Here is a 57,671-nt window from a genome sequence, read left to right as displayed (position 1 = left end):
TGGAACCGGAATTTCTTCCGAAGGGCACGGATCGGACGACTTAAGTGATTCTAGCAACGGCCGGACTGTATATCTAGAGCGGATGCGAGACCTTCCCGTATAGGCTCGATCTCCTTCTTGTAATGCTCCAGATCCTTGCCATAGCCGACGGGATCGTTCTGCCACGACAGGAACCTTTCGAAGATGGATTTAAGGTTCGATGTTACGTCGGAGGAATCAAAGACCCAGCCGAAATCCTCCTTTAGCGGAAAAAACAGCCTGAAAAAGAATATCTTGCGTGTCAGGTGGTCCTCCAGGATTTCGAGGTCGTCGAACTCGAGATTAATGAGATCGAACCACCCCGTCCTCACCCAGCTGTAGCCCGCCCCGAAAGCCATTGCGAGCTCAGGCGTAAGTCCGAGCCTCTCTCCGGCCTCCTTCCCCAATTCGGTAAACACGTACGCGGCTTCCCTCGTAAGGTAGTCGTGCTCGTGCAGCTTTTTTTCCATCCCTATCAGGTTGCGTATCAGCTGGGGCTCTTTTTCTATATAACGGACCAGGTCGAATTTCCCTATATCCCCGCAGAGCTCGAGCGATACGGATATGTTCTCCCACTCTCTCTTGGCTATCTGAAATACCGACCGTATCTCCATTTCGATCAATCCGCTCAGTTGTTCTATGCAGTTTTATATGAATATGCGGGGACCCGGCTGCCCGGCCCTGCACTAACACACCCCACACGATAACAGGAGATGATGAAGATTGGATTAACCCCCTATTAATCTGCCGTTAACCCTGTTTTGTCAGATAAATATATGCTCTCATAATGATGATGTCCGGGAGCCCGGCTATATTCCCGCCCGGATGATCTCTGAATCATGCTTCGAGTTAAGGTACAATAATTCGAAAGGCCGGCACGGAATTGAAAAATTATCAATAATAATTCAGTAATCACAGGAGACCGTTAACTAGGGTTTAATCTTTTCTTAACATATTCTTCATAATCCTGAGTTTTAATCCTTGCCAGATTAAATCTCTAAAGGAGGTATTAAAATGAGTAAAACTAGACTTCTTAAAAGCAGCTTAATTGCTTGCTTTACTGTATTTGTTTTAACGATTGCCGGAAATTTCGCAATCGCAGCCGAGACGTTGCAGGTCGATTCGGCCATACCCGCATATTCGAAGACGAGCGGGGTTTCGGGGAACATCAACAGCATTGGCTCGGACACGATGAACAACCTCATGACCCTCTGGTGCGAGGGGTTCACAAAGGATTACCCCAACGTAAAATGCCAGATCGAGGGAAAGGGCTCGAGCACCGCACCTCCGGCCCTCATCGAGGGGACAGCCCAGTTCGGACCCATGTCCCGCCCGATGAAGGATAAAGAGATAGACGAATTCGAGAAAAAGTTCGGTTACAAGCCCACTGAGGTTGCTACTTCGATCGACGCGCTAGCCGTATTCGTCAACAAGAATAACCCGCTCGATTGCCTGACCATGGAGCAGGTGGACGCGATATTCTCCAAGAACAGGGCATGCGGAGGCACGGAAGACATCACGACTTGGGGTCAGCTCGGCCTTACGGGCGAGTGGGCCAACATGCCGATAAGCCTTTACGGCAGAAACTCCGCCTCAGGGACCTACGGCTTTTTTAAAGAGCATACGCTCTGCAAGGGCGACTACAAAGACTCCGTTAAGGAACAGCCGGGCTCCGCTTCGGTCGTTCAGGGCGTAACTGAAGACAAGGGCGCTATCGGATACAGCGGCATCGGTTACGTGACGTCGGGCGTCAAGGCGCTCAAGCTCGGAAAGAAGCCCGGTGAGTGCGCTGAGCCCATCCTCGACAATATCGTCAGCGGAACTTATCCCCTCGGAAGGTATCTATATCTATATGTCAACAAGAAGCCGAACGAGGCACTCGATCCGCTCCGCCTGGAGTTCCTGAAATTCGTACTCAGCCAGGAAGGACAGCAGGTAGTAATCAAGGACGGTTATATGCCGCTCCCCGCAACGGTTGACTCCGAGCAGATGAAAGTCATCGCTAACTGATTGTAGTCGTCAAGTACCACAATACGGTCTGAACGGGAAGATTTATGACACCACAAGTCAAATTGAAAGAACCTAGACAAGTTTCCTCCGGAGTCAAGCGGAGGAAACTTGTCGACCGTATAGCAACAGTAATCGTCACTATCGGGGGAGTGGCGATAATACTTTGTATCATAGCTATTCTCGTTTTTATCGGGGTTGAAACCGTCCCTCTCTGGAAGGGCGTGAAATCAGAACTGGTAAGCACTTTTATACTCAAGGAATCTCCCGACCTCGCTTCATATTCACTCGACAATCCGGACAAGAGCCGGTTCCCGTTCATGGCTGCGGGGACCGACGAATATAAGGAAATCGGCTTCATTGTCGCAAACGACGGTACTGTAACCTTCCTGTCCCTTAAAGACGGGAGCACAATAAAGAAACAGCAGATCCCGGGCCTCGAAGGCACAAAAATAATTTCGAGCTACGTTTCGGAGAACAACGAGCTCTACAGCTTCGGGACTGAGGACGGCAACATACTGCCCGTCAGGATGGACTTCTCGACGAGCTTTGAAGGAGATAAAAGAATTATCACGCCTGAAGCCGAGGAAGAAGCCCCTTTGAATGTCGGCTCCTCGCCTCTAGAGATTATTGCATTTGAGGAGACCGAGGACGGAGAGCAAGCTTCAGCTGCGTACACGTCGGGGGGGGAATTGCTGTTTTCGGGGACTGTCGGTTCCGGATCGATGCTCGGGGGAGGAGAAAAGAAGCAGATCACGCATAACCTGACCGGGAATCTCGAGGGAGGCAAAGTGACCGCTCTCGGGCTCGACAGCTTCCTCAGGAACCTCTATGCCGGGACAAGCAACGGAAAGCTATACCACTGGGACGTAAGAAACAAGGAGAACCCGGTGCTTCTCGATGTATTGAATGCGGCCCCGAATTCAAACACTCCTATAACGGCGCTCGCCTTCCTGCTTGGAGACCGTTCGCTGATCGTAGGGGACGGTGCAGGGGACGTGTCCGTATGGTTCGAGGTCTCGGATTCCGATTCCCCGAGGGGCAACGTGCTTAAAAGGATACACGAGCTTCCTCCTCTGGAGCTGCCGGTTATGAGCATACTGCCCTCAGCGAGGGACCGTAGTTTTATAGCTTCAGACAACGGCGGCAACATAAACCTTTACCATGCGACATCCGAGCAGAAACTGGCGTCTTTCAAAACGGACGGGCCCCGTGTCCGGAACCTCGTCTATCCGCCAAAGGCGGACGGAATAATCGCGATCGATCAACAGGGGAAGCTCTACGACTGGGACGTCGACAACCCTCACCCGGAGACGAACTTCAAGACTCTTTTCGAAAAGGTCTGGTATGAGGGTTACAGCAAACCCGAGTACGTATGGCAGTCGACCGGCGGGACGGACGATTTCGAGCCGAAGTTCAGTTTAACTCCTCTAGCCTACGGCACGCTAAAAGGAGCAATATACGCGCTGCTGTTTGCTATACCTCTTTCCATATTCGCGGCCCTCTGCGTCTCACAGTTCATGCACCCCGCGCTCAGAAACACGATCAAGCCTGTAATAGAAATCATGGCGGCGCTCCCGAGCGTGGTATTAGGTTTTTTTGCGGGCCTCTGGCTCGCGCCTTATATTGAAAAGATTATCCCCGCAGTATTTACGCTGCCGATCGTCCTGACGATATTCACATTGATAGCCGTCTTCATATGGGGGTATCTGCCGAGAAAAATAAAAGGCAGGTTCAAAGAGGGGTCGGAGCTTTTCTTGCTGATCCCGGTAATCCTGCTTGCGGTCGTAACGACATTATGGATAAATTCGCCTGTCGAACAGATGATATTCGGCGGAGACTACAAGGCCTGGTTCTATAATGTCCTCGGTCTCCAGTACGACCAGAGGAATTCTTTAATTGTCGGTTTCGCCATGGGTTTCGCGGTCATACCGATAATATTCACCATTTCGGAAGACGCCCTGTCGAGCGTGCCCAAGCATCTCGCCGCGGGCTCTCTCGCGCTCGGCGCGAACAAGTGGCAGACCGCTATCAGGGTCATACTTCCGACTGCGAGCCCGGGGATATTCTCGGCAGTAATGATAGGCTTGGGAAGGGCGATCGGTGAAACGATGATCGTGCTCATGGCGACAGGAAATACCCCGATCATGGACTGGAGCTTCTTTAACGGTTTCCGTGCGTTATCGGCTAATATAGCGGTAGAGATACCCGAAGCCCCCCACGGGGGGACACTCTACAGGGTGTTGTTCCTGGCTGCGCTCCTTCTATTCTTCTTTACCTTCATCGTTAACACCGCAGCGGAGATCGTGAGACAGAGGCTGAGAAAAAAATTCGGACAATTATAAAACGATCACCGATATGCAGATATGCAGATGCCTGACAAATTATTGAGGTATGGGAAATGAATAAAAAGTTCTGGAAAAGCGGCGACCCCTTCGTCTGGCTGACAGGCGTGGCGCTCATGTTCAGCCTGCTTATGATTGCGGGTCTCCTTTATCTCATAGCGGCGAAAGGGCTCGGGTTTTTCTGGCCCGCAAACCTTGCCGAGATTCAGCTAAAAGACGGGAGCAAGGTGCTGGGCGAAATCACAGGTCACGAAAAGGTCAAAGGTTATGACGCTGCCGACGATGAGCCCTTAATAGAAAGGACACAGCTCAAGATAGGGAACAGGGACTTATACGGGCTTGACTTCAGATGGGTTGACGACGACCAGATACAGAATATCAGCTACCCCAAATACGCGGTCGCTCTCGAGCGCAGGGAGTGGGGGAATATGTACGGTTTCATTAAGGAGATTACGGATAGCGGGAACGCCGTCTGCCGCGGCAACGAGGAATGCTGGCCTGTCCTCGAAACCCAGATCCCGAAATATCAGAAAATAGCAGACGAAATTAAATCGATCGAGAAAGGAGTGATAGGGGGCATCAACGCCCAGATAGAGAACCTGAGACTGGATATCCGGGGTCTCGAGATGAAGGGCGGGGACAACCGGGAAGAGATACTGAAAATCCAGGCAAAAATTAATGAGGAAGAGGAAAAATACAAGGAGCAGGAAGCCGTCTTGTCCTCCCTCTACACCGAATTCAACAAAGAAAAGATAGTGATGGCGGCGGCTGACGGCCGGGAAAAGGAAATGCCCGTAGGAAATATCGTACGCGCGTACAGACCGAACGGTATGAGCTGGTTCCAGAAGGCCTTCTTATATACGTCGAAAGTCTGGGAGTTCATTTCGGCTGAACCGAGAGAGGCAAATACGGAGGGCGGCGTCTTTCCGGCGATATTCGGCACGGTGCTGATGGTGCTTATCATGAGCGTGGTCGTCTTGCCGTTCGGGGTCGTTGCGGCTCTCTATCTGAGGGAGTACGCAAAGCAGGGGGTGCTCGTAAGGACCGTAAGGATATGCGTTAACAACCTTGCCGGCGTGCCCTCGATCGTATTCGGAGTCTTCGCGGTGGGTTTCTTCATATACGGCATGGGGAGCACTATCGACAGCATCTTCTTCAGGGAAGCCCTGCCCAACCCGACTTACGGGACGGGGGGCATACTGTGGGCGTCCCTCACGCTCGCCCTCCTTACGGTGCCCGTTGTGATCGTGGCGACTGAGGAAGGCCTGGCTGCGGTGCCGAAGGAGATAAGGGACGGCTCCCTCGCGCTCGGAGCCACAAAGTTCGAGACTACCTGGAAAATCGTTATCCCGAGCGCCATGCCAGCAATATTGACGGGGCTCATACTGGCGATAGCGAGGGCTACCGGAGAGGTCGCACCCCTAATGATAACGGGAGTCGTGAAGCTTGCCCCCCAGCTCCCTATCGACAGCTACTTCCCGTACATGCACCTCGAGAGGAAGTTCATGCACCTGGGATTTCATATATATGACGTGGGCTTCCAGTCGCCTAACGTCGAAGCCGCAAAGCCCATGGTTTATACCACCGCGCTGCTTCTTATATTGATCGTCGTGGTTTTAAACCTGACCGCAATAATCATAAGGAACCGTTTGAGAAAAAAATACACTACCTCGGCAGTTTAATAGATGTTATATTAATTATTACTCCGCGGTGGATAGTCGAGGAGGCTATGACAGAAGTGATTACCGAAAAAGCGAAGGAAGCGGCGGAACCAAGAATCAGCGAGCAGATCAAGGTGCACGGCGATCCGAAATCGAGCAAGTTCAAGGTGCCGGACCCTATAGTCGAGGTAAACGACGCGAACCTGTACTACGGCGAAAAGCAAGCTTTAAAGAGCATTTACATGGATATCCCGAAAAATAAGGCCACTGCGTTCATAGGGCCTTCGGGATGCGGGAAGTCTACGCTTCTCCGCTGCTTTAACCGTTTGAACGACCTCGTCGATTCAGCCCGCGTCGAGGGAGAGATACTTATCGACGGCGAGGATATCTACGACGCGAGCGTCGATATAACCGAACTCAGAAAGAATGTCGGCATGGTCTTCCAGAAATCAAACCCGTTCCCCAAGTCCATATATGAAAACGTCGCATACGGAGCGAGAATAGCCGGCGAGAACAGAAAATCCGTCCTGGACGAGCTCGTGGAGAAGAGTCTCAAGGGCGCGGCCCTCTGGGACGAAGTTCACGACAGGCTCCACGACAGCGCGCTCGGCCTCTCCGGAGGGCAGATGCAGAGACTCTGCATCGCGAGGGCGATAGCGGTCGAACCCGAGATACTGCTCATGGACGAACCGTGCTCGGCGCTCGACCCGATAGCCACAGGCAAGATCGAAGACCTCATAACGGAGCTCAAAACTAAATACACAATCGTTATAGTCACTCACAACATGCAGCAGGCTTCCCGCGTGTCCGATTACACCGCATTTATGTACCTGGGGGAGCTCATAGAGTACGACACGACGGAAACGATATTCCTCAAGCCTAAGTATAAGCAGACCGAAGACTACGTCTCCGGAAAATTCGGATAATAACGAACCTTCGTCCGACAACCAGATTCTCTCCCCTGACTTATTCATTACAGGAGGGAAAAAATGCCCAAGGAAGGTAAAATTAAAGTTATATTCATTTGCACACATAATTCTGCGAGGTCGCAAATGGCGGAAGGGATATTGAGACACCTGTATGGCGACAGGTTCGAGGTTTACAGCGCGGGCACGCAGCCGTCCCGCGTGAGCCCTTACGCCATACGGGTAATGGACGAGATAGGGATCGATATAAAGGATCACACGTCTAAAAACCTCGACAGGTACGCAGACACGCAATTCGACTCCGTTGTCACGGTTTGCGACGGGGCGAGCGAAGCATGCCCCGTTTTCACCGGAGGTGGCAAACACATACACAGGGGGTTCAAAGACCCGGCGGGATTCAGAGGCAAGGACGAAGAGATACTGGCCGGATTCAGAACCGTAAGGGACGAAATAAAGGGCTGGATAGAGTCCGAGTTCAGCGGGAATTGACCGCCGGCCTCAAATCATGGGTCTTGAAAGCCCGCAGGAAATAAAATGGTCAGATTAGAAGAAGAAATCAGCAAGTTAAAGAAAATGCTTTTCGAGATGGCGACATCCGTCGAAGAAATGATCGCCAAGAGCATAAAGGCGTTAAAAGACCGGAATATGATCATGGCCGAGGACGTAATAAAGTCAGACGCCAAGATCAACCAGATGGAGATCGATATAGATAACCAGTGCATCAGGATACTCGCCCTCTACCACCCGGAAGCGGAAGACCTGAGGACGGTGTCCATGATAATGAAGATAAACAACGACCTCGAGAGGATAGGAGACCACGCCGTCAACATAGCCGAGAAAACGATTTACCTTGCGGACAAACCGCCCGTAAAGCCGCTTATAGATATCCCCCGTATGGCCGACAAGGCGATACAGATGCTCCAGGAAAGCCTGGACGCTTTCGTCAATAAAGACGCCGAGCTCGCTATAGAGGTATGCAAGAGAGACGACGAGGTCGACTCCCTCGAACCACAGATAGTGAGGGAGCTCGTCACCTACATGATCGCCGACCCGCAGACAATCGACAGGTCTCTCACCCTTATACTGATAGCCAGGGAGATCGAGAGGGTCGCCGACCTCGCGACGAACATAGCCGAGGACACTTACTACATCGTCAGCGGGCAATCGATGAAACACCATTCCCTCGAGAAGCCCTAGCCTGCTTTAACGCCCCGGCAGCCGCTCGGGATAATAAATGCGAATCCCCCCGGCCTCACACGGCCTCCACTCGACCCGGCAGCACCCCCATGCCGGCAAAGAAGGATACATATTCGGTAGTATTGTATAATTTCCTTGAAAAGATGCGTTATACGTATAAACTCTTAGCCTTCTAAAGGCGGGATCTTAAGGCCATGCACTTGAAAGACCTTTACACGTTCGGGAAGGAAAACATGAGGCTCCACCTGATAGAGAACCCCTCGCTCGAAGCGTCCATCCTTCTTTCAAAGTCAAGCGCCATAAAGGACTTCTCCGAAATTTATGCCTGTCCCGACAGGGAGCTCGACCAGGTCAAGGTAGAGGAATTTTACAGGCTCCTCGAAAGGAGGATCAAGAACGAGCCGATCGCCTATATCACGGGCGAAAAGGAATTTTACTCAAGGTCTTTCTCCGTGAACAGAAACGTTCTTATACCGAGGCCCGAGACGGAGCTGCTCGTCGAAGAGGCGTTGAAGGCGGCCGAAGCTCCAGAGAGACCGGCGATACTGGACGCGGGCACAGGCAGCGGGTGCATAGCGGTAACAATCGCGTGCGAAAAGCCGGGTGCGAGGGTTTTTGCCGCCGACATTTCGCCCGGAGCGCTCGAGCTTGCCCGGGCAAACGCGGAGAGACTCAGTCCCGAAGGCCGCATATTCTTCGTTCTCGGGGACTTGACAGAGCCCTTTAAGCGGGGATCGCTTGATCTGGTGGTATCGAACCCGCCCTACATACCGGAGGCCGAATACGCGATGCTTCCGCCCGACGTGAGGGATTACGAGCCGCGGTCGTCTCTAGTGGGGGGAGAGGATGGGCTTTTCTTCATAAGGAAGATAATCGCCGACGCGGGAAGGGTGCTTAAACAAGGCGGTTGGTGCATGCTCGAGGTAGGGTCGGGCCAGTCGTCCGACGTGAAATCGCTTTTCGGAGAGGCCGGATTTACCGAGATTTCATGCAAGAGAGATATTAACGATATAGAGAGGGTCGTGAGGGCTCAATGGAAAAAATAGTAGTCGAGGGCGGAAAAAGGCTCGAAGGCGAAATCGTTGTCAGCGGCGCCAAAAACGCGGTCCTGCCGCTCATGGCCGCCTGCATACTGTCGGAAGGAAAGAATATAATCACCAATGTCCCCGACCTCGCAGATGTGAGGACAATGGCGAAGCTGCTGCAGATACTCGGAGCGGACGTGGACTACGAGAACGGCACGCTCACGATAGACGCGTCGAACCTGAACAGCTGGGAGGCCCCTTACGACCTCGTCAAGACCATGAGGGCGTCCGTGCTCGTCCTGGGCCCGCTCACTGCCAGGTTTGGCAAAGCCCGCGTATCTCTTCCGGGCGGCTGCGCCATAGGGGAGAGGCCCATAGACCAGCATCTGAAGGGTCTATCCATACTCGGCTCGAAGATCCAGATCGAAGAGGGCTACGTCGAAACGAACGCCCGCAGGCTCACGGGCGGAATAATCCCTTTTGATGTGTCGACCGTTACAGGGACCGAAAACCTTATCCTGTCCTCGGTGCTTGCCGAGGGGGAAACGATACTCCTCAACGCCGCGTGCGAGCCGGAAGTAACAGACCTTGCGACCGCGCTCAACAGAATGGGGGCCGACATCACCGGCCTGGGAACGGACATAATAACGATAAGAGGGGTAAAGAAGCTCACGCCTCTATCCAGCTACGAGGTAATGCCCGACAGGATAGAGGCGGGGACATATATGATCGCCTCCGTGCTCACAAACGGCGACCTCTTGATCAGGAACTGCCGCTTCGAGAACATGGGCGCTCTCATAGGCAAGCTCATAGAGATCGGGGCGCAAATAACGCGCGAGGGCGGCGGGATCAGGGTAAGATCGAACGGAGGACTGAAAAGCACGGACATCACGACCCTGCCGTACCCCGGTTTCCCGACCGACATGCAGGCTCAGATGATGACGCTCATGAGCACGGCTGACGGGCTCAGCGTGCTTACGGAAACGATATTCCCGCAGAGGTTCCTCCACGCCGGAGAGCTCAGGAGGATGGGGGCAGATATCAAGCTCGTCGGAAACAGCGCCGTCGTAAGGGGCGTGAAGAATCTCAGCGGCGCGCCTACGATGGCGAGCGATCTCCGGGCGAGCGCATCACTCGTTCTTGCAGGGCTCGCCGCAGTCGGCAAAACAGAGATATCGAGGGTATACCACCTTGACAGGGGCTACGACAAGCTCGACACCAAACTCGAAACCTTAGGAGCCAGCATCTGGAGGGAGAAAGAATGATAACGCTTGCTATCGCAAGGGGAAGGCTGCTCAGCGAGGAAGTGACTCTTCTCACGAAGGCGGGTTATCCCGTCGAAAACATATTGAAAGACTCAAGGAAGCTCATTTTCGAATACCCTTCCCTTAAACTGAAGATACTGATTATACGCCCGACTGATATACCGCCTTACGTCGAGTACGGGGCGGCCGATTGCGGCATAGTGGGTATGGATACGCTCATGGAAGAAAAGCATGACCTCTACGAGCCGCTCGACCTCGCGATCGGGAGATGCAAGCTGGTGGTAGCGGCCCCGAAGGGCTTCGAGTATTCTTCGACCGGCTCGCTCAGGATAGCGACCAAATACCCTAGGATCGCCCACGAGCACTTCTCGGGGAAGGGCGTAGGGGCGGAGATCGTGAAGCTCTACGGCTCTGTAGAGCTTGCGCCTATAGTCGGCCTCTCGGACGTAATCGTGGACCTCACGGCCACGGGTGAAACGCTCAAGAAAAACAACCTTGTCGAGTTCGAGACTATATCCGACATCTCTGCGCGACTCGTCGTGAACAGGGTGAGCATGAAGGTCAAGTCCGAAGAGATAAAAGAGCTTATAAGGAAATTAAAAGAAGTCAGGGGCGGGTGACCCCGCTCCCCTCAGTGTCGGGCAGACATAATTTAAAGCAACCCCGCAGCATTCCGATACCGTCCCATTCCGCTTTATTCCGATGTGCCTTTAACACACTCATAATAATTTCAGCCTTTGATTAAACACAAGATACGGTAAACTAAATATTTGTATATACTGACGTTGAGCCTTAAACTTAGAAAACCTACCCCTTTCAGACGCTATCCGAAGGGGTGTAATTCCGGGAGAAGAAAATGGAAGCCAAGGTTAAATCCCGTGAAAGCAATCATGAGAAAAGCAAAGGCGATAATGCAAGGCCCGGCGGACTTTCGAGGGATTTTTTAAGAGAAAGATTTAAAACGGTCAGGGAATTTTCCCACACGCTTGCCGAGCCCCTCGAGATAGAAGATTACGTCATACAATCCATGCCGGACGTCAGCCCCACCAAATGGCATCTCGCGCACACGAGCTGGTTCTTCGAGACATTCGTCTTATCAAAGGCCGTCAAAAGATACAAATCGCCGAGCCCCCAATACGCATACCTCTTTAACTCCTACTACGTTCAGGCGGGAGAGAGACACCTCAGGCCCAAAAGGGGACTTATTTCGAGACCGACAGTCGAAGAGACCTATCACTACCGGAACTATGTCGACGAACATATGGTCGCTTTCATGGACGATGCGGACGAGAGGGAGTGGAATGAATTCTCTCCTGTCATCGAGATCGGAATACACCACGAGCAGCAGCACCAGGAATTGATAGTAACAGATATTAAACACGTATTTTCGGAGAACCCGCTCCGACCGGCGTACAAGGCGGAGAACCACAAAAACGGCAAGACCGCGAGAACGGCTCCTCCTGCGAAATGGATCGCATACGACGGCGGAGTGCATCCCATAGGGCACCCGGGAAAGGGGTTCGGGTACGACAACGAATACCCGCGGCACAAGGTTTACCTCGAGCCATTCAGTCTTCAGTCGCGTCTGGTCACGAACGGGGAATACTTCGGGTTCATAGAGGACGGCGGCTACGAGACCCCCGAGCTGTGGCTCTCCGAAGGCTGGACGGCCGTCGAATCGAGGGGCTGGAAAGCGCCTTTTTACTGGGAGCGGAAAAACGGGAAATGGGCTCATTTCACTCTATCCGGCATGAGGAGCGTTGACCCTGAAGAGCCCGTATGTCACGTATCTTATTTCGAGGCCGACGCCTACGCCAGGTGGGCGGGGGCGAGACTGCCGACGGAAGCCGAATGGGAGGTCGCTTCAGACGGCGTGCCTGTCGAAGGGAATTTCGCCGAGAGCCTGTCTTTCCGTCCTGGGGCGGCCGAGACCGATAAAAACAAACAATCTATCCAACAAATGTACGGCGACGTCTGGGAATGGACCCAGAGCCCCTACACGTCCTATCCCGGATTCAAAACGCTACCCGGAGCGCTCGGCGAGTATAACGGCAAGTTCATGTGCAACCAGTTTGTACTTAGAGGCGGTTCGTGCGCCACGCCGAAGTCTCACATCAGAAATACGTACAGGAATTTTTTTCCTCCTGACGCGAGATGGCAGTTTATGGGCATAAGGCTCGCGAAGGACCGTACATAGACTCTAAATCCGATAAATCCAGCCGGTCCTCCGGAGCGTATAACCTATAGTCCGATGCATAAGAACATCCTGCGGTTGGAAAAATTCGAGCCCGAGAAGGAGAGCCTGATTAACGAGGTCGTCACGGGGTTCGAGAAGCCGCAAAAGCAGCTCCCCTGCAAGCTCTTTTACGACAAAAGAGGCTCCGCGCTGTTCGACGAGATATGCGAGCTCGATGAATACTATCCGACGCGCACAGAGATCGCATTAATGAAAGAAAACATCGAGGACATCTGTTCCTACATCGGACAGAACTGCCTACTCGTGGAGCTCGGAAGCGGCAGCAGTGTTAAAATAAGACTCCTCCTCGATAACCTGAAAAACCCTTCAGGCTACGTACCGATAGATATTTCGGAAGAGCACTTAATGGAATCCGTAGAAGCGCTCGCGGCCGATTACCCCGGGCTCCGGATAATGCCCGTCTATGCCGACTACACTCAGCCCTTCAGCCTCCCCGGCTTCGATTTCCCCTTCTCGCGCACCGTGTTCTTCTACCCCGGATCGACCATAGGTAATTTCACGCCCGATTCGGCGAGGACATTCCTCGGCAGGATAGCCAGGCGCGCGGGCCGCGGGAGCGGTCTACTTATCGGAGTCGACCTGGTAAAAGACATAAAGACACTCGAAGACGCATATAACGATGCGAAGGGAGTGACCGCCGAATTCAATCTCAATATACTAAAAAGACTCAACCGCGAGATAGCCTCCGATTTCGACATCGAGAAATGGAGACACAAAGCCTTCTTCAATACCCGCGAAAGCAGGATAGAAATGCATCTCGCAAGCACGGTCGACCAGAGGGTCAGAGTCGACGGCACGAGCTTCCTTTTCAGGAAGGATGAAACGATACTGACGGAATATTCATATAAATACACTCTCGAAGGTTTCAGGGACCTCGTATCGGACAGTTACGGCGTCAAGAGGGTGTGGACAGACAGGGACAGAAAGTTCAGCGTACAGTACTTGAAGGTAAGATAACTCGATATTTGCAGATACAACATACATTATAACCGTAATGAGCCGCCATCGAATAGAACCCGGACCAGGACAGGAATCCGTATGGGACTACCCGAGACCGCCGCGTGTCGAATATTCCCGTAAGCACGTAGAGGTCTTTTTCAATAATATCCTGATCGCGGACTCGACGGACGCCGTACGTGTCCTCGAGACAAGCAGTCCTCCCGTCTATTACATACCCCGCGGGGATATAGAGATGAAGTTTCTGATCCCGGGCGGCAAAATGACGGTTTGCGAATGGAAGGGCGCGGCGTCCTATTATACGGTCTCGGTCCACGGCAAACGCGCGGAAAACGCCGCCTGGCACTATCCCGATCCGGCGCACGGTTACGAAGTCATTAAAGACCACATAGCCTTTTATCCGCAGATGATGGACGCATGTTACCTCGACGGGGAGCTTGTTAAAGCCCAGCCCGGGAGATTTTACGGCGGATGGATAACAGCGGACATCGTAGGCCCTTTCAAAGGAGGACCCGGAACGGAGGGGTGGTAATGTACTTCACGTCTCTTGTTCTTAACGAATGAAGCTCGACCCAAAATTCCCACAAAGCGGATATTCAATTATCCCTCACGAATTTCCCATTTCATAAATAATTGCCCGCCGGCTACTCCGACGTGAAATCGAGAGTCATGGTCAAGCCTCTGATAGTCCCACGGGCCTTCTCGAGGGCCTTGCTCTCTTTGTTGAATGTGAACTCCGTCTCGAACTCGAAGTAATCCGAAACCGGACCGAGAGCGCCGTTCTTCAAATAATAGAGGTAAGTGTATTGAATAGCGTCATCCTTTTCCTCAATTGAATACGGTTTGCCCAAAGTATCTACGATGTTCTCCATCCCCGGTATCTCGTCGGGGTTACTCCCCCTGAAGATCGAGCTCGCGCTCTTCGAGAGCTTGTTTATTTCCGCTTCACCCATCGAAGAGAACATCTTCTTCAAAAGGGGAATGGATATGTATTTCAGGAAGCGCTCCGGGAAGATTATTTCCTTCACCATTTCGTTCTGCATCAGTATCAGTATCGGAATATCGTACTCATGTCCCTCCCTGTCCCCCGTGAGATACTGCTTCTCGAATATATATGTCCATAATTCCCCCTCACCGTTCTCCTCTTTTTTGAGCGGGCCGTTTTTCATGAGCCAGACCATGTCCCCCGCTTCGAGAACGGGATTCAGAAATATCAGGATGAGGCCGCCCTTGTCGCTGAGCTCGAAATTGCTGTCGAAATCGTTAAGCTGGTTCTGGACTTTATAAAGCCTCAGGTATACGCAGCCCGTGACGAAGAGGAGGAAGGCAAGAAGAATCGAGCGGAGTGCAAAACGTTTAGGATTCATAAGCCGAAGATTACCCCGTGAGCGATAAAACAAATTATAGTCGGACGAGCTTCACTTCTACTTTACTCGCAACACGATAGGTTCACAATAAGGAGTAATCTTGAGGAGTCATAAAATGCAAAAACGGGAGTAATTCTCAGTCAAGAATTACTCCCGTTCTCTTAAAGGAGGATGGAGGATGACTTTTAAGTATTGCTATTAATTTTATATATAAAAGTAAAGTACGATACTTTAAATGTCAAGGGATTATTTTCGGCGGCCGGATTTATTTATAAAATACAGCCCGAAATGCTCATAACCATCTGTCAGCACTATATTTATCGAAATCATTCAGGACTCTTATTATTTTGGCATTTCGTTCTTAAGCCGGTCAAAACAATCGCTTTAAAAATATGCGGATATTCCGTAACTATTTACAATATACGGGGCGATTGGTTTATATTGAAAAATCATACACATCCATTACATTCTAGCACGGTCAGACGCTATGGGCTCGATAACACTTCTCTCACCGGCAAAGGTCAATCTCACTCTCGAGGTCTTGGGGAAAAGACCCGACGGATACCACGATATCAGGTCGCTCATGCAGCCCGTCGATCTCTTCGACGAGGTGACGGTTGAGACGACCGGAGGCGAAGGAATCGAAATCAGGTCGAGCGGTATCGATATCCCCCGGGACAAGAGCAACCTCGCCTGGAAGGCAGCCGAGTTGTTTCTCGGAGAGAGCCGTCTCGACACGGGCATTGCCATATCGATAAAAAAGAAGATACCTCCCGGCTCGGGCCTCGGCGGAGGGAGCAGCAATGCGGCGGCCGTCCTCACGGGGCTGAGCAGGATCACGGACACGCTGTCCGAGGAAACCCTATTCGGCATTTCCCCCAGGCTCGGCGCGGACGTGGCTTTTTTCCTGCGGTCGGTCGCATCGGTAGCTGAAGGCATAGGGGAGCGTATAACAGTAATCAAAGACTTTCCCCTTCTTTACTACGTCATACTCTGCCCTAACCTCCATGTATCGACGGTCGATGTCTACACGAAATGGGACGAAATGAATACCGGAGCAGCCGTCGAGAAACCATCATTCGATATCGATAAAGCAGTCGAGCGGTTCAAGGGAGAGGGCGCAGACCTCCCGCTCCGTAACGATCTCGAGGCGCCCGCGTTCGAGCTATACCCGGAGATAAAGGCATACAAGCAGATACTTTGCTCGCTCGGCGTGAAGAACGTCCTCATGACCGGGAGCGGCTCCGCAGTATACGCAGTATTCAGGGAAGAGTTCGACGCATACGAGATCTACGAATACCTGAAAACGAGCCCGACGTTTCAGGTCTTTTTCGCGACTGGCATCAGGGGATGGCACAGGCTGATTTGAAACCGGACGGCGGGACTAGAAGAACCGCACGGTAAAAATTTTATGTGTGTAAAATAATTATTTCCGAACTGAAATTTGCTCTTGCAGCGGAGGAGGACAACCTTGATATATTCACTCGGAGAGCGAAGGGTCGAAATAAAAGGCGGCGATTACTACATCGCCGATAACGCGGTCGTTATAGGCTCGGTGATAATCCACAACAACGTAAGCATCTGGTATAACGCCGTCATCAGGGGCGATTACGAGCCCATAACGATACTCGAAGATACCAATATCCAAGACGGGGTCGTGATACACACGGACGCAGGGATTCCGGCTACGATAGGCAGAGGCGTGACTGTTGGCCATCAGGCCATGCTCCACGGGTGCACGATAGGGGACAACAGCTTGATAGGTATAAACGCGGTGCTGCTCAATAACTCCGTAATAGGGAAGAACTGCATCATCGGGGCCAACTGCCTCATAACGCAGGGAAAGGTCATACCCGACAACTCCATGGTGCTGGGCTCCCCGGGGAAAGTCGTAAGGGAAGTCACGCCCGCCGAGATAGAGGATTTGAGATCGTCGGCCGGGCACTACGTAAAGAATTTCAAGCGGTTTAAAAAAGAGCTCAAGAGGCAGGACTAGGCAAGAAGAATACTTTTATCCGTAGAGCTCCTCTATGTACTCCTCCCCCTTCCCTTCTTCTGGAGCATTTGAGATCTCCTTATAGAAGTCCTCCCCGTACTCCCTCGTCTTCACCACGACAGGCATCGGAACTGCGTGCCCTAAAATCAGGGCCTGCTGCTTCGTATCGAGGCTCGCGAGAACGGACCTCAGCCCGGACGTGTTGCTCACTCCCGTGAGCACGGACTGTATGTCCTTCTCGTCGTTAAGGAGCGCCGTTATCCTCGTCCCCACCTGCGAAATAACCTCGTCGTCTATACCCGAAGGCCTCTGGTCGACTATGAGCATCGTCACCGAATACTTTCTCAGCTCCCTCGCTATAGTCCCGAATATGGTCTGCTTCGCCGCCTGGGAATTCAGGAACTTGTGCGCTTCCTCGATCGTGATCATGAGCTGCCGGGGCTTATCGGAAGAGTCTTTCGTCGCGTGGTATTTCTCTGTCCTGTCTATATATGTATCGTGGATCCTTCTCGATATGATGTTCGCCGCAAGCAGGTACGCGAGCGCGCTGTTGCTCCTTCCGAACTCGAGCACTATGCTTATCCCGCGCCCGAGGTGGTCGAGTATTTTCTTGATCGTCCCTTCGCTCTGAACGCTGTCCTCCACTATGAACGGGAGCGCCCTGATCCTGTTGAGCTTCCTCCTCATTGCGGAGAGGGACTGTACGTGCGTGCCGAGCTCTTTCGATATGTCCGCGAGCTCGTCTTCCTCCCACGAGAGGAGCTCGGAGAGCCACCTCTGCCCGTACCGCCTGTATATGGCGAACGCGGATTCTATCGCCGTCGTGTTGAGCTGAAGCTCGTCCTGGAGGAGCGCTATGTCCTCGATGTCTATCTGGTCGAGCGATATGAACGCCTCGACGTCGGGCTTCCTCCCTCTCTTCCTGGTCGACCCGGGGTCGAGCGAGAATATGGCGACCTTCTCGGGAAAGAGCTGCTTGAGCCCCTTGACGAAGCCCTTCGAGTCCTCGCTCTCAGTTTCCCAGCCGTACTCGTTGTGCATGTCGAATATGAGGTTCACGGCTTTCCCATATCTGATGACGCCCGCGAGCATGACCCTGGTTAAAAATGTCTTACCTGTCCCGCTCTTTCCGAATATGCCGTTACTCCTCTCGACGAACCTGTCGAGGTTTATGCAGACAGGTATGTCCATATCGAGCGGCGTGCCTATGTTGAAGAACCTGCCCTTCCCGTCCTCTTTGCCGAATACGGTGCTCACATCAGCGCTCGAGGCTTCAGATACTGATGCGAAATGCGGGGGGATGGTCTTGACAGGCCGGAGCTCACGGTCCCCGTGCGCGAGCATCAGCATGGGTCTAAGCTCGATCGTCGCGTATGCGCTCGTGCCGGAGAGCACGCTCCTCAGGAGCTCTTCATCACGGGAAGGCGGATTGACAAGTATGTCGGGGGACGAGGCGTCCAGCCTAACGTCCGTGATTAGTGTGAAGAACTGATTGTAAAGTCCGTGAATGACGACGAACTTCCCGGCCTTCACCTCCTCGACGCTCCTCTCTGTGCCGAGCTTCATCTGAAGCCCCTCGACGAGCGAGCCGCTCGTAATGAGACCGAGTTCCTTAACGTCCTGAGTCATATCGTCAGCATTGAGAATAGCCAAGTGGCGGGGCTTTAGCAAGAAACCGGGACGGCGGCCCGTTAATTGCTCTCGGTCGCGACGTCGATCGTCCAGTAGAGGGTAGAGCTTCCCTGAAACATGCCCTCGGCTGCGCCAGCGCCGACGTCCTCGTATACGGGGTCCATCAATATCGCGCAGTGGTCAGGGGAATCCAGAAAGGCCTCAACGACGGCCGCTTCGTCCTCAATACCGACGAGTATGGTCTCGCCCCATGCGCTCGGGTCGTACCCTTCGTTCATGAGCCTGTCGCCCGTGTCGGAGCCGTCCGAGCCCTCGTGGCCGAAGAACTGGTTCTCGGCCATATCGAGCGAGTGCCCGAGCGCCGCGGCCTCTAACCTGTCGTCCCAGCTGAGCGGGGGAGCCGCCGGGAAGAATTCATTCCCGCAGTCCCGCCCTTCCGCCCTCGCCTCGTTTATGAGCTCGAGTATAGCGGACTCGAGATCATCCGGAGGGGGACTCGCAGGGGGCGGGTTAGTCGACCCGGGCGTAGAGTCGCCCCCGCCCGACCCGCCGTCGCATGCAGCGAAGATCAGAAGTAAAATGAAAAGAACCGCGTTTAGAGTGAGCAGCTTTTTGATCGAATCATCCTCCACATATTAGTCATTCTGAACTTGTTTCAGAATCTCGTTTTACCCTTTGTTTAATTGTCATTGCGAGGAGCGATTTATCCCGGCGTAGCCTTTAGGCGAAGCCGGAAGCGACGCGGCAATCTCTTGAAAATGAGAGATCGCCACGGCCGGAACACGGCCTCGCGATGACAGAAAATAAGTGTCATGCCCGAAACATTTATCGGGGTAACCCCGGTACGCATAAATTATACCCCGCAAGAAACCCCTTTCCTCTTCTTTTAAACCGAAGCGCGATATCCGTGTCGTTGCTTTTATGTATCCTTATGATAAATTTAGAAGCCTGCTTTAGAGCACGGCCCCTTCGTCTAGCCTGGCCTAGGACGTAGCCCTCTCAAGGCTAAAACACGGGTTCAAATCCCGTAGGGGCTACCAACCGGCTGCATTAACTCAAAATACATCCAGATAGACTCGCACGGCCCACTTGTTGTATAGTTAGGACATCACAAACACGTGAGGATGAGCCATGAAAGCTAAATTTTTATCCCTGATCGTGATTCTTATGCTCCTGTCCGCACTTTTAATACCGCTCAGAGCCGGTTCCCAGAATCAGGCAAATTCGGAGGCGGCAACGAATGAAGACGTCGTTACGGGCACGGACGGGAACGATAAAATAGACACGGGCGACGGAAACGACAACGTTTCGGGAAAGGGCGGGAACGATTTTATAGAATCTGGCGAGGGAGACGACCTCGTCTCGGGCGGAGCGGGTGACGACAAGATACAGGGCGGAGCGGGCGACGACTACATAATGGGAAACGAAGGCAGCGACACGGTCAGCGACGGGCCGGGGAGCGACTTCATAAACCTGGGCCCCGGCAACGATACGCTGGTTTATTACCTCGATAACAATAAGGGATACAAGGATTATGCGGTCGGCGGCGAAGGGGAAGACACTCTTATAATCGTGTCGGACGATAATCTCGACGATTTGATGAAAAATCAGATCATCAAATATTACGAGCAGCAGAACATGGTGGGCGCCGACGTCGGGCGTTTGGGAAAACTCAATATGACCCTGGGGACGAGTGACTTCGAGCACATAATGTTCGCGACCGGTTTCACATTCTGAAAGAGCCGCCCGGAAAAAGACCCTTTAGAAAACGGAGTGGTCCTCCATCATCTTTTTTACCCTCTAATCCGAATGAAGATTCAGCTCGCGGCGTACTAATTTCAACCTCATGCGGCGAACTTGTTGACATATGTACCGCAGACGATTTATAAATTAATCAGAGCACATTATTCATGGACAAGCTCCTGATATTTCTCAACATCGCGGGCGGCATCGGCCTTTTTCTACTGGGCATGATAGTGCTCACCGACGGGCTCCGCGCGCTTGCCGGGAGCGCGATGCGGTCAGCATTGATGCGTTTTACGAAGAGTCCCCTGACCGGGGCGCTCACAGGCGCGGTAAGCACAGCGATTCTTCAGGCGTCGGGCGTGACCACGGTCGCCGCTGTAGGTTTCGTAGGCGCCGGTCTCATAACCTTCCCGGAGGCCCTCGGAATAATATTCGGGGCCAATATCGGCACCACGCTCAAAGGGTGGGTCATCGCGGTTCTGGGATTCAAGCTCAGCCTCGGGAACGTGTTTTTGCCTATCGTATTCATAGGAGCTGTTCTACGCCTTTTTTCAAAAGGACGCCTGGCCGATATAGGGTATGCAATCGCGGGATTCGGACTGGTCTTCGTAGGTCTTACCTTCATGCAGGGGTCCATGGGCGAGCTGCGGGGTTTCGTTTCATTTGAAAATCTGCCCGCCGATACCCTCCCGGGCCGGTTGCTGTTAGTCGCGCTGGGACTGGTATTCACAGTCATAACGCAATCATCGAGCGTCAGTGTCGCCGCGGCCCTGACCGCATTATACGCGGATTTAATCAATTTCAATCAGGCTGCAGCCCTTGTAATCGGGATGGATCTGGGCACGACCTCCACGGCGGCTCTGGCGACGATCGGCGGCTCGGTAGGAGTTAAGAGGACGGGTTTTTCCCATGTTATATTCAACATTTTAACGGCAGTCCTGGCCTTACTCCTGATAAATCCATTCGCCTTGACATGGAATTATTTCTCACTGGGCGAGCTGAACAGCAACGCGGAGATCGCTCTCGTCGCGTTTCACACGTGCTTCAATATACTGGGCGTGATCATAATACTGCCTTTCACGAACCGATTCGCCCGGTTCATGGAAAAGCTTATTCCCGAAAGAGCATCCGTTTATACACAAAAGCTGGACAGTGCTGTATTGGAAGATGCGGACCTTGCGCTTAACGCCGCTCAGTCCGCCATAAGCACGCTGTCCACGGCGCTCTTCCTGCACGTTAATGCCATTCTGGGCGATAAGGAAAGGGGCAAAAGGGCGGACCTCGAGGAGCTCCAGACCGCGCTCAACGATACCCACGCCTTCCTCGACCGTATTAAACCCGGTTCTACCGAGGGAGCGGAATGGGAAAGGCTGCTGAATATGTTTCACACGCTCGACCACCTGCAGCGGCTTCACGAAAGGTGCGAAGAGGACGAGGACCGCGCCGTAACCGCGAGAGACACCCCGGAGCTCGCGGAAGAATGCAGCCTGCTCATAAGCTGCGTAAGAAGCATCGTTGACGATATCGAAGACAATAACTGGCTCCAGGCTGCGGAGAAAGCGAACGACGCCTCTTCAAAAATCCACCTCAAAGTCAGACCGTACAGAAGGAGCGTGATGGCCGGGATCGCAAGGGGAACTTACGACGTCTATCTCGGCACGGGTAAGCTCGAAGCGGTCAGGTGGCTGAGGCGTGTGAGCAGACACGTTGCGAGGATAACTGAGCACGTCCAATTGGCTGTCTTAGCCAGCGGGAAATAATCCGGCAGCCGACTTCGGGAATCTATGAATCTATACCCGCCGGAATCACAATTGTGCCTTACGCGCCGAATAATCAACCATCCTTCCTCACATAGCGATAAACATCGACGCTGTAGCCGTCGTTTTCTACCGTGATAGTCTCCTTAAGGTCGTACATGCGTGATAATCTGGCTCTCTCGTTTGCGTTAACGTTGTCCCTGTCGTAATTAGGATAGGAAATAAAATAAAATTCCCGGGGAGCATTGTCAGCGGTAATTTCATCGGAGAACATGAATGGAAGAGATCTGACCTCTTCCCCATGTATGGACCGATGACCTGACCCGGTGTCAAAAGCGCTGAAATCAGGCAGCCATGTGAATTCCCGCGCGATGGCGAAAATTCCTGCCCACCCCACTCTTCTGAATATCTTTTCCGTTATGTAATGGAATTGAGTGAACTCGAAATTATAGACGAGCTGGTCCTTTCCGAAGCCGTGCTTGAGCTCGTCGTATCTCGCCATTTGAAGCATTTCATGTGATCCGAATTGAAACGTGCCCATGATCTTTTTCGATACCGGATCGACAGTCCTGAAAGACGACGCCGTCAATAACACGAGCATCATGGCCAGTGCAACCGTAATAAGCAACTGTTTCCGCAGAACGTTTATGAGCGAACCGCCGAGCAGGATTATCAGTATCGGAAGAACAGGCAGCATGTACCGCGGGTTGTTTACGAACGGGATGCGGGTGAGGAAATAAATAATAATTATGAACAACAGGTAAAAATACACGCCTTCGTACCCGCTGTTAAAAACCGGCCTTATGCCGACCTTATTTTTCAGCGATTTTAAATACAGAGCGCCCAGGGTAATTACGTTAACCAGAATGAATGCCGTAATTATCCAATTGAAGTTTATAATCAGCAATGATACGAGCTGAGCCAGGATTATATTGTCCGGCAAATAAAACTGAAACATCTTCATGATACCTTCCGTCCAGGAATGGCCGATTTGTGTTTCCGGGACAAAGACCATATAAAGAGCAAAGAGCGGAATAGGCAGAATCAGAACGCTTATTTTCTTGAAGAGCTTGGTTTTATCTTTGAGCAGTGAGGGATCGTTTAATACCATAAGAAGAATAAATAGAAATACACTTACGCCGTAGAGCATGAATCCGGATTCCTTGGTGAAGACGAGCGGTATGCCCACTGCTGTTGCATATAAAAACCTTTTCTTAAACAGGCAAAGTAGGAGTATCACCAAATAAATCGGGAGCGTAAAATCGAGAGACGGCTGTATCACGTGGACTAAAAAGACCGGATTAAGCCCGAAGCAGAATGTAAGCAAGGTGAGATTGACAGGGGACAAGCGGCTGCCGAAAAGGTTTCGCAATAAGGACCTAAAACATATCAGCCCCAGAATCCCGAACAGTAAATTCAATGTATAGATGAGCCGAAAATTTCCGAGATCTATCCATTGCGTGAGGCTGAAAATAAGTGTGTGCAGAAATGCGCTGTGCCTGTGGCAATCCAGTGACCCCTCTGTCACCGCCTGCATGTAACAGCGGGAAAACTGCCATCCGTCCCAAACCGGGACATAGGAAAAATACAATATGGGGATCCCCGCGAAGACGACAAGCAGCAGCCAGAAAAGCTTATCCGTGCACCGAATATAATTTAAAAGAGCGCGATATAGAGATTTATTCCGCTCATCCATTATGCGTGCTAACCGTTCGGGAAATATTCCTTGTAATCACTTCTTTCGCGAAGACCGAGTGAGCGGAGAAGAAATATATAGACCTTCGCGATCCTTTTCCCCTTTTCCGTCAATACCACCGTTCCGTTAAAATCCTCGATAATATCCTCTCTCCTGCATTCGTTTATTCGCTTCTCGATAAAACCCAGAGAGTCGAAACGAAGATTCAGTTCCTCCAGCCCGTATGCGGTCCCGGCCCTGCCATAAAGGAATACCAGCAGCTGACATGCCAATGACCGGTCCGCGGTAGCCGGCCCCAAAAACGTATAGAGGCCGCAGGCGAATACTGCAGCCGCTCCGCTCCCCGCAGCCGAAACGGCGTATGATTGGGGAGTGGAAAACAGGCCGGAGACAAGAAAATAGCTCAGGATTGTTACCGATGATACGCTCAGAACGACGGCAACTGCCGATGAGCATAGAATGTTGATTTCCGCAAAAATCCTCAGAATTACGATTTGCAGAAGACAGAATAATAGTATCTGGAATAGAAAAAGAGATGAAAACAAAGCAAGGTCATTCAGAATCACAATATAACCTCCATGCCGTCAGCGGGCATCAATCCACTCTTATATAAAGGTCAGGATATCTGTCCGACTTCTTGTATTTTTTCCTTATCCTTACGTCATTGAAACTGTATATCCCGAAATCAGAAATAACTTTCGGATTCCGCGCGGCGACCGAATCGTAGACGTTATATTGATATGGCTCAACCTGCCTGTAGGCATCGAGACACGAGGGATCCTCCATACAGAACCAGACAAAATCAATATCGTCGCGAAATACGTTGAATTCTACATTGCCGTCGTAAACCTTGTCGTCCTTGTCCGTTATTGATAACACATACTCAATCTTGGCCAACTGCTGACGCTGCCGAGACCCATCCATATTGAAAAGAGCGAAATTGTGCATATACGACACAGGGAAATATATGGCTCCAATCAGAAAGACGAGTCTTATCAGCCTGCTGTTGGAACTGGAATAAAGAGCGTAGCTCGCAATTATGGCAATCGGGGGAATCGAGAGCAAAAAATATTGTCTCCAGAGGTTGTTAAATACGATTACGGTCAAGAGCATCAGCAAGACCGACAGAGCTGCGAACCTCCCGCACTTACCCGTCCTCATCAATATTATCAGACCTATCAGGTAAAAAACGCATGTTATTGTATTCTCTCTTGAAAATGCGACAAGAGTATGAACCTTGCCGAAGACCTGCGGGATGTAATAATTCACGAGCCAGTTCATCACGATATATTGCTCGAACGTGCCGCTCAGCAGCAGGTAGATGTAATACGGCGAAACCGCTATGAGGAACGTCCCCGCATAAATAACAGCGTGCCGGTATCCGATACGCTTCTTATATAAGTCGAACAATAGCAGCGCGCCGATGGCGACGATTAGAACGATGCTTTTTTGCAGAAAGAGAAAAGAGACGGCCAGGAATACCGAGCTCGCTATAAGACTCTTGAGAGACTTCTTATCGTAGTACGAAAACAGGAAATATATCGACAGAAGTCCGGCAAGAGCCTGAGGGACATCGGGCCTGATCTCTATAGTTTTCATATAGAACGTAATTACCGTGGAAGTCAGTATCATGCTTAAGACGCCGACCTCGGCGCTCTTGAACACCCTGACGGATATAAGATAGGTTGCAGCCAGAATCCCCGCGGTGAGCAATAACATGACATAGCGACTTGCGAATATGGAATCGACGGTTTCCCCATATGTACGGATGACCGCCGCAATTATGTAATCGTAGAACGGGTGGTGGTGCTGAAAGAAGTCAATATAGATTTTCTGTCCCTGAACGATCTTCCATCCCGTGTGCAGGTGCTCGATCTCGTCCTGGTCATACTCCCTGTTATACGAATAGAAAAATATGGAGACCAGTATCCCCAAAAACAATACCCATAGAAGAACTGTCCAGACTATATCATTATGATTCTTTAGCATTTAGATTGTAGTTACAATGCTAACCGTGACTTCACTTTCTGCCAAAACATGATGATGAACTCCGCATGCCGGTCGGTTATTCAATTCAACAAGGCCGGTTCCGGGGCGAAAAGTAAGGTTAAGACATTTTTCTCTTCCGTTCCAACCACGTGGATATCAATTCTTTCAGCGACTCTCATCGACCTAATCCACTCTTATTAACAAATCCGGATACCTCTCCGACACTTTATAGTTATTCTTGATTCTTACGTCATCGAGACTGCCAATTTCGTAAGTCGATATGACTTTAGGCTTCTTTGCAACGATCGAATCATAGACGTTATATTTGTAACCCGTTACTTTCTTATACGCATCGAGACAGGACGAATGCTCCATGCAAAACCAGAAATAATCGATGTCGTCACGAAATACATTAAATATGACATTGCCGTCATAAACTTTGTCGTTTTCGTCGGTTATCGACAACACATATTCAATTTTAGCCAGCTGATCTCTCTGACCCCGTCTATCCAATCTGAAAAATCCATAATTGTGAGTGTAGATTAGAGGTATATATATTGCCCCTATTACAACGATTAGCCTGAACAGCCTTCTGTCAAAAACCGAATAAAGCGCGTAGCTCGCGATAATACAGAAGGGGAGCACTGCAAGCACCAGGTACTGCCTCAAGATGTTATGAAACAAAATTGATGGGATGATCATCAGAAGGAGCGAAAGCGCAGCAAATCTCCTTTCCATGCCCAACCCGAACATCGTTATCACGCCTATCAGGTAAAGGACCAACGTAATGGTGTTCTCTCTCGCGATTACAAGATAGATATCCAGCATTCCTGAACCCTCATGAAGATGATAGTTGACTAACCAGTTTGTCACAAAATATTGCTCAAAAGTACCGCTCAGCAAGACATATATGTAATACGGCGATATCGATATTATAAAGACCGCCGCGTATAGGGCTGCATGCCGGTAGGTAACGTACTTTTTGAATACGTCGTAAAGCAGCAGTGCGCCGATAGCAATAATTAAAACAATGCTTTTTTGCAGAAAAAGAAAAGAGACTGCCAGGAATACCGAACTGGCTATAAGACTCTTGAGAGACTTTCTATCATAGTAGACAAATAAAAAATATATTGATAAAAGTCCCGCCAGTACTTGCGGAACGTCGGGCCTGATCTCGATCGATTTCATATAAAACGTAATGTCAGTCGAGGTCAATATCAAACTGATGATTCCCACTTCGGAATTCTTGAATATTCTGAGAGACAACAGATAGGTCGTAATCAAAATACAAGCAGTGAACAATAACATGAAATAACGACTAACGAATATGGACTCGACGGTGGCCCCGAAAGTACGGATAATTGGTGTAATCAAGTAATCGAAGAACGGATGATGGTGCTGAAAGAAATCGACAAATATTTCCTGACCCTGAGCGATTTTCCATGCAGTATGTAAATGCTCTATTTCATCCGGATCAAATTCCCGATTATACGAATAGAAAAAAATAGAGACGAGGATTCCCGCAAATATCCCCCATAACAAGACCCGCCACAGCACGTCCTCAGTATCTTTTTTCATCAGAATTTTGAGATGCGATGAATATCTTTGCAAAACGCCGTTTCTGGACATGATGTTGTGATTTATGCCCGCTCATTTATTCAATTCGACGAGGCCGGTCTCCGTGATCAAAGCGGACTCCTGATATTCGTAATCTGTGTTCGTGGCCCATAGATTATTTTCCGCACCGTTAACTATGTTTTCTGCTGCCAGGATGCCCATCAATATGCTGTGGTCCTGGTTATTATACTTAAACGCACCGTACCGTCCGATCACGGTCAGCCCCTTCATTCCGTCAAGGTACTTCTCAATCGGTTTCAGAAGTTTTTTGTACCCTTTCATGTATACCGGATAGCATCTGTTTATTCGGTGCACATAACCCTCGCTCGTATCTCCGGCCCTCGCGAGCCCCGTGTCGTTTATCTCCTTCATTCCCAATTCGATCAGCTTATTATCGTCCCATGACCAGAATGCGTCCGATTCATCGCACCAGTATTCGAGCGCCAGTATCGAGTTGCTTGACGCTCCGTATAAACGGGGCGACCAGTTCCTGAAATTTGTGATCCTCCCCACCTTCATCTGCGGCGAATGGACATAAACCCAGTTGTCGGGGAATAGATTATCGTTCCGGACATTCAGATAGACCAGTATTGTATTCCTGAACTTGAGGGCTTTCGCGGAAGCAATCGCCTCCGTATCCGCACCATGCAAACCGAGAACGAGCAGCGGCAGCGGCATAGTAGAGACGATTTTATCATAATTCTCCGTCCTGCCGTCCATAAGCTCGATGCCCTTAACTTCCCGTGCCGTATTGATAACCCTTTTGATTGGCGCCTTCAGGTAGATATTCCCGCCTTTCTCCGAGACATAAGCCGCCATCCGCTCATAGACCATTCCCGTACCTTCCACGGGGTAAGCGAACCTGTCTACGAGCGTCTTATGCTTACCCGACTTATCGGTCGAGACCGCGGCCTTGAGCGCCTCGAAAAGCGAAAACTTTTTAATCCTCTGTACGGCGAAATCGGCGTCGAGCTCGCTGCAGGGTATACCCCATAGCTTCTCGCTGTAAGTTTTAAAAAAAATCTCGAACAGTCTCCTGCCGAACCTCCTGACAACCCAGTTCTCGAACGTCTCCTCACCCCCGCTCTCCGTAGGGGCAGCTTTCTGCCGCATGTAGCTTAATAAACAAAGAGACATCTCGGCAGCCCCGAGCTTCGTGACGACGTCTACCGCCTGAAGGGGGTAGCGGTAGAACCGGTTATTGTACAAGATCCTCGTCAATCGGTCGACCATCAGATAGTCCCTGCCCACTACCTCGAGCCAGAGCCTGTTTACGCGGGGGTCTTTGCTGAAAAAACGGTGTGGTCCAAGATCGACACGCTGATCCCACAGGTCAAACGACCTCGCAAGCCCGCCGACGTGACCGCTCGCCTCGTACACGTCTGTTTTTATACCCGCCTTAGCCAGCTGATACGCACATGAGAGACCAGCGGGACCCGCGCCTATGACACCGACCTTCATCATATTTAAGCTCTAGTGTGTGTTGATCCCTCTGGCGGCAATCCCACCGGAATCACTAATGATAATAAAATAATTTAATTGATTTGAAAGCCGGTCTAAAAAATAGCGCATTCCAGTCCGTGCTGCGGCAGTCCCGAAATAAATTGAGGCATGGGTCGGGTGCGCCCGGTCCCGGAACGGCATCCGGCCCCGGAATCTGTATAAAGCGCCGGCTGGATATGATAATATCGTAGGCTGGACCATATGAGCTCCCCGGCCGGTGCTTCATTTACAAAACGGTTGTCCGTAATTCAGCGGCGGTGCCGTCATCCGCGAGCGCCGTTATTCAGAATCGCATTTGTTTTGATGTCCATACTTGCGGTAACGAGACTGGGATATCAGTTCTGGCGCCTCCTGCTCGACCATAATTGGAACGGAGCGATCGATCTCAGAATCATCTATGAAAGCGTCGACCAATGGTTCAAAGGAGAGGCGCTCTTTGAGATCATACACCTTCCCGCGACCTACGCGATAATCTGGCCGCTCACGGGATGGCTCTCCTTCGAATCGACGAGATGGCTTTGGGCGGCTTTATATGCAGTCTCAATTGTGTGGCTCTTTCGAATAGTGTCAGCAGAAACCGGTATCGAGAAAAGGGAAGAGAGAATATTCGCTGCTCTATTTATCCTGTCAATCTACCCGACAGGAATAACGATCGGGAACGGTCAGGTCATCCTCTTTCTCCTTCCGTGCATCCTAACGGCTGTGTTGATGGAGAGCGAGCGTGAAATCAGCATAATCAAGGACGTCATTCTCTCCTTGCTTTTCCTTTTTGCCTCACTCAAGATCACCGTTACAGCGCCGTTCTTTCTGATAGCGCTCATTACCCAAAGAGCTATCCGCCCTTTAGCTATTGCAGCCTGCGGTTATTCAGTTCTGACCTACGTTGCAATATCGTACAGAGACGAGGGCCTTGTTCAGACGCTTCAAATCTGGCTTCATGATTGTTCCGCCGTGGCGGCACGGGGTGGATATGCGAACATCCACATCTGGCTCATTACCCTTGGCCTCGAACGATTAATATTCCCTGCCTCATTCGTCCTCATCGCAGCGTTCTCACTCTGGTTATTCAAATTCCGGAAAATTGACATCTGGATTCAGCTCGGGGTCGCTGCTATTGTCGCTCGTCTCTGGACTTATCACCGCCTGTACGACGACCTGTTGATTATCGTTCCGATGATTGCAATCTTCAGAATAGTAAGAACTGATAAACTTTCTCCGAATGAGAGTCTCGCAGCCGACCTCCTGCTCCTTATCTCCTGGCTGGCCCTACTCTCTCCCGGGTCCTTCCTCCAGCTCCCTTTTCCTCTCGGGACACCTTTCAGAACCGGCCAGGCGTTTATCTGGCTATCGATGCTGGCATTCCTTCTTTACTACTCCTATAAAACAGAGAGGACAGGACCCGTCTTCAAGAGCTGATATCCACAGGAAAGTCCTGCCTGACCCGCGTCGATAATGCCGACTATCATATATTTACCGCTTACTCCGGCCAAACATTCCGAAATCGGCATCCCACGAATCTATTGTTATGAAACATGTATGGTTTATTGGAATACATACCCGCACTCCTGACCTTTATCCGCTGATGAATTCGATAATATTCTATGCGCCGCCCTCATTGACTCGCTCGATAAGAAAAAATATTATATCGTCCAAACACGAAATCTATCGGCATCTTATAAATTATGGCTTTCAACATTAGCTCCTCGACTCTTTCCCGTCTCTCCGCTATCGAAGCATGGTCGGCTAGGAACCGCAAGAGAATTCTCAATGCGTTGTTGTGGTCAATGGGTATTCTTGCCGTGTCGAGGCTCTCTTACGAGATATGGCGGCTCGTGTTTGTACTTGAGAAAAACGGAGGCGCCCTTTTTCCTCATAATACTTATTTCCCAAAGAGCTTTCAGGGTAATAATATCTGTTGCCGCCGCATATATCTTTCTCACATTCCTGGCGCTCTCGTTCCGTGACATGGATATTATTCAATACTCGTCCCGCTGGGTCGAAGTTAATTCAATTATCATCACCAGAGGCGGTTACGCCAACATCCATCACTTTCTAGGCCCCTTCGGCATGAAATACCTGCTGCTCCCTTCCTCGCTGATATTGATGGCCGCTTCGGGAATATGGGTTTATAAATACCGTAAAACGGATATATGGATCCAGCTAGGCGTCATAGCCATAATCGCGCGGTTATGGACCTACCACAGGCTCTATGACGACCTGCTGATATTAATCCCTATTGTTGCGGTATTCAGGTTGTTAAGAAGCGGAGGGCTTTCAGAAAACCAGAGAAGAGCAGCGGTCTTGATTTTAATCCTCTCCTGCCTCGGGCTACTTTCACCTGCCTTCTTTCTCCAGCTCCAGCCCCCGCTCGGGACACTATTCAGGACCGGCCAAGCGGTTATCTGGCTATCGATGCTCGCTTTCCTTCTTTACTACTCTTATAAAGCAAGTAAGGCAGGGCGATCCGAGACTGTTTGAATACAAAGCTACGAGCCGGACAATAGCCTCGCTTGCACAGGATTATTTTAACAGGAGTGTACGTCCCAAAGAGTGCCGCCGGCCCTCTCGGACCGGCAGCAGACTATTCAGATCACTTAAACATTACAACTGTGTCGTCGGACATACCGGAGAAGTGCAGAACTCAGGTTTCGGCGGATTCGAGTCCTGACAGCTCCCGGCTACGTTCTGTCCCACCGGGCTGAAGTTAACATTCCAGTCTGGGTTATCGGGGAAGCAGCACGGCGCCGGAGGGGCAATAGGCTCGGCCGGGGGATCATTCTTCAGATTGACCGCAAACCCGTAGCAGCCGCCCTCGGGGCAGTCGACCGCTCTCACAGCCCAGCTGCATATATTGTTCTTATTATCCCCGAGCGACTTTGTGCATTCAGCGTAGAGCTCGGGGTTGCTCGTCTTCAGCTTATCAGAACATCCGCACGAGCCCGTAGCGGCGGAACCGGTCCACGTGCAGAAAGTCTCCGGCTGGCACCTGTCCTTCCTGGCGTTATCGAACTGCGTCTTGAAGTCACTGAAATCCACCGTAACTTCCAGGATGCCCGTCGACGGGTCGTCTTTATACCATTTTCTCGTCCATTTAGCCGGCCAGCTTATAGAATTAACGTCGAGCGGACGGCTCTTTTTAAGGGGGGACTGTATTCCGCTTACGTCTTTCTCAGGATCGAACCCGTTCCCGACATAAATCTGGTAAGTCTGCTTCGTGTTAGCCTTGGCGAATATGAAGAGTACGTAATAAGTTTCACCGCCCTTAAATACGTTCACGGAAGGCTTCTGAAGAGGCGCTAGATTCAGACCCGCCCTCTGGTTCGCATCTGAAACCGTAGTATCAATGTAATAAACGCCGTGGTTTGCCGTGAGGTTGCTCCTCTGGAAAAAGTTCATTCCCATCATGCGTATCTCGGCGCCTTTCGTGTTGCTTGCTTCGTCTTTGGTAAGTAACTGCCTGTAAAGCGGGACGCCGTAGCAGAAAGAGCTCCCGCAGTCGCTGTTCCAGAACGCGTTACTGTCATCGCACGTATTATTCGGAATATCCGCGCAATTACTGGTATCGGCGCATGGTTTCTTGTCCACTTTACATACACCGCCGCAGTTCTTTTTCGCCACACAGTCCGGATATATGACCGTCGTTACATAGTCATAAGGACTGGTTTTGGCCGTCTCCTCCGACTGACATTCGAGCGTTTCAGTCGGAGCGTTAAAAAACGGGTCCTCATTTACGGATATCGTGTTCTTAAGCCCGGTCAGCGAGCCGTCGTCGTCGTTGAGTATGGTCTGCCTGTCGATAGCAGAGAAATTGCCGAACGATCCCCCGAAACCTTCGGAGTTGTTAAGTGTGAAGGTACAGTAATTCTGTTTTGTGCGCTCGTCGTCAGACTGGAATGCGAACTTGCCCGGCTGAAACAGCGGCTCTATAACGAAATGGCGTATATCGACGTTGTTCCGGAAATAGAGGTTCGCAGAGTGGAATGCCGGAGGGTAGTAAAAGCCGTTCGGCTGTTTCCATGCGATCGCTGCGTTCGGCAGATAGCACTGATTTTTCTTCTTATCATAAGGCATAAGCGGAACCCTTCCGTACATCGACTTACTTGCCGAGCAGCTACCTTGCCCAACCGTGCAATCGTCTATAAACGTCTTTTTGATGTCGAAAAAGGCATTCGAGTCTTCGAAACTCGGGCCGTCGTATATATTGAACAAACGCTGGTTGTTCGCGAAATTTGCGAGGGGGAAGCTTATTCCCTCATCCTTGAGTAGGCAATAACTATTGACTACGACGCCGTTGGTTTGGTCCGCGCATTTAAGATTCGTACCCTTATTGACAGGTCCCGCGGCCGACGCGAGTGGATTATTGGGCTGAGTCTGACCTATAAATACATTCTGCCTAGCTAGCTGCCACTGTCCGGGGAAGAAATTCGATTCCGTATAGTCGCCGCCGGTCACGAATGTCAGGCCCGCGCTCTGTACGTCCGATATCACGCTGTTTATGACGAGATACCACCGCGGGCGGAGCCATATTGCCGAAAAATTCGTCTCGGCCCAGTGAAACGCAGTAGTAAGCCGGTCTATAACAGCGACCACGCAATTTTTTCGGTCTCCCGATGTACAGACGGGCGCATTAGAACAGTCAGTCTGGTCGCATTTCGTAGGATTATGCGAACCGTTAACCTTGGGATAATATCTTTCCCCCTCCCCCGGCTTAGGCGCAGGTGAAATGTTTCCTACGGTAACAGGCTCGAGGGTCGGGAACGTGCCTCCAATACCGCCGACGCCGAGACACGGGCTTATATCCTGTATGGAATTAAAGGCGTTCATCGCCGAAGAGCAGTAATTGCCCTTGAAATTCTTGAGCGGTGTGAGTCCCGCCCTGCCCAGATTACTTTGCTGCGAGGCGTAGGACTCCCATTTCTGGTCCTGCGACATGCCGCTTATAGCTCCCGGCAGCCACCAGTAACAGATGCCGCATGCGTTCGCCCCCGCGGCCATGTTGTATTCGAAGTCATTCCATCCGTTCATTATCCAGAACACTGCTGGCTGCGCGTAATCACTGTGGTAGGGGACGGCAACCGTGTCCTGCTTTCCAAAAGGTACGTCGGCAACTGCGTACGCCAGAATTCCGGGCACCTGGCGCGGGTTCTGTACGTTGTTGAGCGCAGCCCGGGCGAAGATACCTATGTTCGAATATAACTTGTTATCCGTCTCCGTGCCGTCCTCGAGATAATATCCGTGCCCTATGGACTTCCAGCCCACGTTCCTCGCGGCGGTCACGTTCTGCGTGCCGTGGAACGTAATCCACCTGGTCATAGACTCGTTTATTGAAGAATCTTTAACGAACGTAGTAGGAGGCGCTTTGCGGAGCAGGTGCAAATGGACCGGGTAGCGTCCCTTCCGCCCTCCCTGGCCCAGTTGGTAAAACTCGACCCCCTGTATCTGTACGAGCTTAATGCCCTGCCTTAACATGGTATGGCCGCCGTAAAATCCCGTCGGGAAGCAGTCGAACTTGCACTTCCTGCCGGATTCAGCCGGGATACTGTCTCCCGCGGACACTATGCGTATGCTGCGGGAGAGGAGCGCGACAGCGGCCCTGGTCTCGGCAAGCGCCTTCCCGTTGTCGACCCCGCCGTTGGCTAGTTTGATATTGAGACTCAGGCGCTTAAGATCGTCACTCTGAAAGTTGAAGTCAGTATCCGGGTAAGTATCCCCGTTATGCACCCACCTGAGACCGCACTTGTCTACATTGGGATTATCGGTGACACAGCCCGCGGGCGGCATATTCGTCGCGGGGTCGACAATAGTTATCCTGAGCTTTCTCGGTCCCTCTTTCTTTACGATCTGAAGCTCCTCGGAATGCCCGGGAAGGTAGTCCGTAGTGGTGACCACTATGCGGTCCCCCACTTCCCAATCCACGTCGCGGTCGAGAAAGATTAGTGTTTTGGATGCGTCTTTGTCGTTCTTTAGCCTCACCCAGCTAGTGCCCGAGTCGTAATTTGGAATGTTGTCCCCGTATTTAGCACCCTTCTTGCCGTATAGCTTCAAAGTCCCGCCGTAGGATACAGCTAATACTTTTCTGCCGAAGAAACCCGTTTCGCCCTGCGTATTATCGTGCTGAGTATACTGGTAGAAATAATCCGAAATGTTACCCGGCGGCAGGGTGACTTTTGATCCACCGTTTGAGGTCCACACATTCTTGTCTATGCCGCACGGCGGATCATTTGTATTCTGCTTGGGAGTCCTGCATTCAATGCCCGTCTTGTCGCTGTCGCCCCCGTAGAGGTGTATCGTTAGGACGCTCTTATTTTTCCCGAACGGCGCCTGCGTGGTTCCCGCCGATATAGTTCCGTTGTTCTCGACCAGTATAGACTTGGCCCAGAAATGCGTCTCTCCGCCCCCGTCCACGAAATTGAGCACGCCGTTTTGTATAACGTTTACGTTCTGATAAAGGTATACTCCAGCCGACACATCGCATTTAGCAGATATAAGGAGGTCCTTCGTTCCGTCCCCCGGCGCGAGCTTACCCTCGGAACATGTGTCTGTTGGAGCGGCCTCCAGCTCCTCGCTCAGTGAGACAATATCTTCACCGGCGTCGGCGCCCGTATCAGCGGATTTGGTTTGTAAGACGCCCGTAAGGTTTGCATTACCGAAATTAGCCCCCGTCACATCCGCGCCCTCCATGTTGGCCGCGGTGAGGTCCGCGTCTGAGAGGTCCGAGTTTATAAGCACCGCGTTCGTGAGATCTGCACCCGCAAGTGTTGCACCCTTGAGCTTAGCCCCCGTCAGGTCAGCGTTCCTGAGCTCCGCCCCCTTTAAGTTAGCCCCTGAGAGATTCGCATTAGCCAATATCGCGTCATTAAGCTTCGCCCCCTCAAGGTCCACTCCGCTGAGATCGGCATTGTAAAGGTTCGCCCCAGAAAGATCACACCCCACGCACCTGTCCGTATCGAGAAAGGTTGATATATTCTCGAGCGTCTCGTCCGACGCAGTGCTGAGAGTAGATTTGTTGTTCTCGGGCACTATGAACACGGCCACGTTCTTCTCCGTCTCCTCGTCGTGGAACACCCTCATCTCGTAATCCCCGGCCTCCACCGTCCCCGTAGCGCATTCCCCGTTCGCATTAACTTGAAGAACCTCAACGCCCTCGTCGTCTACCAGCACCATGTAATGCCCCGCACCCTTGTTCCGGTCGTCCCAGCAGAACGTCTGCTCCATCGGCGCCGTATATCTATACGGGATTATGTCGTAACCCTTACCCCCGGTGTCTTTCTCGAGAACGCTGCAGTCCTGGGATTCCAGAAGCACAGCCACTATGTCCTCCCCGGGCAGGGCTACAAGTCCGGGGTCCGTAACGAAGTCGTTCTCTGTCCGAACGCTCAGAGAATCGGAGCTCCCCTTTACGGGCTTGTTGAACCTGGTCGGTCCTAAGATTAATAAAATCGCTGTTACCGGAATTATGAAAATAATGAGAGGGAAGTATTTCCTTATCCTCGTCACGGCTGAATATCCTCCTTCAAGGTATTGCCCCAATTATAGAAACATCCAACTCCATGATAATTTTAACGCTTCTTGTATTTATATATCAAAAGAACATAAAAAACCAAAAGACTACTGTTTATATCGATTGATTAACCCGGTAACCGGTTTACCGCAGGGAGGAGTTTCGAACAGGGTGTCGTTACGACACGCGACACCCCGCTCGAAGCAATGCTGTAAGGACGATTGAGTGCAGACGAATTTGTCGTACTAACTCCTCATCTTCCTGCGTACAAGGATGCTTGCGGGTATGAGAGAATACGCGAGCAGGAGTCCGGCGAGGCTTCCTTTGCCGCTACCGGTTCCGGCGATCGCGCAGTTCCCGCCTCCGTCATCTTCAACACCCCCTCCGTCGTGCACGGCGTCGAGGTGGTCGAAAATCCCGTCACCGTCCGAATCGATTAAACCGCACGGGGCGCCCGTAGCGGGATGAACGCTGTCCGGAAGTCCGTCACTGTTCGAATCACCGGAATTATCGTGCTCACCGTCCCCGTCCGCATCCACACAGCCCGCAGTTTCATTCGTGTCTGTAACGCCGTCCCCGTCCGAATCCGTATCCAGGAAGTCCGGTATATCGTCCCCGTCCGTGTCGTGGAGCGGCAGGAGAGCGCCGCCCGTTTCGGGATCGTGCGCGTCGTGGTGGCCGTCCCCGTCCGTATCAATATGGTTGTCCGCAAGTCCGTCCCTGTTCGCATCGTTGTTCCCGCCCGCTTCGAAGTGGTCGGGGATGCCGTCCCCGTCCGAATCAAGGTCGAACTCGTTCGGTATCCCGTCCCCGTCGGGGTCGTTGAGTATCGTCAGGCGCGTCGAGCTCAATACGTTTGTAGCGCTCGATGACGATTCCATGCTGTTAGGAATGCCGTCGTTATCACCGTCGGAATCAACGTCGTCCCCAACTCCGTCGTTGTCCTTATCAGCGCCTGGGGGAGGAGGCGGGGGCGGAGGTGGAGGCTCGGTCGGAGGCGGAGGTGGAGGCGGAACACCCGGCGAGCAGAACTTGGGATTGTCTATCGGCGTAGTCGAGCACGAGCCCGCGACTTCAACAGACGCGCGCGTCAGGCTTATATTCCAGGGAGCCTCGTTCGGGAAGCACACAGGCTTTGGGCGGTGTCCCGTGGGTTGGAGGATATTCCCCTTATTGTCCGCGACGAAACCCGGATTCGGGAGTTTGAACGAGAAACCGAGGCACCCGCCCTTGGGACAGTCTATATCCTTTCCCGCCCACTTGCCGCATATATTGCCCGCCTGGCAAGCCGCAAGCTGGTCACTCGGGAGCGAGGTCGAGCATCCGCATGTATCCCCGGTCAGGGTGCAGAAGCTCGCCGGCTGGCAGAAATCTTTCTTTGTGTCTGCGAATTCCGTAGCGAACGAGCTCATATCGACAGTGACGGTCAGTATGCCAGTATTGCTGTCGTAATTCTTCGTCCACCCGACGCTGCCCCAGTCGGCCGGTCCTGCAGGGAACATGATCGGAAAACCGGCAATGTTGGCACGTACGATGTTGACATCGGTGTCAAGGTTAAGCCCTGTGCCCACGTATATCTGGTATGTCTGCTTCGTGCTCGGCTTGGCGTAGAGGAAGAACACATAGTATGTATCCCCCGGCTTAAACACGTTCAGGTTCTGCGCGGTCTTTCTCTGCTCGGCCTCCGAAACCGTCGTATCAATGTAATAAACGCCGTCGTTGAGCGTCATCATGCTCCTCTGATAGAGATCCATCCCGGCCATTCGGATTCCCGTTGTGGACAAATCAGGATTGTCCGCTGACGTCAAGAGCTGCCTCTCCAGAGGGACACCGTAGCAGGATGCGTTAGTACATGGCCTTGACCAGTAAGAAACATTGAGATTACACGCATTGAGGCCAAAGTCGCACGTATTGTCCGGATTACTCAAATTGCAATCGTTGTTAGTGGAGCATGACTTGTGGTCGATCTTGCAAACCCCGCCGCAGTTGCTGTTATCGAGGCACGGCTTCTGGTCGATGGCGCACTTTGCGCCGCAGTCCTTGTTCCCCACACAACCCGGATAAATAATGGTAGATAGGTACTCGTACGGACTCGTTTTTGCGGTGTTGAAGGACTCGCACTCAGTTGCTTCAATCGGTGCGTTAAAGAAGGGGTCGAGGTTCACTGAAATAGTTTCACCCTTGGCGGGAACAGGGGGACTCAATAGTCCGGTGAGCGACCCGTCGTCGTCGTTTAGCACGGTCTGCCTGTCGACACTGCTGAAGTTTCCGAACATATTGCTTGCTGGAAACGTGCAGTAATCCGTTTTGACTTTATCCTCATTCGTTGTATATGTACCGGCATCCCAAAGAGGCTCAAGCACATAATGTCGTATGTCCACATTGTGGAAATAAAGCTTCTCCGAATGGAAAGCAGGGGGATAGAAAAATCCGTTCGGCTGTTTCCATCCTATAGCCGCGTTCGGCAGGACACACGCGTTCTTCGTCTTGTTTACAGGTACTCCTATAACCCGCGTATACATCCATGCAGGCATGCCGATTCCCGGTCCGAACTGGGGACAATTGCCCGGCTGGCACACCGGGTTGAGATTTGTTTCCGTTATGTCGAGGTACGCGTTCGTGTCCTGGTAATTGGGGCCGTCGTATATGTTGTAGAAACGCTGATTCACGCCGAAATTGTCGATCGGCATGCTTATACCCTCCGCTGCCGACCTGCAGTGGTTGGCATCGCCGTTGTCGCAGACAAGGCCGGAAATCTTCATGTCTGTGCTCTTGAGCGGGTTGAACGGCCCTGCGTTCGAAGAGAGAGGGTTATCGGTCTGTGTATGTCCTACGAAGACGGATTTCGTCGCAAGCTGCCAGAGACCCGGGATTACGCTCGCAAGCGTATAGTCCCCTCCGGTAACGAAGCCGAGCCCGCCGTTCTGCACGTCTGAGAGGAAGCTATTTATATAGAGGTACCACTGCGGACGGAGCCATATCGCGGCGAAATTCTGCTGAGGCCAGTGGAAGGACGAAGTGTACCTGTCGAGTACAGTGACCATGCACTTGCTCCGGTCGCCGGTGCTGCACCTGTTCGGTATCGCCGTCGGGCCGCAGTCAGTGCCGTCGCACCTGGTGGCGAAGCGTCCGCCTCCGGGGTCGACCTTCGGGTAATAGGTTTCCATGTTTTTATCCCCTGCCGGCGTCTCGGCCAGCGGGTTGGTAAGCGGAGTGAAGCTGCTCACGCCTATGCATGAATCAGTGGCTCCCACGGTATTGAAGGACATCATTGCCGACGTGCAGTAGTTGCCTACGAACGATTTAAGAGGCGTCATCCCTGCCCTGCCGAAATTTTCCTCGTACGTCTTCATGTCTACCGTCTTGACCGGGCCGCTCTGCATCGAGGCGTAGGATTCCCACTTCATGCCCTGCGAAGCGCCGCTGTTGGCGCCGGAAAGGAGCCAGTAGCACACGCCGCACCCGGTTGCGCCCGCGGCCATGTTATATTCGAAATCGTTCCACCCGTTCATGATCCAGAAAACGGTTGGATTGTAGATATCCGAATTATAAGGAACCAGCGGAGCGCCGGGGTTCCCGCTCCAGGCGAGTATGCCCGGCACCTGGCGCGGGTTCTGAGGGTTGTTTACCGCCGCGCGCGCAAGTATGCCTATATTCGAATAGAGCTTGTTGTTTATCTCCGTGCCGTCCTCGAGATAAAAACCGTGGCCTATGGACATGAAACCCACGTTTCTCGCGAGCGTAACGCCCTGGGTCGCATGTATGGTGATAAACCGGGTCATCGAATCCCATATGGAGGAGTCCTTCACGAAAGTGCCGTCCGGAACTTGCCTCGCTATGTGGAAGTGGACCGGATAGTGTCCGAGCCTCCCGCCCTGCCCGAGCTGGTAAAACTCGACGCCCTGTATCTTGACCTCTTTAGCCCCTTGTCTCACGCTCGTGTGGCCCCCGAAGTGATAGGTCGCGGGGGAGCTGCTGAGGCAGTCGTATTCACACGTGGGGTTCGCGGCGTTGAAAGTGTCGCCCCCCGAAACTATGCGTATGCTGCGCGACAGCAGCGCAACTGCAGCCCTTGTCTCGGCGGCCGGCTGGCCGTTGACCTTGATGTTTATTCCGTATGAAGTAGGTATCGCGGTCAGGGGGTAAGTGACGCCGTGGTGCCTGTACTTCAGCCCGCCGGGTATTTCCGCGCCCGTGAACGGGTTTATGACCTTGAAATTAAACGTCGTACTGCTGACTGGCGGCGCTATTATTTCGAGGACCTCGGAATGCGCGGGGAGATAGTCGGTCGTAGTGATCACGATCCTGTCCCCGACTCCCCAATCGACGGGACGGTCGACCGTAAGCTGCGTGGCTCCGACGTTGACCGTGCCGTTTAGACGCACCCAGCTCATTCCGGAATCGGAAGGCGAGGGAGCTGTATCGGGATAAAGTGCCCCCTTCTTTCCGAACAATCTCAAAGTCCCGCCGTAAGAGACCGCGAGAGTCTTGTACCCGAAGTAGCCATGAGTATCGCCCGAGTCAACAGGCAGGTGATGGTACTGGTAGAAGAAGTCGGATACCGGACCGGGCAGGCTCTGCTTGCTCGTATGGTCGTTGTTCCATATGTTGGTATCCACGCCGCACATGTCGCCCGTTTTGCAGAGAACGCCTTTTCCGCCGTTGCCCTGGTCCTCGCCGTATAAATGAATCGTCAGTTTACCGCCGGCTGCGCCGATAGGAGTTGTTACAGAACCCGCAATTAGGCTCCCGTTATTTTCCACAAGTATGTTGTAAGCCCAGAAATGAATTACGGCGTCCTCGAAAGTGAGCGAGCCGCCGTTATATATATGAACGTTGCGGTAGTGGTAAGTCCCCGCGCCGACCGTGCACGGGCCCGTGACATCGAGGTCCTCCCCCGTTCCGGCGGCTATTGCACCAGTAGTGCAGGTGACGGTTGAAACCATGTCCTCGTGGACCCTCGGTTTAATCTCTTCACCCGTGTCAATATTATTTCGTACTATCCCTGTCGTAACCGCCCCTGAAAGTTGAGCGTCCGTGACGTTAGCCCCCGTTACGTCCGCGCCCTCCATGTTGGCCGCGGTGAGGTCCGCGTCCGAAAGGTCCGAGTTTATTAGAACCGCGTTCGTGAGGTCCGCTCCTGCAAGCGCCGCCCCCTTCAGCTTAGCCCCCGTCAGGTCAGCGTTCTTAAGCTCAGCCCCTTTCAGGTTTGCTCCGCTCAGATCCGCATTAGCCAATATCGCGTCATTAAGCTTCGCCCCCTCAAGGTCCACTCCGCTGAGATCGGCATTGTAAAGGTTCGCCCCAGAAAGATCACACCCCACGCACCTGTCCGTATCGAGAAAGGTTGATATATTCTCGAGCGTCTCGTCCGACGCAGTGCTGAGAGTAGATTTGTTGTTCTCGGGCACTATGAACACGGCCACGTTCTTCTCCGTCTCCTCGTCGTGGAACACCCTCATCTCGTAATCCCCGGCCTCCACCGTCCCCGTAGCGCATTCCCCGTTCGCATTAACTTGAAGAACCTCAACGCCCTCGTCGTCTACCAGCACCATGTAATGCCCCGCACCCTTGTTCCGGTCGTCCCAGCAGAACGTCTGCTCCATCGGCGCCGTATATCTATACGGGATTATGTCGTAACCCTTACCCCCGGTGTCTTTCTCGAGAACGCTGCAGTCCTGGGATTCCAGAAGCACAGCCACTATGTCCTCCCCGGGCAGGGCTACAAGTCCGGGGTCCGTAACGAAGTCGTTCTCTGTCCGAACGCTCAGAGAATCGGAGCTCCCCTTTACGGGCTTGTTGAACCTGGTCGGTCCTAAGATTAATAAAATCGCTGTTACCGGAATTATGAAAATAATGAGAGGGAAGTATTTCCTTATCCTCGTCACGGCTGAAAATCCTCCTTCTGAGTAGTGTTCTCTAAATTAAGAAATCCACGCCTTTTGAAAATTTACAGTTAAACGTTTTTCGTTGTCAATAACTTACGTGTAAGTACTCGCCGATTAACAATTAATTCACGGAAAATTTCAACTAAGCGATACCCGCCTTATGCGCCTAAATAAATTACGTGAAATGAAACCCGGACGGATGAGTTGCTTCGCTCTCGTCGATCAGTCAAATCCCGCCTCCGGGATGAACGTGCAGCTTCACAAAATGAATCGAATATTATAATATGTCCCCACGTGGGAACGGATGAGAAGATGACACTTAAAGGCTTGTTAAACAGCCAGTCCGTCTGGCTATTCCTGATAATGCTTCTGATTTTCGCACTTAGGCTGCCGGTCGCGGACGTCTCGGTGATAGACTGGGACGAGTCCGTTTACTTTACTATCGCCCAGGACGTAGCTAACGGGGGAGTGCCTTATAAGACCTCCTGGGACACAAAAGGCCCTTTTCTATTCTTCGCGTTCGTCCCCGTGATCCTCCTCTTCGACGAAAGCATCGCCGCGCTTCGCATCTATACCACGCTCTATCTTCTTCTATCCATGTTCTTCGTCTATTTGTTGGCCCGGAGGTTCTTTCAGGGCTTTACATCCCTTATCCCGCCTTTAATCTACGGCCTGAGTTTTACGACGCCGGGTATGGGAGGGCTGGCCTCAAACGGCGAGCTCTTCATGATGCTTCCAGTAATTCTGGCTCTTCTCTGTTTTCTGGATTATGAGAAAAAAGGGGGATTGACGCTTTTATTCCTGAGCGGATTTTTTACGGCGGCTGCTTTCTTTACGAAGGGCACAGCGGTGTTCTCAGCCTTCGTAGTGCCTCTGTTTATAATTTACAGGAACGTTAAACACCGAAGGTTCGATATAAAATCGTTCATAAAGGAATCGGCCTCGTACTCCCTGGGCGTCCTGTCGATAGTATCGGTCCTCACCATATATTTTTCGATTCACGGAGCCGTATACGATTTCTATTATACGTATTTCGTTATCAACGGCAGATACGTAGGGGCTGTTTCGTTCAGGGAAGCGGTAGATAACCTGTACTATTTTATTTACGGTGCTGTCGTATGGAGCCGAGACTTCACGACGCTCCTGGCCACCGTTTCGTCGTTAGTCATCCTGATTCAGCTTTTTAGGCGGAAGTTCGGCGACGAGGGAAAAAGGTCTCTCCTGTTCATCGCAGCTCTAACGGTTCTCTCGCTCGTCGGAGTGCTCTGGGGAAGGCGTATGTTTCCGCACTATTACCTTCAAATGAGCCTGTCTTTCTCTCTATTGACCGCTCTCGGCGTCTCGAAGCTCGGGCTCGGTGGAAAATACGTCCAGGCGCTGATCGTCATACTCGCGGCGGTGTTCCTGGTCCACTACCCCGTAACGGAGACGATCCGGTACGTGAAGAACGAAGACAAGGTGTGGTTCGAAGCGGACACAAGCTACGCGGTCGCCGATTATATAAGAAGCAATACTTCGGAGGATGACACCATTCTCGTTATCGGCGGGCAGCCTATAGTACAATTCCTTTCAGACAGAAGGGCGCCTATAAAAGACTTCTGGTGGCCCAATCACCACGAAGTCCTCTTCGAGATATTAAATCTTAAGGAAACGGTGCCGCCGGCGTTAAACGCCAACAAGCCCGAATATTTCGTTGTCTATGAAGGTAAACACGAAGGGCAGATAACCCGCATCGACTATATCGACGAGTTCATCAGCGATAATTATTATCTCGAGAAAGAGATCGGCGGATACAAGCTGTACAGGGTGAGGGAATAGAGGGGTCAGTTCTCGCGCGTATCAAGTGCCGGAGAGGCTCGGGCGGGGTTCATTCCGGTAGGGACTTAGATCTGGCTCTCCTCTCCCTCCTCTTCTTCTGCTTCCGGAGTTTCTCCCTCTTGATCGCCCCAGGCGACGGCCTGCCTGACACCGTTTCTTCGATCTTCGATACGAGCACCCTCCGGGCGAGAAAACGATTGAGCCCCTGTGAGCGTTCTTTATCCGCCCTTACCACTAATCCAGTCGGGATATGCTTCAGCCGGACACATGTAGAGACCTTGTTGACGTTCTGTCCGCCCGGCCCCCCCGATTTGAGAAACGTCTCCTCCAGGTCGTTTTCGCGTATTCCAAGCTCGGCCATCCTTTCAATGAGGGCTTTCTCCTTCGCGGGGCTGACGCCGAACTTGCTCATCTCTCAATTCCGCTCATAGACTTTGCTCGTGTCATTGTATACGGGCGCAGGGAATGAAACCGGCACGGAGGTTTCGTTTATTCAGGTTCGAGAACGTCTTCTTCCTGCTCCTTTATCAGCTTCGACCTCTCTTCCTTAAGATCCCTGACTTTCTTCGTCGTATGGACCATCTCGCGCAGATAAGAATCGGAAGGGTCGTGCTTTTCCCCGAGGCGCCCCAGGAGTTTTGAGACCCCGAAAATAAGGACTATGAGAATAATAATGCCGACAGCGGTTCTCCAGCTCACGCTTGAAATTATAGGTTTCCAAGCCCTCCGTTTCAATAGCCCCGCGGAGCACCGGTTTCTTGAAAGGGTACTAAAAACATTTATAATAATCCGATGGATCCGAAGGAAATCAAAGCCATGATTGAGGCCGGAATGCCGGGTTCTTCCGTCGATGTGGACGGGGACGGGACGCATTTCGAAGCGGTAATCGTATCAAGCGAATTTAACGGAAAGACACTGCTCGAGCGCCACCAGCTAGTATATAAGGTCCTGGGCGACGCCATGAAGGAAAGGATCCACGCGCTATCGCTCAAGACCTACACCCCCGAACAGCGGGAAAAGATTAAATAGAGCTCGAAACACGGATCGTGCCGTATGGTCAGGCGCTTGAATTTATAGCAGATCGTTTAGAATCGGGAGGCGGTATAAAATGGAAGACGTGCAAAAGAAAATAGAATCGCAGATCGCGAACAACAAAGTGATTTTATTTATGAAGGGAACGAGGGAAATGCCTCAGTGCGGTTTTTCGGCGAAAGTCGTGCAGATATTGAACTCCTACGGCGTCGATTATGAGACCGTCGACGTGCTTGCGGACCCCGAGATCAGACAGGGAATCAAGGAGTATTCCCAGTGGCCAACGATCCCCCAGCTGTTCGTCGGCGGAAAGTTCATAGGCGGGTGCGATATATGCGTCGAAATGGACGAGTCGGGCGAGCTCGAACCCATACTCAAGGAAGCCGTGCGGGAATAACCTAGCCGTTATCTAGCTCCGAATAGTATTCCGAAAGCTTATCCCTCAGGAAGAGCCTCGCTCTTAACACCCTCGATTTCACCGCCGGCACCGAAAGCTTCAATATGCTTGATATTTCTTTACTCGTCATTTTTTCAATATCCTTCATGTGAAAGACCACCCGGTACTCTTCCGGCAGCTCGCCTATGGCTTTTTCTATAACGTTTCTACCCTCCTTTCCGAGGAGCTCGGAATCAGGCCTGCCGCTCCAGTCCCTCTCCTCGACACCGTCGAGCACACCGTAATCGTTATAGGGCTTATAGTCGTCCAGGCTCAGCACCCTGTCGCTGCTCCTTCTCGAATTCCTTATATACATGAAGCTCGCGTTCGAGGCTACCCTGTAAAGCCAGGTCGAAAACCTGGATTCTTTCCTGAATGTAGCCAGCTTTTCCACGAGTATGAGAAAAACCTCCTGAAGTATTTCTTCGGCATCGTTCTGATTATTCGTTATCCTATAGGCGAGCCTGAAAACCTTGTCCCCATACCTGTTCACGAGCTCGTTGAATGCTTCTTCGTCCCTTCCGGCGACGAACAGGCTCACGAGCTCCTCGTCGGGAAGCTCGCTTACGCTGCGCTCGACACCCCAGCCGGCTTTATTCTTGAGACTCAATACCGAGATCATCCTTTCATGAGCAGATTTAGCGGACTTCATAAATACGCCTCCTGATTCGATAATATAGTTGACCGGTCTGTTTGTTCGTCAACAAAAAATATATGCCCCGATCTTTTTACCCTTGAGAACATGCACCCGTCTTCTTTTTCGGTATGCATAACTTCAGCACCCCTTCACCGAGCCTTTGTATCATGCACGGGTCGTTAAATGTCTTGCCCAGCAGGTAAACACCCTCGATATAAGCGACCACGGCTTGCGACGTGACGGAGGGGTCGGTATCCGAGGGCAGCACACCCTCTTCGACGGCCTGCGCAATTACCTTTTCCAGATACCTCACCCATTCGCAGAATATCTCCTCGATCTTCTTCCTTATCTCCTCGTCCTGAGTGCTCAATTCGAGGGCCAGATTCCCGAAGCCGCATCCGGTCATACACCCCGTGCAGTCCTTTTGGTTTGACTGGTATTCATAAGACCTCGCGAGCAGCGTCTGGAACTTTTCGAGTGTCGTAGTCTCGGAGTTAAAGACCGGGTCGAGAGTCTCATCCTTGAACTTCTTCCATATCCTGTCCAGGGCCGCCAGAGTGAGATCGCGCTTCGAAGGGAAAAAGTGATAAAAACTACCCTTCTTCACCCCGGCGTGCTCGCAAAGCTCCTGAACCCCGACCGCATTGTAGCTGCGAGTCCCTATGAGCTCTATCGCACTGTTTAAGAGATTTTCTTTTGTATCGCTCGTGCGTCCCATTTGATTCAAAACCTTTAGTTGACTAGTCGGTAAAATATTACCATTCACAGCAGCACTGTCAAGAGATTTTTTAATTTACAGCTAAATTTGTAGGGGAATAGGGCTGGAAGTGTTGTAACTCGCTGTATCCCAACGTTTATTTTTTCAGAAAATATATAGGTTTGAATTGCCGGGCTCAACAAGTAGAGCATAATCATGTAACATACGGCCCGACGACCCATGTTCAATGCTCGATAAGGCTCTTGAGAGCCTGCGCGCAATCCGAATGCCTTAAGGTTGAAAGGGCTTTCTTTTCTAACTGCCTTATCCTCTCTCTCGTTAGTCCGAACCTGGTTCCGATCTCGTTCAGTGTGAACGTCCCCTGATATCCGATGCCGAACCTCATTTTTATGATCTCCCTCTCCCTCTCGTCGAGCATGCGTAACGCCCGCTCGACGCTCTCGGGGATGGAAATCTCGGCAATGAGCGAGTCTACGGGCGTTGAGCCAGAATCGGGAATATAATCCATATATGTAGCCTTCTCGCCGGCCCATACCGGGGAGTCGAGCCTTACCATGTTGACCCCGTTTCCCGATTCCAGTATCTGTTTTACGTTCTCCTCGCTCATCTCGACTGAATCCGCGATCTCGTATGGGTATGGCTCCCTTCCCTTCTCTTCCACAAATTTTCCCCGCTCGGCCCATACCTTCCCGGCCTTCTCGAGAACGTACGCCGGTATCTTTACCGTCCGCGTCTGGTTGAAGATGCCCCTCAGCATCGACTGGTTTATCCACCAGCAGGCGTAGGTCGAAAACCTGTAGCCCCTCGTGTGGTCGAACCTCTCTACCGCTTTCATGAGACCGAGGTTTCCCTCCTGTATCAAATCGAGGAACGGGATCCCTCTCCCGACGTATTTCTTCGCCAGACTGGCGACCAGTCTCAGGTTAGCCTTTATAAACCGGTTCCTTAGCCTGGCTCCGGCTCTCGTATATGCTTCGAGGAGATGAACCAGCCTCCTCAAGCGGTCTCTCTCCCCGCTGTTCAACACCGGTTTGTCTGCGCATCCGTCTGCAAGCATCTTGAGCTCGTCCATGAATAGCTCACCGGCGGCTCGTCTGCCGAGTAGCCGGCTTATCGCCTTCTTTATTCGAAGCGAATGCGCCTCGCACTCCTTCATCTTGGCGGCAATCTCTACCTCCTCCCTCCTCGTGAGAAGTGCTTCCGTGCCTACCTCTTTAAAGTATGCATTTACGAGCCTTAGCTCCTGGTTGAGGTCTCCGGACACGAGCCCCCGGCCCTCAGCGACAGGGCCGCTCTCCGGTTCATCATCACCTTCCGTAAAATCGAACTCGAAGCCCTCCTGGGGAAGCGCCTCCTCCGGTAATTCCCCGGATTCGTAATCAAGCCCATCGAAGGCCGCCTCATATGAAACCGCCTTGTGCATTCAGACTCCTCCTCGATACCTGTCTATAGGCCCGGATGTTTCAGGTAGCCGAACTCACCCTGAACGGGGGCTCTACAATGGAACTACGTCTCAACCGAGAAGGGCGGATTTGCCCATAAAGAAAACGCCGGCGATGCAGGCGGTCATCAGGCAGGCGAGTGTGGCTGCTATTAACGCCCTCAGTCCGACGGAGGCGATATCCTTTTTCCTCGACGGAGCAAGGGCCGCCGCTCCTCCCACGAATATTGCCATGGAGGCCACGTGAGCGAAGCCGCACAGGGCATAGGCCGCAAGTACGGGGGAGCGTGGGTCGGCTATCGTCCCCTCCCTCATCGCGCGCGCGAGGTCCTGGTAGGAAACGACTTCCGTGACCACGGCGCGCTCGCCGATTATTTTGGATATTTGATAAGCGTCTGAAAGGGGTACCCCTATCACGAGCGTAAACGGATAGAATAAATACCCGAGCAGTCCTTTCAGGGACCAGTCGATATCTAATCCGAGAAAATTATTCAAATACGAGCCGAGACCTCCTGTAACGAGGTCGAGCAGCGCTACGAGCCCGAGCACCGCAACGAGAAGCGCGACTATGCCAACGATAAGCCTCACCCCGCCCTCGGCTCCGTTGATCACGGCCTCAAACAGGCTGGCCTCCCTTTCGAAATAAGGCTCCACCTTTATCCCCAGGGTCAGCGGGACCGAGTCCTCCGGGATTATCAGCTTGGACATGACGAGAGAGGCTGGAGCCGAGAGTATGGACGCCGAAACGAGGTGCGCCGCGATCGTAGGGAATTCGCTCCTTAAGCTGAAAATATAGAGCGCGAGAACATTCGATGAAACGGTCGCCATGCCCGCCGTCAGGACCGTGCAGAGCTCGGAGCGGGTCATCCGGTCGAGATAAGGCTTTATCGTCAGGAGCGATTCGATCCCGACAAAGATATTAGACGCCGTGCTCACGGATTCCGCCCCTGATACTCTCATCAGCCTCGAGAACATCGAAGAGAATCCCTTTACGACCCTGGGCATCACGCCCGTGTAATAGAGGATGGACATGAGGGCCGAGAAAAAGATAATTGTCGGAAGGGCCTGGAAAGCCAGAAAAAACCCGAGCGAGCCCTCCCCCGCGGCGTTCGTGCCGCCCGGTGGGAGAGCGAGCCTCCCGAAAAGGAACTCCGCGCCCGCAGAGGCAGAGCCCAAGACCATTACCACAATATCGTTAACGAAGAGGAATACACTCGCTCCCGCAGGCAGGAGGAATATAAACGCACCGAACAGCAGCTGGAGCGAGATTCCCCATATCACCACCCGGTAATTCACGTTCCTCCTGTCGGAAGAAATAAGCCACGCGAACCCGACGAGTATGAATATCCCGGCAAAGCTGATAAAGTTATAGAGGCTCATTGACGTCATCCGACTCACTGCGGAGCCCGGCTCCCCTCCCCGGGAACCGCCCGAAAGGGAATCATCGGGATAGTCTCGTTTTCTGCGTAGAAAATATAAGCGCGCTGAGCGATGCCCGGCCTTCCATTAATTTCTTGATTGGAACGGCGGCGGGAATCCAGGTTTTCACGCTCGTCATCCAAATAAAAACGGTACTTTAACAAATTGCAATATCGTATACAATATAACCCACGAAAAACGGAGGAACGTAATGGTAGCAAGATATTTATATATATGCGTAATCCTAAATTTCCTCTTATTATTCGGGTGTGCCAAAGGCCCGACCAACGTAAATGTATTTAAAGCGCCCGAAGCCTCCTATTCTGCTTACGAAGTCGTTCTGATCCCGGACTTCAGGAAAACGGATCTGGAATGGGTGCCTTATGACTCAGGCACCGTAATAGCGGATATGGTGGCCGAGGAGCTTAGGACTCAGGACAAGTTTAAGGTCATAAGCCGCGTGAGCGATTTCGAATCGAGCGGCGATCAGAAGATACTGCTTGTCGACGGGATCGTAAGCGGATATACCAGGGGATGTAAGTACTGTGAGTATATTTTCATGGGTTACGACGACAAGGGAAAAATGTCCGTTCAGGTCAGGGTAACTTTGGTCGATGAAACTACCGGGGAAATCTTAGCCGATGTTGGCATAGACGGCAGGGCAAAGCCCCCCGGAACCGGAAGAAGCAAGTATGTGAGAGTTGTTGACGAGATTGTGAAAGTCATAGACGCCGTGAACAGCGGCAAGTCTTGATAGCTTTACACTAAAAAATAACAATCTCGCTCCCCTTGCGGATTCCGGAATCAGTAATCGAAGCCGCGCCCGGATTCAAGACGGACTTTCATGGTTTAATCGAAGCGCTCTTTCGTAAACTTGTGAAAATTTAGCGATTACTTATACTTAGTCATAACCGAATCCATACAAGAGGGGCAGGGATTGTGGTGAGGGAGAAATGAAAACAAAGGTTCTATTTTTTATACTCGGTGCTCTGACAGGTTTTTCTATTGCCTATACGCATTACGACCTGGTTATTGCAGCCGCGGCCGGCGTCCTTCTGGGAGCCGTATCCACAGGCATTGCGCTCTATCTCGAAAGAAATATCAGGAGCTACACACCTAAATCTTTTCTCGGAGCGGCTATCGGAATAGCAGCCGCTTCTCTTTCCTTTTTCGCCGTAAAGGAGGTCGTTTCGGGGTTCGCGCTTCCGGGCGCGATTTCTCCTTTGATCTCGGCGGCGTTCTTCCTGTTTCTATTCTACGTCGGAATAACGATCGGATACCGGAAGGGGAAGGAAACCGAGCAGGCTGCCGGTAGAGGTCGGGTCCATACGAGAATGGTGACAGAAACGAAGATTCTCGACACCAGCGTGATCATCGACGGCAGGATAGCCGACGTCGCAGAAGCGGGCTTTATAAGCGGTCCTATGATAATCCCCAAATTCATTATCAAGGAGCTCCAGCACATCGCGGATTCGTCCGAGCCCATAAAGCGCGTCCGCGGGAGAAGGGGCCTCGACGTCCTCAAGAGAATGCAGAAAGACATTCCGAACGTTTCCGTAAAGATCACGAACCACGATTTCCCGAACATAAAAGAGGCCGACCTCAAGCTCGTGGAACTTGCGCGGAGGCTCAAGGGAATAATCATTACGAACGACTTCAACCTCAATAAAGTAGCCGCTCTCCAGCACGTCAAGGTAATGAACCTGAACCAGCTTTCGAACGCGCTTAAGCCCGTCGTCCTTCCCGGAGAGACGATGAGCATCCATGTCGTAAAGGAAGGGAAAGAGGAAAACCAGGGCGTAGGGTATCTGGACGACGGCACTATGGTCGTCGTCGATGAGGCCAAGAGATACCTCGGCGACCAGATAGAGGTATCCGTTACGAGCGTGCTCCAGACCCCGACCGGCAGGATGATATTCTCGAGGGTCAAGGAAGATGACAGCAAGCACGCGGTTTCCGACTACCGTGGATAGAATTCGCGCCTCGGCTGTCATTGCGGCGGCCGGTCAGGGAAAAAGGTTCGGGGACGGCTTGCAGAAGCAGTTCATGCCTCTCCTTGGGAAGCCCGTACTCGCGTATTCCGCGGAAACGTTCTCGAAGTCGGACCTTATAAGCGAGATCGTAATAGTCGTCCCTTACGATTGCGCGGGATCGGTCAAAGCCGATATAGTGGACAGGTTCTCCATAGCGAAAGTCACACGGGTAATACCCGGCGGCCCCGAAAGACAGGACTCGGTCTTAAACGGCTTAAATGCCCTGTCGGGAAACCCCGGCGTCGTGGTCGTCCACGACGGCGCGCGTCCGCTCGTAACAATCGAGCTACTCGAAGAGGTGATCAGGGAGGCCTTAATCTCCGGCGGAGCTTTGGCGGCGCTCCCCTCAAGCGATACGATCAAGAGAACGTCCATAGACATGCACGTGGAGGACACGGTCCCGAGAGACTCTCTCTGGTTTGCGCAGACACCTCAGGCATTCAGATACGATATATTGAAATACGCCTTCTCGAAGGCGTACAATGAAGGGTTTACGGGTACGGACGAATCCCAGCTCGTCGAGAGGACGGGCGTTAAGGTAAAGATAGTGAAGGGTTCGCCTTACAATATCAAGATTACGACGCCTGAGGACCTCATGCTGGGGGAGCTCATATTAAAAATGAGACAGGGTGGGCAATAATAAGAGCGACGGCATCCATTCCAAAAAATATGCCCGCTCGCGATTGATCACGTTACAGGCCGCATATATGTACAAAATAGGATTCGGGTTCGACGCCCATAAATTCTCGGAAGGCAGGAAGCTCGTACTCGGAGGCCTCGAAATACCGTTCGGCCTCGGCTTGTCGGGACATTCGGACGCGGACGTGCTGACTCACGCTATATGCGACGCGCTCCTGGGAGCGCTGGGAGAGGGAGACATAGGCTCTCTCTTCCCCGACAGCGACCCCCGGTATAAAGGCGTGTCGAGCCTCTCGTTCCTGAGCGAGATTCTCCGGATGTTGAACCGCGAAGGATACGAAGTCGAGAACGTAGACAGCGTCATCGTATGCGAAAAGCCCAGGATCGCCCCCCATGTTCAGGCTATTAAAGACTCGCTCTCTCAAATCATGGGGCTCCCCGGAAACAGGATCGGGGTAAAGGCCACAACCACAGACCGCATGGGGTTTACAGGCAGGGGAGAGGGCATAGCGGCTTATGCAATCGCTTTGATAAAATCCACCTCATTTACATGATTTCAACGAAAAATCAGCCCGACATTCATTTACTTTAGGCTAAATGTATATACCTATACAAGATATATATACGTGTTATAATTTTATAATAAGTGCTGCTGGGGGGATTTGAACCCCCGTTACCCGATCCAAAGTCGGGTGTCCTCGACCCTCTAGACGACAGCAGCAAAAACATGTTTGAGCGGAGAAGGATATTTAGGGTATCTTTCTCCGCTTTCTTCGTAATTATCACCTTTCAAGAACAAGATCACGATTAAACGCCTATTCTTTTTTATTTTTATCATTTTCTTTCTGATACCATGTAACTAACCCATACGTTGCGGGATCTGTTTTGATAAAGATCTTATGTCTTGCCATACTACGGCCTATTGCGACCGCCAAAGCTTCTTTTGTTGTATCTTTACCGTAGGTTACGTTGATTTCTTTCAAGATTTCATCCATGTGTAAGGGTGTTTTCCGTTTATTTAGAATCATCTCCACTGCTTCAGAAATGGTTAGATTTTGTGTCTTATCAGTCGGTTCAATCGATAGTTTCGGCTGTGGTGACTTTTCATTTGCACCACCCATTAACTCATATGCCCGTTCAAGAGCCTTTAGATCTTCTTCCGCTTCTTTAAGTTCAGCTACCGCTGAACGAAGACGGGCTATATCACGTTTTTTCTGAGCTATTGCTTCTCTAATCTCAATCATAATAACACCTCTTCGAGTGTGCTTTTTTAATATAACTGAATCACCAAACAAAAACAATCGGCCAAGTGATGATTCTGTTATGATTATTATAGCATCATTGATTGATACGTCAAGGAGGGATTGATATAAACAAACCAAGCCTCAGTTGGGTCGATGAATTGATTACAAAATGAAGAAAAGACTCCGATAAAAACTAATTTTCGATGGATCCCCTTACTAAACCGAACCGATGCTTCAATCATAAATGATTATGGGTAGTACGACGATGATTCTCGATATTGAGAATATCACTCTCTTCGTCATATAATTGATACTCAAACCCGGACCGGACGTCGGATACTTACGGAACACACGATAATGCGGATCGCAGCCATCTTACGGGATTTCACGGCAAGGTATAAAATAATCCCCCCTCTCTCAGGACTCTGCGCAGGCATTCTGTTGAACGAGTATATAGGGACCCCCTGGCTCGTTATCGCAATAACGACCCCTCTTTTCGGCATAATCGCCCTCCTCGCACCGGCCCTGAGGTTCCTTTTATTCATCCCGATCGGCATTCTTTTCAGCGTGGGCCCTTTATATTCCCCCGGCGCGGGCATTACGTCGTTCGAGGGAACGAAGATCGACCTCGAAGGTACTGTCTACAAGTCTCCCGAGAAAAAGGAAACGGGATCCAGGCTCTTTTTAGATACGGAATATGCGATAGCGGACGGGGTCCCAGAACCGGTGAACGGAAAGGTCATAATCTCGACGGCTGAAGACGCCCCCGGGATCTCGTACGGGGACAGGATACGCGTTATAGGCGTAAAGCTTAAGCCCGTTACCAATTTCAGAAACGAAGGTGCGTTCGACGTCAGAAAGTACTATGAAAGACAGGGCGTCTACGCGACGGGGTTCGTCGAGGGAAGCGAGTACATCATCTCGTTCGGGCGCGATAAATCGTATAGCTCCGTCATATATTCCCTCGACAGGCTCAGGCTCCGGTACGGGAACTTCGTTAGGACGAATTTCCCGCCGCCCGGGAACGAGATACTTAACGCGCTCACCATAGGAGACGACGGCGGCATCCCGCCCGGCGCGAGGGTGGAGTTCTCGAAAGCCGGAGTGGCCCATGTGCTATCCGTGTCGGGTCTTCACGTAGGCGCTGTGGCCGTGGTCTTCTTTCTCTTGATCAAATGGCTTCTCAAGCGCTCCGAGTACATGATGCTTCGCTTCAAGGTGATGAAGATCGCGGCGGCATTAACGATACTGCCTCTCTTCTTCTATACCGCCGTCGCCGGCTTCAACACTCCCGCGGTCAGGGCCTTTATCATGATATCCGTTTTCTTCCTCGCGATAATGGCCGGGAGGGACGAAAACAAGCTGAATACCCTGGGCGTTGCAGGGTTCGTCATTCTCCTCTGGCACCCGTGGTCTTTGTTCGAGCTCTCGTTCCAGCTCTCGTTCGCGGCAGTTCTCGGCATCCTGCTCGCGCACAAGTTCTTCCCCTTCAGGTTCGGCACGCTAAGGGATAAGGCGGCGACTCTCGTAAAGACGACGTGCGCCGCCACGTTCGCGACGTTCCCGCTGATAATAAACTCGTTCGGCATACTCCCCCTCGTATCCGTACCGGCGAACATCGTCTTGGTGCCGCTCGTCGAGCTTCTGATAGTGCCTCTGGGCCTACTCTCTTTCCTTGTATTTATGATTTCCGAACGCATAGCGTGGGCACTCATATCCATCAACATACATTTCATCAACATGATGGTATTCGGCATCGGGCTGCTGCTCGATATACCGTACTCGTCCCTGACGATACCCCCTCTCGGCGCGCTCAGCCTTCTGCTCTTCTTTGCCCTCGGCATAGCCATACTGCTCGCGGGAAGATACGGGAGGATAAAATTCATCCTTCCCGCGATAGCGCTCGCATTCGTACTGAGCGCGGCGTACCCGGTTATCGAGAGGTATCGCGGCCGCGGACTAACGGCAAGCTTCCTCGACGCCGGAGAGGATAAAAGCATTGTCTTCTTCGAGCTCCCGGGCGGCAGAAACCTCCTCATAGACGGCGGCTATTCGAACCTCGACAGGAAGGGGTACATAGAAAGAAACGTGGCCGGCAGATTCCTGCTCCATTCCGGAGTGAACGGTATCGACATACTGATTCTGACTTCGACAGATAAGGACCACATGAGCGGCGCGAAATACCTGCTCGAGAATTTCAGGGTAGGTAAGGTAATAACGAACGGCGACAAGCTCGACGGCGGGCTCTGGGGAATCATCAAGGAGAAGGGGATAAATTGGCAAGACCTTGCCGGCATGGACGAGATCCCACTTGGCGATGGATCGAAACTGGAAGTATTTAAGCCCGGCGGCGACTTCGTAATCAGGGACTCTTCTCTCCCCCGCCCGCTCGCGCTCAGGCTTGCTTTCGAGAACCGGATTTTTCTCACGGGCGAGTCCCTCGGCGATGCCAAGGCTCTTTCGGCGCTCACGGGCACTTACGGGGAGAGGCTGAGGAGCGACGTCCTCTTTATTTCTCCCGTTATTACAGACGAAGCGTTTTCTTCATTCCTGAACGAGGTATCGCCCCGCATTCTGGTAACGGGAGAGCATGATCCGTCGCTCATGGCTGACGACGTTCCGCTAAGAGAATCCCTAAGGCATGTTGCAGTCTTCGATACTTCCGTCCTCGGAGAGGTAACCGTCGAAACGGACGGCACGGATTTGAGCGCGGAATCTTACGGCAGTGAAAAGAAAGTCGACTTAAAGTAAACTTTCTCCGTGTCGAAATATCTGCTGATTCTGGTCGTAGCGGCCCTGGCTGTTATATATTTTTTCTTCCCGCGCGGGAACGATGCGGGGGATATAGAAGCGGTATTCAATAAAATGATAGTCGCGGCGGACAATAAAGATACGGACGGCGTAACCGAACACTTCTCCCTTCAATACAAAGGCGAATACGGAGAGAGCTACCCCGCCGTGAAGAATATAATCAAGAAGGCCATTGAGCGGTACGACAGGATCGAGGTCTCGTACTCGGGGCTCTCCGTCGTCTTCGGCAAAAACGAATCCGGCGAAAAGGAGGCCGCGGCAAACCTTGATGTCCTAGTCAAGGGACACGAATCCGGAATGCCGCATACACTGATAGGAAGCGATGGGTCCCCGGACAACGTCACGGTCACTCTCGAAAAATCGGGAATCGGCGGATGGAAGATCACCGGAGTCGAAGGACTCGACACCCCGGGAGATTATTAGCGGAGGCCCGTGTCGGTGAAATAATTCACTCGTCGGCCCCGCCCATCCTGCCGTGTATGAAGTCGCTCAGGATCTCTATATCGGTTTTTTCCGCATCGCTCACGGTCCCTGTGAATATGATCTTCCCGTGATGGAGGAACGCGATCCTGTCAGATATCTCGAAAGCGCTCTTCACGTCGTGCGTGATTATGACGGCCGTTATGCCGAACTGGGCCTGCATGTGCCTTATGAGCTGGTTTATCCTGCTTATATTGGGCGGGTCGAGCCCTGTCGTAGGCTCGTCGTAAAGTAGTATGCGCGGGTTCATCGCCATCGCCCTCGCGAGTCCGACCCTCTTCTTCATACCGCCGCTCAGGTCGGACGGCATCTTGTCCTCTATCCCCGGAAGCCCAACGAGCTCGAGGTTTTTAGCGACCATGTCCCTGATTTCGTTCTCCGGCAGCTTCGTATTCTCTCTCAGCGGATATGCGACGTTCTCCTCGACCGTGAGCGAATCGAAGAGCGCGGCGCCCTGAAAAAGCATGCCCATCTTCTTCCTCACGTTGACGAGATCATTCTCTTCCATCGGTACGATATTTTCTCCTTCCACTATAACGTCCCCCGAGTCGGGTTTCAGAAGCCCCGTGATTTCCTTGAGCAGCACGCTCTTTCCCGAGCCGCTCCCGCCGAG

46 protein-coding genes and 2 tRNA genes (1 of these 48 only partly in view) are annotated in these 57,671 nt (G+C 51.9%); 28 read left to right on the top strand and 20 right to left on the bottom strand.

Translation table 11 applies throughout. From position 1 onward, the window contains the following. Positions 1–50: 50 nt before the first annotated feature. Positions 51–632 carry a hypothetical protein gene (locus AB1598_12490; protein MEW6145824.1) on the bottom strand — a complete coding sequence of 194 codons (582 nt, stop codon included), beginning with the start codon at positions 630–632 and terminating at the stop codon, positions 51–53. 400 nt (positions 633–1,032) lie between these two features. Between AB1598_12490 and AB1598_12485 the strand changes: the two genes are divergently transcribed. The 12 genes from AB1598_12485 (at position 1,033) to AB1598_12430 (ending at position 14,190) form a co-directional block, all read left to right on the top strand. Next, the gene (locus AB1598_12485) at positions 1,033–2,028 is read left to right on the top strand and encodes a phosphate ABC transporter substrate-binding protein (GenBank protein ID MEW6145823.1); all 996 of its coding nucleotides are present in this window, start codon (positions 1,033–1,035) and stop codon (positions 2,026–2,028) included. 44 nt (positions 2,029–2,072) lie between these two features. After that, positions 2,073–4,370, top strand: a complete 2,298-nt coding sequence (locus tag AB1598_12480) for an ABC transporter permease subunit (GenBank protein MEW6145822.1) — start codon at positions 2,073–2,075, stop codon at positions 4,368–4,370. Between the two features lie 56 nt (positions 4,371–4,426). Beyond that, entirely contained in the window at positions 4,427–6,052 is a 1,626-nt protein-coding gene (gene pstA / locus AB1598_12475) for a phosphate ABC transporter permease PstA (GenBank protein MEW6145821.1), read from the top strand. A 47-nt stretch (positions 6,053–6,099) separates the two neighbouring features. Beyond that, positions 6,100–6,957 (top strand): phosphate ABC transporter ATP-binding protein PstB, encoded by an 858-nt coding sequence (gene pstB / locus AB1598_12470; GenBank protein MEW6145820.1) that lies wholly within the window; start codon positions 6,100–6,102, stop codon positions 6,955–6,957. Positions 6,958–7,020: 63 nt separating this feature from the next. Then, positions 7,021–7,446, top strand: a complete 426-nt coding sequence (locus AB1598_12465) for an arsenate reductase ArsC (GenBank protein MEW6145819.1) — start codon at positions 7,021–7,023, stop codon at positions 7,444–7,446. Positions 7,447–7,491: 45 nt separating this feature from the next. Beyond that, entirely contained in the window at positions 7,492–8,154 is a 663-nt protein-coding gene (gene phoU / locus AB1598_12460; GenBank protein ID MEW6145818.1) for a phosphate signaling complex protein PhoU, read from the top strand. 194 nt (positions 8,155–8,348) lie between these two features. Further along, the gene (prmC, locus tag AB1598_12455) at positions 8,349–9,200 is read left to right on the top strand and encodes a peptide chain release factor N(5)-glutamine methyltransferase (GenBank protein MEW6145817.1); all 852 of its coding nucleotides are present in this window, start codon (positions 8,349–8,351) and stop codon (positions 9,198–9,200) included. Then, positions 9,188–10,444: a UDP-N-acetylglucosamine 1-carboxyvinyltransferase gene (gene murA / locus AB1598_12450; GenBank protein ID MEW6145816.1), complete on the top strand. Its 1,257-nt coding sequence runs from the start codon at positions 9,188–9,190 to the stop codon at positions 10,442–10,444. The genes prmC and murA overlap by 13 nt, the downstream gene beginning before the upstream one ends. Next, on the top strand, positions 10,441–11,064 hold the full coding sequence (gene hisG, locus AB1598_12445; protein MEW6145815.1) for an ATP phosphoribosyltransferase: 624 nt from the start codon (positions 10,441–10,443) through the stop codon (positions 11,062–11,064). Before murA ends, hisG begins: the two co-directional genes overlap by 4 nt. Before the next feature lie 236 nt (positions 11,065–11,300). Continuing rightward, on the top strand, positions 11,301–12,641 hold the full coding sequence (gene egtB, locus AB1598_12440) for an ergothioneine biosynthesis protein EgtB (protein MEW6145814.1): 1,341 nt from the start codon (positions 11,301–11,303) through the stop codon (positions 12,639–12,641). Between the two features lie 54 nt (positions 12,642–12,695). Then, on the top strand, positions 12,696–13,658 hold the full coding sequence (gene egtD, locus AB1598_12435; GenBank protein MEW6145813.1) for an L-histidine N(alpha)-methyltransferase: 963 nt from the start codon (positions 12,696–12,698) through the stop codon (positions 13,656–13,658). A gap of 37 nt (positions 13,659–13,695) precedes the next feature. After that, positions 13,696–14,190 carry a DUF427 domain-containing protein gene (locus AB1598_12430; GenBank protein ID MEW6145812.1) on the top strand — a complete coding sequence of 165 codons (495 nt, stop codon included), beginning with the start codon at positions 13,696–13,698 and terminating at the stop codon, positions 14,188–14,190. A 112-nt stretch (positions 14,191–14,302) separates the two neighbouring features. Here AB1598_12430 and AB1598_12425 read toward each other — a convergent pair whose 3' ends face one another. Then, a complete protein-coding gene (locus tag AB1598_12425; protein MEW6145811.1) occupies positions 14,303–15,025 on the bottom strand; it encodes a hypothetical protein in 723 nt (240 codons plus the stop codon). A gap of 487 nt (positions 15,026–15,512) precedes the next feature. Here AB1598_12425 and ispE point away from each other — a divergent pair, with 487 nt between their 5' ends. Beyond that, positions 15,513–16,394: a 4-(cytidine 5'-diphospho)-2-C-methyl-D-erythritol kinase gene (gene ispE, locus AB1598_12420; GenBank protein ID MEW6145810.1), complete on the top strand. Its 882-nt coding sequence runs from the start codon at positions 15,513–15,515 to the stop codon at positions 16,392–16,394. A 102-nt stretch (positions 16,395–16,496) separates the two neighbouring features. Further along, on the top strand, positions 16,497–17,021 hold the full coding sequence (locus AB1598_12415; protein MEW6145809.1) for a gamma carbonic anhydrase family protein: 525 nt from the start codon (positions 16,497–16,499) through the stop codon (positions 17,019–17,021). A gap of 15 nt (positions 17,022–17,036) precedes the next feature. Here AB1598_12415 and AB1598_12410 read toward each other — a convergent pair whose 3' ends face one another. Both AB1598_12410 and AB1598_12405 read right to left on the bottom strand, forming a co-directional pair. Then, a complete protein-coding gene (locus tag AB1598_12410) occupies positions 17,037–18,650 on the bottom strand; it encodes an ATP-binding protein (protein ID MEW6145808.1) in 1,614 nt (537 codons plus the stop codon). A gap of 62 nt (positions 18,651–18,712) precedes the next feature. Next, complete coding sequence (locus AB1598_12405) at positions 18,713–19,285, bottom strand: CAP domain-containing protein (protein MEW6145807.1); 573 nt, start codon at positions 19,283–19,285, stop codon at positions 18,713–18,715. A 330-nt stretch (positions 19,286–19,615) separates the two neighbouring features. Between AB1598_12405 and AB1598_12400 the strand changes: the two genes are divergently transcribed. The 3 genes from AB1598_12400 to AB1598_12390 all read left to right on the top strand — a co-directional run bounded on the left by AB1598_12400 (position 19,616) and on the right by AB1598_12390 (position 22,159). Beyond that, positions 19,616–19,693 (top strand) — tRNA-Glu (locus AB1598_12400). 91 nt (positions 19,694–19,784) lie between these two features. Next, positions 19,785–20,390 (top strand): calcium-binding protein, encoded by a 606-nt coding sequence (locus AB1598_12395; protein MEW6145806.1) that lies wholly within the window; start codon positions 19,785–19,787, stop codon positions 20,388–20,390. A 173-nt stretch (positions 20,391–20,563) separates the two neighbouring features. Continuing rightward, entirely contained in the window at positions 20,564–22,159 is a 1,596-nt protein-coding gene (locus tag AB1598_12390) for a Na/Pi symporter (GenBank protein MEW6145805.1), read from the top strand. 73 nt (positions 22,160–22,232) lie between these two features. Here AB1598_12390 and AB1598_12385 read toward each other — a convergent pair whose 3' ends face one another. The 5 genes from AB1598_12385 to AB1598_12365 form a co-directional block, all read right to left on the bottom strand. Continuing rightward, a complete protein-coding gene (locus AB1598_12385) occupies positions 22,233–23,504 on the bottom strand; it encodes a hypothetical protein (GenBank protein MEW6145804.1) in 1,272 nt (423 codons plus the stop codon). A gap of 356 nt (positions 23,505–23,860) precedes the next feature. After that, positions 23,861–24,418 carry a hypothetical protein gene (locus AB1598_12380; GenBank protein MEW6145803.1) on the bottom strand — a complete coding sequence of 186 codons (558 nt, stop codon included), beginning with the start codon at positions 24,416–24,418 and terminating at the stop codon, positions 23,861–23,863. Between the two features lie 28 nt (positions 24,419–24,446). Then, the gene (locus AB1598_12375) at positions 24,447–25,841 is read right to left on the bottom strand and encodes a glycosyltransferase family 39 protein (GenBank protein MEW6145802.1); all 1,395 of its coding nucleotides are present in this window, start codon (positions 25,839–25,841) and stop codon (positions 24,447–24,449) included. A 183-nt stretch (positions 25,842–26,024) separates the two neighbouring features. After that, positions 26,025–27,419: a glycosyltransferase family 39 protein gene (locus AB1598_12370; protein MEW6145801.1), complete on the bottom strand. Its 1,395-nt coding sequence runs from the start codon at positions 27,417–27,419 to the stop codon at positions 26,025–26,027. 72 nt (positions 27,420–27,491) lie between these two features. After that, on the bottom strand, positions 27,492–28,922 hold the full coding sequence (locus AB1598_12365; GenBank protein MEW6145800.1) for an FAD-dependent oxidoreductase: 1,431 nt from the start codon (positions 28,920–28,922) through the stop codon (positions 27,492–27,494). A gap of 342 nt (positions 28,923–29,264) precedes the next feature. On the opposite strand from AB1598_12365, the gene AB1598_12360 reads away from it, so the two are divergent. Together AB1598_12360 and AB1598_12355 are read left to right on the top strand one after the other, a co-directional pair. After that, complete coding sequence (locus AB1598_12360) at positions 29,265–30,377, top strand: hypothetical protein (protein MEW6145799.1); 1,113 nt, start codon at positions 29,265–29,267, stop codon at positions 30,375–30,377. A gap of 426 nt (positions 30,378–30,803) precedes the next feature. Next, positions 30,804–31,439, top strand: coding sequence for a hypothetical protein (locus AB1598_12355; protein MEW6145798.1), 636 nt, complete (start codon positions 30,804–30,806; stop codon positions 31,437–31,439). A 123-nt stretch (positions 31,440–31,562) separates the two neighbouring features. Here AB1598_12355 and AB1598_12350 read toward each other — a convergent pair whose 3' ends face one another. After that, positions 31,563–36,458 (bottom strand): pentapeptide repeat-containing protein, encoded by a 4,896-nt coding sequence (locus tag AB1598_12350; GenBank protein ID MEW6145797.1) that lies wholly within the window; start codon positions 36,456–36,458, stop codon positions 31,563–31,565. 249 nt (positions 36,459–36,707) lie between these two features. Beyond that, the gene (locus AB1598_12345) at positions 36,708–42,350 is read right to left on the bottom strand and encodes a pentapeptide repeat-containing protein (protein MEW6145796.1); all 5,643 of its coding nucleotides are present in this window, start codon (positions 42,348–42,350) and stop codon (positions 36,708–36,710) included. Between the two features lie 312 nt (positions 42,351–42,662). On the opposite strand from AB1598_12345, the gene AB1598_12340 reads away from it, so the two are divergent. Continuing rightward, positions 42,663–44,168, top strand: coding sequence for a glycosyltransferase family 39 protein (locus AB1598_12340; protein ID MEW6145795.1), 1,506 nt, complete (start codon positions 42,663–42,665; stop codon positions 44,166–44,168). Between the two features lie 49 nt (positions 44,169–44,217). On the opposite strand, the gene AB1598_12335 is transcribed toward AB1598_12340, so the two are convergent. Together AB1598_12335 and AB1598_12330 are read right to left on the bottom strand one after the other, a co-directional pair. Next, positions 44,218–44,580, bottom strand: a complete 363-nt coding sequence (locus AB1598_12335; protein MEW6145794.1) for a peptide chain release factor-like protein — start codon at positions 44,578–44,580, stop codon at positions 44,218–44,220. Positions 44,581–44,657: 77 nt separating this feature from the next. Continuing rightward, positions 44,658–44,867, bottom strand: a complete 210-nt coding sequence (locus AB1598_12330; protein ID MEW6145793.1) for a hypothetical protein — start codon at positions 44,865–44,867, stop codon at positions 44,658–44,660. 117 nt (positions 44,868–44,984) lie between these two features. On the opposite strand from AB1598_12330, the gene AB1598_12325 reads away from it, so the two are divergent. Continuing rightward, complete coding sequence (locus AB1598_12325; protein ID MEW6145792.1) at positions 44,985–45,197, top strand: BolA family protein; 213 nt, start codon at positions 44,985–44,987, stop codon at positions 45,195–45,197. A 79-nt stretch (positions 45,198–45,276) separates the two neighbouring features. Further along, positions 45,277–45,597, top strand: a complete 321-nt coding sequence (grxD, locus tag AB1598_12320) for a Grx4 family monothiol glutaredoxin (protein ID MEW6145791.1) — start codon at positions 45,277–45,279, stop codon at positions 45,595–45,597. A 1-nt stretch (position 45,598) separates the two neighbouring features. On the opposite strand, the gene AB1598_12315 is transcribed toward grxD, so the two are convergent. The 4 genes from AB1598_12315 to AB1598_12300 all read right to left on the bottom strand — a co-directional run bounded on the left by AB1598_12315 (position 45,599) and on the right by AB1598_12300 (position 49,812). After that, positions 45,599–46,288 (bottom strand): sigma-70 family RNA polymerase sigma factor, encoded by a 690-nt coding sequence (locus AB1598_12315; protein ID MEW6145790.1) that lies wholly within the window; start codon positions 46,286–46,288, stop codon positions 45,599–45,601. 76 nt (positions 46,289–46,364) lie between these two features. Next, a complete protein-coding gene (locus AB1598_12310) occupies positions 46,365–46,991 on the bottom strand; it encodes a TetR/AcrR family transcriptional regulator (GenBank protein MEW6145789.1) in 627 nt (208 codons plus the stop codon). A 223-nt stretch (positions 46,992–47,214) separates the two neighbouring features. After that, the gene (locus AB1598_12305; protein ID MEW6145788.1) at positions 47,215–48,414 is read right to left on the bottom strand and encodes a sigma-70 family RNA polymerase sigma factor; all 1,200 of its coding nucleotides are present in this window, start codon (positions 48,412–48,414) and stop codon (positions 47,215–47,217) included. Positions 48,415–48,504: 90 nt separating this feature from the next. Next, a complete protein-coding gene (locus tag AB1598_12300) occupies positions 48,505–49,812 on the bottom strand; it encodes a nucleoside transporter C-terminal domain-containing protein (GenBank protein MEW6145787.1) in 1,308 nt (435 codons plus the stop codon). 250 nt (positions 49,813–50,062) lie between these two features. On the opposite strand from AB1598_12300, the gene AB1598_12295 reads away from it, so the two are divergent. The 4 genes from AB1598_12295 (at position 50,063) to ispF (ending at position 53,077) form a co-directional block, all read left to right on the top strand. Beyond that, positions 50,063–50,605, top strand: coding sequence for a hypothetical protein (locus tag AB1598_12295; GenBank protein ID MEW6145786.1), 543 nt, complete (start codon positions 50,063–50,065; stop codon positions 50,603–50,605). A 199-nt stretch (positions 50,606–50,804) separates the two neighbouring features. After that, positions 50,805–51,824 carry a PIN domain-containing protein gene (locus AB1598_12290; protein ID MEW6145785.1) on the top strand — a complete coding sequence of 340 codons (1,020 nt, stop codon included), beginning with the start codon at positions 50,805–50,807 and terminating at the stop codon, positions 51,822–51,824. Further along, entirely contained in the window at positions 51,787–52,524 is a 738-nt protein-coding gene (gene ispD / locus AB1598_12285) for a 2-C-methyl-D-erythritol 4-phosphate cytidylyltransferase (GenBank protein MEW6145784.1), read from the top strand. The genes AB1598_12290 and ispD overlap by 38 nt, the downstream gene beginning before the upstream one ends. A 67-nt stretch (positions 52,525–52,591) precedes the next feature. Further along, on the top strand, positions 52,592–53,077 hold the full coding sequence (gene ispF, locus AB1598_12280; protein MEW6145783.1) for a 2-C-methyl-D-erythritol 2,4-cyclodiphosphate synthase: 486 nt from the start codon (positions 52,592–52,594) through the stop codon (positions 53,075–53,077). Positions 53,078–53,170: 93 nt separating this feature from the next. Here the strand turns inward: ispF and AB1598_12275 are convergent. Together AB1598_12275 and AB1598_12270 are read right to left on the bottom strand one after the other, a co-directional pair. After that, positions 53,171–53,244, bottom strand: a tRNA-Gln gene (locus AB1598_12275). Between the two features lie 94 nt (positions 53,245–53,338). Then, entirely contained in the window at positions 53,339–53,767 is a 429-nt protein-coding gene (locus AB1598_12270) for an HTH domain-containing protein (GenBank protein MEW6145782.1), read from the bottom strand. Positions 53,768–54,208: 441 nt separating this feature from the next. Between AB1598_12270 and AB1598_12265 the strand changes: the two genes are divergently transcribed. Both AB1598_12265 and AB1598_12260 read left to right on the top strand, forming a co-directional pair. After that, on the top strand, positions 54,209–56,518 hold the full coding sequence (locus tag AB1598_12265) for a ComEC/Rec2 family competence protein (GenBank protein ID MEW6145781.1): 2,310 nt from the start codon (positions 54,209–54,211) through the stop codon (positions 56,516–56,518). A 9-nt stretch (positions 56,519–56,527) separates the two neighbouring features. Next, a complete protein-coding gene (locus AB1598_12260) occupies positions 56,528–57,001 on the top strand; it encodes a hypothetical protein (protein ID MEW6145780.1) in 474 nt (157 codons plus the stop codon). 25 nt (positions 57,002–57,026) lie between these two features. Here AB1598_12260 and AB1598_12255 read toward each other — a convergent pair whose 3' ends face one another. Continuing rightward, on the bottom strand, positions 57,027–57,671 hold the 3' portion of the coding sequence (locus AB1598_12255) for an ABC transporter ATP-binding protein (protein ID MEW6145779.1). Its footprint extends 111 nt past the window's final position; the window shows 645 of its 756 coding nt (coding positions 112–756); its start codon lies beyond the right edge, outside the window; it ends in the stop codon at positions 57,027–57,029.

The organism is Thermodesulfobacteriota bacterium (assembly GCA_040754335.1).
In the GTDB taxonomy this organism is placed as follows: domain Bacteria; phylum Desulfobacterota_D; class UBA1144; order Nemesobacterales; family UBA2774; genus 2-12-FULL-53-21.
Note: the sequence above shows the minus strand (reverse complement) of the source record. Positions and strands in the feature narration are given on the sequence as shown.

Bases quoted from the DNA above. Each gene is read 5' to 3' on its own strand.
- AB1598_12490 (MEW6145824.1), bottom strand. From the start codon at position 632: ATGGAGATACGGTCGGTATTTCAGATAGCCAAGAGAGAGTGGGAGAAC.
- AB1598_12485 (MEW6145823.1), top strand. From the start codon at position 1,033: ATGAGTAAAACTAGACTTCTTAAAAGCAGCTTAATTGCTTGCTTTACT.
- AB1598_12480 (MEW6145822.1), top strand. From the start codon at position 2,073: ATGACACCACAAGTCAAATTGAAAGAACCTAGACAAGTTTCCTCCGGA.
- pstA (MEW6145821.1), top strand. From the start codon at position 4,427: ATGAATAAAAAGTTCTGGAAAAGCGGCGACCCCTTCGTCTGGCTGACA.
- pstB (MEW6145820.1), top strand. From the start codon at position 6,100: ATGACAGAAGTGATTACCGAAAAAGCGAAGGAAGCGGCGGAACCAAGA.
- AB1598_12465 (MEW6145819.1), top strand. From the start codon at position 7,021: ATGCCCAAGGAAGGTAAAATTAAAGTTATATTCATTTGCACACATAAT.
- phoU (MEW6145818.1), top strand. From the start codon at position 7,492: ATGGTCAGATTAGAAGAAGAAATCAGCAAGTTAAAGAAAATGCTTTTC.
- prmC (MEW6145817.1), top strand. From the start codon at position 8,349: ATGCACTTGAAAGACCTTTACACGTTCGGGAAGGAAAACATGAGGCTC.
- murA (MEW6145816.1), top strand. From the start codon at position 9,188: ATGGAAAAAATAGTAGTCGAGGGCGGAAAAAGGCTCGAAGGCGAAATC.
- hisG (MEW6145815.1), top strand. From the start codon at position 10,441: ATGATAACGCTTGCTATCGCAAGGGGAAGGCTGCTCAGCGAGGAAGTG.
- egtB (MEW6145814.1), top strand. From the start codon at position 11,301: ATGGAAGCCAAGGTTAAATCCCGTGAAAGCAATCATGAGAAAAGCAAA.
- egtD (MEW6145813.1), top strand. From the start codon at position 12,696: ATGCATAAGAACATCCTGCGGTTGGAAAAATTCGAGCCCGAGAAGGAG.
- AB1598_12430 (MEW6145812.1), top strand. From the start codon at position 13,696: ATGAGCCGCCATCGAATAGAACCCGGACCAGGACAGGAATCCGTATGG.
- AB1598_12425 (MEW6145811.1), bottom strand. From the start codon at position 15,025: ATGAATCCTAAACGTTTTGCACTCCGCTCGATTCTTCTTGCCTTCCTC.
- ispE (MEW6145810.1), top strand. From the start codon at position 15,513: ATGGGCTCGATAACACTTCTCTCACCGGCAAAGGTCAATCTCACTCTC.
- AB1598_12410 (MEW6145808.1), bottom strand. From the start codon at position 18,650: ATGACTCAGGACGTTAAGGAACTCGGTCTCATTACGAGCGGCTCGCTC.
- AB1598_12395 (MEW6145806.1), top strand. From the start codon at position 19,785: ATGAAAGCTAAATTTTTATCCCTGATCGTGATTCTTATGCTCCTGTCC.
- AB1598_12390 (MEW6145805.1), top strand. From the start codon at position 20,564: ATGGACAAGCTCCTGATATTTCTCAACATCGCGGGCGGCATCGGCCTT.
- AB1598_12375 (MEW6145802.1), bottom strand. From the start codon at position 25,841: ATGCTAAAGAATCATAATGATATAGTCTGGACAGTTCTTCTATGGGTA.
- AB1598_12370 (MEW6145801.1), bottom strand. From the start codon at position 27,419: ATGAAAAAAGATACTGAGGACGTGCTGTGGCGGGTCTTGTTATGGGGG.
- AB1598_12365 (MEW6145800.1), bottom strand. From the start codon at position 28,922: ATGATGAAGGTCGGTGTCATAGGCGCGGGTCCCGCTGGTCTCTCATGT.
- AB1598_12360 (MEW6145799.1), top strand. From the start codon at position 29,265: ATGTCCATACTTGCGGTAACGAGACTGGGATATCAGTTCTGGCGCCTC.
- AB1598_12340 (MEW6145795.1), top strand. From the start codon at position 42,663: ATGACACTTAAAGGCTTGTTAAACAGCCAGTCCGTCTGGCTATTCCTG.
- AB1598_12335 (MEW6145794.1), bottom strand. From the start codon at position 44,580: ATGAGCAAGTTCGGCGTCAGCCCCGCGAAGGAGAAAGCCCTCATTGAA.
- AB1598_12325 (MEW6145792.1), top strand. From the start codon at position 44,985: ATGATTGAGGCCGGAATGCCGGGTTCTTCCGTCGATGTGGACGGGGAC.
- grxD (MEW6145791.1), top strand. From the start codon at position 45,277: ATGGAAGACGTGCAAAAGAAAATAGAATCGCAGATCGCGAACAACAAA.
- AB1598_12315 (MEW6145790.1), bottom strand. From the start codon at position 46,288: ATGAAGTCCGCTAAATCTGCTCATGAAAGGATGATCTCGGTATTGAGT.
- AB1598_12310 (MEW6145789.1), bottom strand. From the start codon at position 46,991: ATGGGACGCACGAGCGATACAAAAGAAAATCTCTTAAACAGTGCGATA.
- AB1598_12305 (MEW6145788.1), bottom strand. From the start codon at position 48,414: ATGCACAAGGCGGTTTCATATGAGGCGGCCTTCGATGGGCTTGATTAC.
- AB1598_12300 (MEW6145787.1), bottom strand. From the start codon at position 49,812: ATGAGCCTCTATAACTTTATCAGCTTTGCCGGGATATTCATACTCGTC.
- AB1598_12295 (MEW6145786.1), top strand. From the start codon at position 50,063: ATGGTAGCAAGATATTTATATATATGCGTAATCCTAAATTTCCTCTTA.
- AB1598_12290 (MEW6145785.1), top strand. From the start codon at position 50,805: ATGAAAACAAAGGTTCTATTTTTTATACTCGGTGCTCTGACAGGTTTT.
- ispD (MEW6145784.1), top strand. From the start codon at position 51,787: ATGACAGCAAGCACGCGGTTTCCGACTACCGTGGATAGAATTCGCGCC.
- ispF (MEW6145783.1), top strand. From the start codon at position 52,592: ATGTACAAAATAGGATTCGGGTTCGACGCCCATAAATTCTCGGAAGGC.
- AB1598_12270 (MEW6145782.1), bottom strand. From the start codon at position 53,767: ATGATTGAGATTAGAGAAGCAATAGCTCAGAAAAAACGTGATATAGCC.